The organism is Boseongicola aestuarii, from assembly GCF_900184815.1.
In the GTDB taxonomy this organism is placed as follows: domain Bacteria; phylum Pseudomonadota; class Alphaproteobacteria; order Rhodobacterales; family Rhodobacteraceae; genus Boseongicola; species Boseongicola aestuarii.
Window position 1 is genome coordinate 1 of sequence record NZ_FXXQ01000008.1, and the last position, 52,655, is coordinate 52,655.

Sequence of the window (52,655 nt, forward strand, 5' to 3'; positions counted from 1 at the left end):
CATGCCGGGAAGACCCCGCCGCCGCCGGGTTCACCAGGGCTGTTTGCACTGTCAGACCCTGCGAGACTAGAGAACTTATTCCAAGCGGCCGGGTATATCGACACCAGGGTCGAGCAGGTCGTCGCCCAGATGTCCATCGCATCGGTCGGGGACGCGCTAACCATGATGCAGGAGGCATTTGGTGCCTATCGCGCAGTGTTGGCGGATCTGGACGACGAAAAACGCGATGTGGCTTGGAACGAAATCAAGGACTGCATTGGACAGTTTTCGGGCCAAGGCGGTGTTAGTGCGGATATGACCTTCCTTCTGGCTTCCGGGACCAACCCGCCAAACTAAAAAACAGATCAAGGATGCCGTTCGAGATACCTATCTGGATGGCGAAGTCGACGGTCCGCGCTCATATGTAGCGACAGCGTGGGTTGCGACCGGGCGACGATAATAGTGGATCTTTGTGGTCCGCCTTGGGCTCGAAGCAGTCATTCGCTGCGGATCGCACGAACGGCGTGTTCGGAGCTTTGACGGACCTTGACCTTGTCCTGTCGTGCGCTGCCAGTCGGTGCGACTGGCGCTTGTTCGCAGTGTTTTTGCCAGAAACTGGCCGAACCCGCTCTAACTTTGGACAAATGACTGGACTACACGGGCATTGTGAGCGTGTGTGGGTGGGACGACGCACCCACGTCGCATGTCTCCGCCCGGGTTTCCGGGCTTGCGGTGGTACGGGCACCGGAATGAACCGGTACCGAATACCACAGGAGACACACATGACCGTACCAGCAACAAAGACTGCAGGGAGCAAATCGAAGAAAGCCCGCCTCGAGGGGCTTCTCGGGCGCCCGAGAGGTGCCACCATCCGGCAGCTCCAGAAAGCGCTGGACTGGCAGCCGCATACCATCAGGGCCGCCATTTCCCGCCTCAGGAAGGACGGAACTGAGATCACCCTCGACCGCAGCGGAAAGACACCGGCCTATCGGATGACCGTTGTCACATGAGCGGCAAGGGAGCCATGAACTTCCGGACCGCCTTCGCGAGATCGCCCACATGGACCACGGCGCCTGCGCCGAGGCGCTGTCGGTCCTGCCGGGGATCACACCACCGCCTCGTCTTCGGGTCCAAACACTGAAGCGGCTTCTGGCCTATGAGATCCAGGCGCGGGCTCTTGGTGGTTTGAGCCCAAAGGAGCAACGCGCGCTCAAGGCCATCGCCGGAGGCAAGTGCAACTCGGAGGCGACATCGCAGGTTGTTTCATCGGGCACCCACCTTGTACGCGAATGGAATGGCCGGACTTACCGGGTCGAGGTCACAGACGAGGGCTATGTGCTTGACGGCACGATTTACCGATCCCTCTCGGCGGTGGCGAAAAGGATCACCGGGACCGCCTGGTCCGGTCCGCGCTTCTTCGGGCTGGCAAAGAAGCGATCGGCATGAGCAAGACCCGCTGTGCCATCTATACCCGCAAGTCGAGCGAGGAGGGGCTGGACCAGGATTTCAACTCACTCGATGCACAACACGAGGCTTGCGCGGCTTACATTGCCAGCCAAAGGCACGAGGGCTGGGTGCTGGTTAATGAGCGCTACGATGATGGTGGTATCTCGGGCGGGCATCTGGATCGCCCGGCACTCCAGCGCCTAATGGATGATGTCGAGGCAGGCCGCGTCGACCGGATCGTCGTCTACAAGATCGACCGACTGACGCGGTCGCTCACTGACTTTGCAAAACTCGTTGAGCGACTTGATGGGGCAGGAGCTTCGTTCGTTTCGGTGACCCAGTCGTTCAATACAGCCACCAGCATGGGACGGCTGACGCTGAATGTTCTGCTCAGCTTTGCTCAATTCGAACGCGAGGTGACGGCTGAACGCATTCGCGACAAGATCGCGGCCTCAAAGGCCAAGGGCCTCTGGATGGGAGGCAACGTGCCACTGGGCTATGAGGCCGAGGACCGCGCACTGCGCGTTGTTCCAGCGGAGGCGGAGACCGTGAGAATGCTCTTCGACTTCTATGAGACACTTGGTTCGGTGACGGCGGTCACAAGGGAAGCCGTGAAGCTCGGGTTGAGATCAAAGAGACGGATCGGTCGGGACGGAACGCCGCGCGGTGGATCGGTGATGGGCCGGGGGCAAATCCACCATGTGCTGTCCAATCCAGTCTACGCCGGGCGCATCCGGCACAAGGACAAAGTGCATGAAGGCCAGCACGCAGCGATCATTGATCCCGACCGTTTTGATGCGATCCAGACCCGGCTGAAGGATCGCTCGGCCAAACTACGCAACAAGCCTGCCGCAGCCCATCTGTCACCGCTGGCAGGCAAGATCTTTGATGAGACCGGAGATCGTCTGACCCCGTCGCACGCCTGCAAGGAGGATAAACGGTATCGCTATTATGTCTCCCGCCGACTTGTGACCGGAGCGTCCGATGACGGCACCGGATGGCGGCTTCCGGCGGACCGACTGGAGAGAGATCTCGCCAGCTCTGTACAGAAGCATCTCGTGGAATGCATCGATCGCGGTGACATCGTGGAGAGCTGCGTGCACGTGATCGGGCGGCTTAGGTCAGACGCAGATGCACTCGGGCTTCAGGTTCTGGGCATCATAGGAGAGGCGAGGCTTAGGGATGGCGCCGTTGCGATCGATCTCGATCCCCGTGAGCTCGCGAGGAGGTTGCAGATCGCACGGACCAGCATCTCATCGGAAGCGCTGTCGTTGCGACTGCCGTTCCGGCAGCGTCGCCGTGGTGTCGAGAGCCGGCTGGTCATCGGTGTTGGACAACCCGCCAGAGGTGACATCCTGATCTCCAATATTGCGCGGGCATCAGCCTGGCGCGAAGCTCTGTGCAAGGGCGAGGACCTTGCCACCATTGCCGCCCGGGACGGCATCACGATCAAATACCTCGGCCAGATGCTGGTCTTCGCCTTTCTCTCACCAAAGCTTGTCCGCGCGATCCTTCAAGGCCGTCAGCAACCGGCGCTGACCACGAACTGGATCCGCCGACACGGCCTTCCGGCATCCTGGGCCGAACAGGACCGCATCCTCGCGCAGCTTTGAGCATCCCACGCATCGCTAAGTCTACTCTGGAAAAGGGACGCTGAGACTCTTGGCCGAAAGGGCCTGCAATCGGGTCTCACTGTCAGTCTCTGGATGCACCACCGCCTGCTAGTCCCCGGAAATGCGGGACTATTCTGGCGCCGGTGGAAATCAACTGTCGAGACAGGACTGTGTGGCGGAGAGACAGGGATTCGAACCCTGGGTGGGCTTGCACCCACAACGGTTTTCGAGACCGCCCCGTTCGACCACTCCGGCACCTCTCCGCGAAGGGTCAGAGCCGCGATTTAGGGGAAGGGCCGTGCGACTGCAACCCATTTCGTGCAAAAGCCGTGCATCCCCTTGGATCATGGCGCCGGGCGGCCTATTTCTTATTCACACCAGCAGCGAGTTATCATGACCCGATTTATTTCAATCATAGCTTGCGTCTCGGCCCTTGCCTTTGCCGTGACGCCCGCGTTTTCAGCGACCGAGGCCGAACTTGATGCGCTTTTCGACGCGATCGGCACACCCGAACTGATCGAGATCATGCAAGTCGAGGGCATCGATCAATCCGATGAGATCCGCGAGTCGATGTTTCCTCAGCGGGCGCGCGGATGGCAGCCGATTGTCGCGTCCATTTATGACACGCAGCGTATGCGTGACGGGTTTCGGGCCGCCTTTGACGCGGAATTGGCCGACAGCGATGTGACCCCTCTATTGGAGTTCTTCGCTTCCGAGCTTGGACGCGGGATCATCGCGCTGGAACTCTCGGCGCGTGAGGCGTTGCTGGACGAAGACGTGGAAGAGGCCGCAAAGGAGGCTTTCGCTGATCTTGAAACCAAAGATCCCGAAAGGCGTGCCGCGATCGAAGCTTTCGTGGATGACAATGACCTTATCGAACTGAATGTTGCAGGCGCTTTGAATGCGTCGCTGGCGTTTTACCGGGGGCTGGCGGACGGCGGCAGTTTCGATCTGACGGAAGACGTCATTCTGAGCGATGTCTGGGAGCAGGAACCCGCCATTCGCGCTGAAACGACTGGTTGGATGCTGCCCTATCTTGCGATGGCCTATGAACCGTTGTCCGACGACGAACTTGAAGCCTACCGGGCGCTGTCGCTGTCCGAGGCCGGGCGCGACCTGAACCGGGCGCTGTTTGCCGGGTTCGATACTGTGTTCAACCGGATTTCCTATTCGCTGGGCAGTGCAGCCTCGCGGTTCATGCAGGGTGATGATATCTGAGCAAATCGCGCGATTTCGCCGCGCTGATCCTCTTGACTTGGAGGGGCAGGCGACGCATAAGCCGGGCTCTGGCGGGCAAAAGCTCGCCTTTCGTTATTCAATGACGCCGATTGGCGCGCAGTTCGAGGCGGTATGACACCGAAACATCCGGGCAATGTCCGGGGGCCAAAGAACGCGGAAAATGAAGGAAGATCAGATGTTTGCGGTCATGAAGACCGGCGGAAAACAGTATCGGGTTCAGGCGGGCGATGTGCTCCGCGTGGAAAAGCTCGCAGCTGACGCCGGCGAAAAAATTCAGTTCAACGAGATTCTCATGGTGGGTTCGACCGTGGGAACGCCTCTTGTAGACGGTGCCGGCGTTCAGGCCGAGGTCATCGATCAGATCAAGGGCGAAAAGGTCATTCACTTTGTGAAGCGTCGCCGTAAGCACAGCTCGAAGCGCACAAAGGGCCACCGCCAGCAGCTTACTCTGCTGCGCGTGACCGACATTCTGGAAAAGGGTGCCGACAAGTCTGGCGTCAAAGCGGCTATGGGTGCGGGTTCCGTGTCCGGTGTTGCCGTTGCTGCGGCGAAGCCTGCCAAGAAGGCGGCAGCGAAAAAAGAAGCTGCCCCCGAGACTAAAGCCGCGGCACCTGCGAAAGCAGCGCCGAAGGCGAAAGCTGCCGATGCAGGTGCTGACGATCTCAAGAAGCTGTCCGGCGTTGGTCCGGCGCTTGAGAAGAAGCTGCACGCTGCTGGCGTCACCACATTTGCGCAGATCGCTGCGTGGGGCGCTGATGACATTGCCGAGTTCGACGAAAAGCTGTCGTTCAAAGGCCGTATTGAACGCGAAGGCTGGGTCGATCAGGCCAAAGCTCTCGCCGAATAAGGAGAACAACCAATGGCACATAAAAAAGCAGGTGGTTCCAGCCGTAACGGCCGCGACTCAGCCGGTCGTCGTCTTGGCGTGAAGCGTTTTGGTGGCGAAGCCGTCATTCCGGGCAACATCATCGTGCGTCAGCGCGGCACTAAGTGGTGGCCGGGCGAGGGCGTTGGCCTTGGGCGTGACCACACGATCTTTGCGACTGCCGAAGGTCAAGTGACTTTCCACAAGGGTCTGAAAGGCCGCACATTTATTTCGGTACTTCCGCAGGCGGAGGCCGCTGAATAAGCTGATCCTGATGGCATAGTTAAAATGGGGGGGATCGGCAGTCGTCGGTCCCCCCATTCATTTCACGGATCGGGTTGCGGCATGGACTTTGCGATCCCATCTGATGAAACAGCGCCGATGTAGAGGAGCGTTCGGCGCGACCAACGAGGCAAAGGAGGAGCCCCGTGAAAATCGAAAAGATAGCCAATCAGCCGGTTGTCGAAACGGACCGCATGGTCCTGCGGGCCATTCGTCGGTCTGACGCGGGCAATCTGGCTTTGTTTGGTGCCGACGAGCGCGTGGCGCGTATGACGCGTACCATTCCCCATCCCTTGCCACCGGGTGCGGTCGACACACTGGTGACGCGCGCTTTGGATCAAAGCCGCAACGAAGACATCTGGGTCATGGACGGGTCTGCCAGCGGCCTTGGCGAGTTCCTCGGGATTGTGGCGCTTGAACGTATGGACCGCAACCAGTCGGAGATCGGCTTTTGGGTTGTGCCTGCGTTCTGGAATTCAGGGCTGGCTTCCGAGGCCGTTCGCGGGTTGATCGATGCCAATCCCCACAACGACAAGACCATGTTTGCCAGCGTTTTTCAGGACAATCCGGCGTCTGCGCGTGTGCTGACCAATGCGGGCTTTCAATATCTTGGCGACGCCGAGACTTTCTCGGTCGCGCGGGGATCGACTGTCCCGACATGGACCTATCTGAAGCGTCTGGACGGCTAGGATCATGACCCGTCAGGCGCCTCCCGTTCTGAGGACGCCGCGCCTGACGCTCCGCCCTCTGGAAATGACCGATGCCGATGCCCTTGTGCAGGGTGTCGGGAATTACGATGTCAGCCGCTGGTTGTCGGTCGTGCCTTATCCATACACGCAGGAAGACGCACTTTGGTTTTTGGAAAAAACCATTGATGACAATGCGTTGGTTTGGGGAATTTGTGACGATGGCGGGTTTAGGGGCGTTATCGGTATCGACGATGGGTTGGGGTATTGGCTGGCGCGCCCGGCGTGGCGGAAAGGCTATGGCTTTGAGGCGGCCTTTGCGGTGGTTGAGCATTGGTTCGAGGACGAAGGTCGCAGTTCTCTGGCGTCTACCTATTTTGAAGGCAACGACAGGTCGGGCGCCGTCCTGGATGCCCTTGGATTTCAGCCGATTGGTCATACGATGCGGAATGCGCGGTCGCTCAACCAGGATGTTGGTGCAACTGAAATGGAACTTACGCGCGCCAATTGGAGCGCGCGGACGGAATTCACGGTCTACACGCCAAGACTGACAATGCGTCCCTGGAAAGACGGGGATGCAGAGGCTTTGCTCGCTCTCATTACGCCGGGACTGACGCGGGGTGTGTCTTCGATTGGCAATGACTGGACCCTGGAAGACGCCAAGGCTTCGATTGCTGAACGCCAATGGCGGGGTCTCACGGGGTTCATTCTGGCGATTGAGCACGATGGTGCATTGATCGGAGGGATTGGCTGCGGCGGCTATCCTGTCGCACTTATGTATTATCTGGGCGAGACGTACTGGAACCGGGGCTTTGCAAGCGAAGCCGTTTCCGCTTTCGTTCCGGAATTATTCCAACGTTTTCCAATGACTAAGCTGGTTGCGGATCATTTTGACGATAACCCTGCTTCGGGGCGGGTGCTGCAAAAGCATGGCTTTTGTGTTACCGGAGAGGCTATGGGAGCTTCAAAGGGAAGGCTTGAGCCTTGCCGCGTCATCACATACGCCGTGACCCGAGACTCATTTAAGGTAGCATCATGAAATTCCTCGATCTTGCACGCGTGACAATTCGCTCTGGCGGCGGCGGTTCGGGCTGCGTGAGCTTCCGGCGCGAGAAGTATATCGAATACGGCGGTCCCGATGGCGGGGACGGCGGGCGCGGTGGTGATGTCTGGGCCGAGGCCGTGGAAGGTCTGAACACGCTGATTGATTTTCGCTATCAGCAGCACTTTTTTGCCAAGAACGGACAGCCCGGCATGGGTAAGCAGCGCAGCGGCAAGGATGGCGACGACATCGTGCTTCGTGTGCCGGTCGGCACGGAAATCCTTGATGAGGACGAAGAAACGGTGATCGCGGACCTCACAACGGTCGGGGATCGGGTGTTGTTGGCCAAGGGTGGAAACGGCGGGTTCGGAAACCTCCATTTCAAGACGTCGACCAATCAGGCGCCGCGACGGTCCAATCCGGGACAACCTCAGATCGAGCGCGAGTTGTGGTTGCGGCTGAAACTGATCGCCGACGCTGGTCTTTTGGGTCTGCCGAATGCGGGCAAGTCGACGTTTCTGGCTGCCACGTCGAATGCGCGTCCGAAGATCGCGGATTATCCGTTTACCACGTTGCATCCGAACCTTGGGGTCGTCGGGGTGGATGATGTGGAATTCGTCATGGCCGATATTCCGGGGTTGATCGAAGGTGCCCACGAGGGGCGGGGCATCGGGGATCGCTTTCTTGGGCATGTCGAACGGTGTTCGGTTCTGCTGCATCTGATCGATGGCACATCCGAGACCGTGGCTGACGACTACACGACCATTATCAATGAGTTGGAAGCTTATGGCGGCGAGCTTGCTCAAAAGCCCCGTATCACCGCCCTGAACAAGATCGACGCGCTGGATGACGACGAACGCGAGGAGCGTCGCGCCGAACTGGAGGCTGTCGCGGGTCCGGTGTTGATGATGAGTGGTGTCAGTCGTGAGGGATTGATCGACGTCCTGCGCGCGGTGCGCGGGCAGATCGATGCCAATCGGTTGCGCCAGAAAGAGGCCGTCGAGGAGCCCGGACCATGGCGTCCCTGAGCCAGGCACGACGGATCGTTGTCAAGATTGGCTCGGCGCTTTTGGTGCAGGGTGGCAATTTGCGTGCCGGTTGGCTGAAAACGCTGGCCGAGGACGTGGCGGGCTTGCGTGCGCGGGGCGTGGATGTGGTCTTGGTGTCGTCTGGGTCGATTGCTCTTGGGCGGTCGGCACTGGGTCTTGGGTCAGGTGTCTTGCCTTTGGAGCAAGCGCAGGCAGCGGCGGCGGTCGGTCAGATCCGGCTTGCCCGGGCCTATGAAGAGGCGTTGGAACCGCACGCGATCACAACGGCGCAAGTGTTGGTAACGCTGGAAGACAGCACTGATCGGCGGCGGTATCTGAACAGTCGCGCGACGCTGGAGCAGCTCTTGTCGCTTGGAGTCGTGCCGATCGTGAACGAGAACGACACGGTCGCGACGGATGAAATCCGATATGGTGATAACGACCGGCTTGCCGCCCAGATCGCCGTTACCATCGGTGCGGATATTCTGGTGTTGTTGTCGGATGTGGATGGATTTTATTCGGCCAACCCCAAGGAGGACGCGACGGCGGCGCGTTATGACGTGATTGAGGCGATCACGCCCGCAATCGAGGCCATGGCGGGGGATGCCGGCACCGGACTTTCCAAGGGTGGCATGAAGACAAAGATCATGGCCGCCAAAACGGCGACGGCTGGGGGGGCTGCGATGGCCATTGCCTTGGGCGCGCCGGATAACCCTTTGAAACGTATCGAGGATGGCGAGCCCTGCACCTGGTTCACGCCGGAAACCGATCCGCAGGTGGCGCGCAAGCGCTGGATTGCCGCGATGAAGCCCAGAGGGACTTTGGTACTGGATGCCGGTGCGGTCGGCGCATTGGCGCGGGGCAAGTCCCTGCTGCCGGCAGGTGTCACGGCAGTGACGGGGCGTTTCGGGCGCGGCGATCCGGTGGACATAGTCGGACCGGACGGCGTGCAGCTTGGGCATGGGCTGACGCGCTATACGGCGGATGAAGCGCGCGCGATAAAGGGAGAGCGGTCTGATCGGATCGAGGCGATCCTCGGGTATCCGGGGCGTGCGGCGCTGGTGCATCGTGATGATATGGCGATTTAGGATTGAGTTTCGGGTTCGCCACGCCTTTGGCGTGTCGACCCGCTGGGGGCTTTGCCCCCAGACCCCCAGGATATTTCAGCCAAAAAGAAGTGTTTTGGGCTGATCGGGGGCGGCTTAGAATGGGGTGGTTGGTCCGTAGGAGGGCACAATGATGGATGCGATGGACGTAAGCGCTGTGATGGCGGACCTTGGACGCAATGCGCGTGCGGCGGCGGCAGAACTGGCTTTTGCCTCTGGTGCGGACAAGGCGCTGGCTTTGACTGCGGCGGCGGATGCGGTCTGGGCGCGGCGCGATGAGATCATTGCGGCGAACGCAAAAGACATGGCTTTCGGGCGCGAAAAAGGGCTTTCGGCTGCGATGCTGGACCGGCTGATGTTGGACGAGGCACGTGTACAGAGCATTTGCGACGGGCTGCGCGCAGTTGCGGCGCAGGACGATCCGGTGGGCCGGACGATGGATGAATGGGACCGACCGAACGGGTTGCATATCAAGCGCGTGCGCACGCCCTTGGGGGTGGTCGGGGTGATTTACGAGAGCCGTCCAAACGTGACGGCGGACGCAGGCGCTTTGTGCCTGAAGGCGGGAAACGCGGTGATTTTGCGCGGCGGGTCGGAGAGTTTTCATTCGTCGGGTGTGATCCATGGCTGTCTTGTCGATGGGCTGAAGGCTGCTGGTCTGCCGGTCCATGCGATCCAGCGTGTGCCGACACGCGACCGGGCGGCGGTGCGCGAGATGCTGACCATGACGGATACGATCGACGTGATCGTACCGCGCGGTGGAAAGGGCCTTGTCGGATTGGTGCAGCGTGAAGCGCGGGTCCCGGTTTTTGCGCATCTCGAGGGGATTGTGCATATCTATATTGATGCGGAAGCGGATCCTGAAAAGGCGCTGAAAATCGTGTTGAACGCGAAGACGCGGCGGACCGGGATTTGTGGCGCCGCAGAGTGCCTGTTGGTGCATCGTGATGTGGTCGACACCATTGGGCAGGGTGTGGTGCGCGCGCTTTTGGACGTGGGCGTCGAAGTGCGCGGCGATGGCAGTTTTTCGGCCATTGAAGGGGTGACGGCGGCGGGGGTCGATGATTGGGGGCGCGAGTTCCTTGATATGATCATCGCGGTGAAGGCAGTGGAGAACATCGACGAGGCGATAGAGCATATCCGCAGGTTCGGCTCGAACCACACGGATTGTATCGTGACGGAAAACGACGCGGCGGCGGATCGCTTTTTTCAGCGTCTGGACAGTGCGATCCTGATGCGAAACGCGTCGACCCAGTTTGCCGATGGTGGCGAGTTCGGGATGGGGGCCGAGATCGGCATCGCCACTGGCAAGATGCATGCGCGCGGACCGGTGGGGGCCGAGCAACTCACCAGTTTCAAATATCTGGTGACGGGTGACGGCGCGGTCAGAACGTAACGGTCACGCGGGTCTCGCTGAAAAAGGTTGCGAGGGTGCGGTTTGCGGTTCCGGCCGCGCCCGCTACGAGGGCGAAATGCACATCCGACGCGACTACGTCCTTTGGGGTTTCGAGGCCGGTGATCAGGTGCCAAAGGGCGGCGTTCGCCTTGGTCTTTTCGCCTTTGGCATCCAGTTTCCAGTTCGCGCCGGAGCGCGACACGGTGATAGCGCCGCCCCACGGCAGCGCGTTTTCGAGGCAAAGAAGAACCAGAAATGCGAGTTTGACGTCGGCACGGGTCAAGGGGCCATCGACTCTCCATTCGATGGACGTCCGGTTCGAGCGAAAGCAATCGCGCAGGATGCCCTGTACTTCGCTCTGGCTGATTTCGACATCCGGACAGGCTGCGCCGAATGCTATGCGGTCGAACCTTATGCGGGCGTTCGCGTTTTCGACGGATTCTGCGATGAGGGCGATCTCGGGGCTGTTGCCTTGCCCGGACATCGTCAGAAGTTCGACCCCGTTGCCAATTGCGCCCAAGGGGCTGATAAGATCGTGACAGATGCGCGAGCTGATCAGCGCGTTCAAATCAGAGCCGGTCATTGATATCCTCGGCGATCAAGTGGAAGGAACGTTGAATGTCAGAACTGACAGCCCTGCTGGAGCCGGGCATGCTTGTTAGGCACCCGGACCAACCCGATTGGGGTGTCGGACAGGTGCAATCGAACATCGGCGGGCGCGTTACAGTGAACTGGCCGGATCTGGGAAAAGTCGTGGTGGATGGCAATAGAATCGGACTGTTACCTGTTTATGACGCAAATTAACCTTGCTAACGCAACCTTAGATTGTAAACCACTCTTGTGACAATCGCAAGGGTGGCGAAGATTGCATTGCGCGGCTTCGCCCTTTAGAACGCCCGAACCTGTCCGACGAAGGCCCGACATGGACCGAGGAGACGCTCATTTTACCACCCGGCTGGCCCTGACCGAGCGCGATTTGCGCGCGGCGGAGCGGCTTCGCTATGCCGTGTTCGTGGAAGAACTGGGTGGGAACGGGACTTTGGTGGATCACGCCGGTCGGTTCGAGAGAGATCGGTTCGATCCGCATTTCAGGCATCTTGTCCTAATCGACAAGCGGCGCGACGCCGAGGCTCTGGATCATGTGGTTGGCGTCTATCGTGTGCTGGACGCGGCAGGCGCGGCGGAGATTGGTCAATATTACTCGGAAGATGAATATGACCTTTCAGCCCTGAAAGCGTCGGGGCGAAAATTGTTGGAACTGGGCCGGTCCTGCCTGCATCCGGATTATCGCGGCGGTATGGCGATGTATCATATCTGGAACGCATTGGCCGGGATCGTGGCCAGGGAAGAGATCGAGATTCTGTTCGGTGTCGCAAGTTTTCATGGGACCGACGTGCGCGCTCATGCGCAGGCTTTATCTTTGCTGCATCACCAGCATCTTGCGCCGGCGGACGTGCGGGTGCGGGCGCGGGCCGAGCACTTTCAGTCGATGGATTTGATCCCCGATGCCGAGATTGACCGGGTTCAGGCGATGCGTGCCGTGCCGGCCCTGATCAAGGCTTATCTGCGGCTCGGGGGCGTCATCGGCGAGGGGGCGTTTGTGGACCATCCGTTCAATACGATCGATGTGTGTCTGCTGCTTGATACCGCGCAGATGAACATGCGTGCGGCAGCGCGCTATCAGGCATCACGCGGGTGAGCCGCGATCCGACATGGGTCGGCGCGGATGATACGCTGCCGCCATTGCGACCCGGCGTACTTGGCTGGGTTCGGCTGGTCTTGCGCGGGGCGGTGTTTGTCGTTGTGACGCTTGGCGGGCTGTTGGTCTTGCTGGCTGTGCGATTGGTCGAGCGTCCCCTTTACGGGCTCGCGCGGCCCTGGACTCCCTATATCACGCAATGGGTCTGCCGGACGGCGTTTCGCGTCTTTGGGATGGGGTACAGCAGTCATGGCGAGCGGATGACGCATCCAGGGGCTGTGGTGTCGAACCATTGTTCGTGGATGGATATCTTTGCGCTGAATGCGGGCAAGCGGGTGTATTTCGTGGCCAAGTCCGAGGTGGCGGCATGGCCCCTTATTGGGTGGCTGGCGCGGGCGACGGGGACGGTCTTCATTCGGCGAAACGTGCGCGACGCAGCCGAGCAGAAGCGGGTCTTCGAGGCTCGGTTGACGGCGGGGCACAAGTTGTTGTTCTTCCCCGAGGGCACGTCGACGGACGGGCTGCGGGTGCTGCCGTTCAAGCCGACGCTGTTCGCGGCGTTCTTTTCGCCGGCATTGCGCGATATCCTTTGGGTGCAGCCCGTGAGCGTGGTCTATACGGCACCTGACGGCGGGCCCGAGCGGTTTTACGGCTGGTGGGGCGACATGGATTTCGGCGCGCATCTGGCGAAGATTCTGGCGGCTTCGAAGCAGGGGTCGGTCGAAGTGATCTGGCATGAACCGCTTGAAGTTGCAGCTTTTTCAGATCGAAAAGCCTTGGCAAAGGCGGCAGAGGATGCGGTGCGGAGCGCGTTCGAGCCTCAGGACATCGCCGCGATCAATTGACCCAAGGCGAAGACCGCGTCGTCTTCGCGCCAGATCTCTTCGCCAATGCCAAAGAAGTCGGTGACTGGAGCAAGATCTTGGATAACTTTGGCCGTCAACGCGCCTTCGGCGACGACCGGAATTTCGATCATTTCAGACCACCATTCGAAGAGGTCCCGCCCGGCTTTGGTGCCGTCTCCCAAGGCCGTATCGCCTGCGGGTCCGAATGAGATGTAGTCTGCGCCGATCTCGCCCGCGGTCATGCCGTCGTGGCGTGATGCCCCGCAGAACGCGCCGACGATGGCGTCAGGGCCAAGTGTCTTGCGCACGGTGCGGATCGTGCGCGCGCCGTCGAGAAGGTGGACACCGTCAAGCCCGAGGCGTTCGACGAGGCCGACGTGCGTATCGATTACGAGGGCGACGTCGGCTTCATGGGAGACGCTGCGCAGGGCGTCAGCGGCGCGCGACAGGGTGTCCTCGTCCGTGGTCGCCATCGAGAGGCGTACGCAGGCAATATCGAAGGCGTCGAGCACCTCGGCCATGCGGTCGGGGAAGGTTGATAACTCGAAGGCCGGGGGGGTCGAGAGATAGATTTGCGGGCGCGAGTCGTCGGCCATTTTCGGCTCCGATTACAAGGTGTTGGACGGGCTATATCGCGTTGATCACTTGAGGGGAAGGCTTCGGACGTTTTCGACCGCCAATCCCATCAACTGACCGCGGCGCGCGTCATCCGCCATGGCCTCGTCGGTCACATCGACCATCCCTCCCATGGGACGCCCTGTGAAGGCCATGGGGCCGGCACCGTCGATCCGGAGAGCCTCGTCTTGGCGGGTCTTGCCGACGCGGAACATGCCGCCGCCCTTATGAACACCACAGAGCATGTGCCCGTTCAGCATGAAACACAGCCCCCCGAACATGCGCTTTTCGACGACACCCCTGCGGTCAGCGAGGTCGCCGCGCAAAAGCTCGGCCAGTCCTTCGTCATAGGCCATAATGGTTGCTCCCTTGTGCTTTGGGCGCACGGGTTCTAAGACCCCGCTCGATCCCTTGGAGCCGTTTATACATGACCCAGCCCGCTTTTGTCCTTGTTCGTCCGCAGATGGGCGAAAACATCGGTGCGGCGGCGCGGGCGATGTGGAACTTTGGGTTGGATCGGATGCGCGTCGTGGACCCGCGCGATGGCTGGCCGAACCAGAAGGCCGTGGCGATGGCGAGCGGGGCCGGGCGGCTTTTGGATGAGGCGCAACTGCACGGGGATTTGGCGGACGCGATTGCGGATCGGACGTTTGTTTTTGCAACGACCGCGCGGTCACGGGATTTGACGAAGCCGGTCTATTCGCCCGAAGAAGCGATGGTCGAGACGGTGCGTCGGATGGCCTCTGGTGAGCGTGTTGCGGTGCTGTTCGGGCCGGAACGGGCGGGCCTGGAAAATGAGGATATCGCAAAGGCGAATGCGATCATATCAGTGCCAGTAAACCCCGAATTTCCTTCGCTGAATCTGGCCCAGTGCGTGCTGCTGACGGGTTATGAATGGCGACGGGCGACCAGTGATGTGACGCCGGTTGACGTCGAGTTGGCGGGGACGGAGATGGCCTCGCAACTGGAGGTCGAAAAGCTGGCTGAGCACTATGAAGAACGACTGGATACGGCGGGGTTTTATTTCCCCGAGACGAAGGCCGAGGGCATGAAACGCACGATGCGGAATATGTGGTCACGGATGCCGATGACGCGGGCGGATGTGCAGCTTTTCCACGGTGTGCTGCGTCAAATGGTGCGCTGGAAAGAGCGCGGCGATTGACTGGACGGCGCGGGGGCCGGGGCCTACATTCCGGGTCAATGAACGGAGCAGGACATGGCTGAAAAACGCAGCATTTTCGAAGAGGTCGCAAGCGATTCCAAACCGGTAGCGACGCCGAAAGGCGGACTGATCGACGGGGCGAAGAAGGGTGCCCGCGGGGCGATCCGGCGCTGGCTGATGGTGCTGTTCGCGCTGGTCGTCGTGATGATCGCAGTCGGTGGACTGACGCGTCTGACAGACAGCGGGTTGTCGATCACCGAGTGGCGTCCTGTGACCGGGGCCTTGCCTCCGATGTCGGAAGCGGCGTGGGAAATCGAGTTGGAGAAATACCGCCAGATCCCGGAATATCAGTTACAAAACAAGGGCATGAGCATGTCCGAGTTCAAGGTGATCTACTGGTGGGAATGGGGACATCGCCAGCTTGGTCGAGTGATCGGCCTCGTCTGGGCGCTTGGATTTGTTTACTTTTTGTTAACCAAGAAAATCCCGAACGGGTGGACTGGGCGGTTGTTGCTTTTGGGCGCTTTGGGCGGCTTGCAGGGCGCGATTGGCTGGTGGATGGTTGCCTCGGGGCTAACCGGAACGATGCTGGACGTGGCGTCTTACAGGCTGGCGACGCATCTGGGTCTGGCCTTTGTGATTTTAGGCGTGATCGCATGGTTCGTGATGCTTTTGGGGCGCTCGGACGCGGACCTGCTGGCCGCGCGGCGGGCGCGGGAGGGGCGCTTGTTCGGGATGGCGACGGGCCTCACGCATTTTGTGTTTCTGCAAATCCTTCTAGGCGCTTTGGTGGCCGGGATCGACGCGGGGCGCAGCTATAACGAATGGCCGTTGATGGGTGGTTCGTTTGTGCCGCCGACGGCGTTCGATTTGGAGCCTGTGTGGCGAAATTTCTTTGAAAACGCCGGGCTTGTACAGTTTATGCATCGCGTCACGGGGTATCTCTTGCTTGCGTTTGGCGTCGTCGTCTGGTGGCGGTCGCGCGGGTCGGGCAATGCGCAAACTCGGTTTGCGTTCAATCTGGTTTTGGCGCTGATGGTCGTGCAGATGGTGATCGGCATCATGACGGTGCTGTATTCCGCACCTTGGACTTTGGCCATTCTACACCAGTTCACGGCGGTGTTGCTTTATGTGGCAATTCTGCGCGCGCGTTTTCTGGCGCAATATCCGCGTGCTCAATCGTTGAGAGGCAGAAAATGACCGCATTTCAGGAGCTTATGGCGTTTCAGCGCGAGACCGAGGCCTTGGGGCAAGTCATGGGGCGGCTTGGCTGGGACCAGGAAACGGTGATGCCTTCGGGGGCTGGTGCGCAGCGCGCCGAGGAAATGGGCGCTTTGGATGGCGTGTTGCACGCACGGCGCACAGACCCGCGCATTGGCGAGTGGCTGGAGGCTGCCGAGGCGCCGGATGAGGCGGGCGCACGGCAGTTGGATGAGATCCGTTTTGTGTTCGAGCGTACGCAGCGGGTGCCGGCACGACTGTCAGCCGCCCTGGCGCGCACAACGTCTCTGGCGCACCGGGCCTGGGCCGAGGCAAGGGCTGCGAATGACTTTGAGATGTTCGCGCCGAAGCTGTCGGAAGTGCTTGATCTAACCCGGGAAAAGGCGGCGGCCCTGGCGGATGGCGGTGATCTTTATGACGCGCTCTTGCAGGACTACGAGCCGGGCGCGAGCGGGGCGGAATTAGAGGCGATGTTCGGGGCATTACGGCCGCGATTGGTCGCCTTGCGCGAGCGTGTGCTGGGGTCTGAGCGCGTTGTGCCGCCGATGGACCGGGCCTTTGATGAAGCCGGACAACTGGCGATTTCGACGACGCTGGCGGCGGCGTTCGGATATGATCTGAACCATGGCCGCATAGACAAGGCGGTGCATCCGTTTTCCAGTGGGTCGGGGTTGGATGTGCGGATCACAACGCGAACCGAATTGCATAACCCAAGCAATTGTTTTTATTCGACGATCCATGAGGTGGGCCACGCGGCCTATGAGCAGAACGTGGACGGTGCGTATTTGCTGACGCCTCTCGGATGCGGGGCATCGATGGGGGTGCATGAGAGCCAGTCGCGGATATATGAGAACCAGTTGGGGCGTTCGCGCGCGTTTACGGGCTGGCTTTATCGACAGATGCGCGGTGTGTTCGGGGACTTTGGTGTGGCGAACGAGGATGACTTCTATGCCGCGATAAACCGTTGTAATACCGGGTATATTCGCACCGAGGCGAATGAGGTGCATTATAACCTGCATGTGCTGTTGCGGTTCGATCTGGAGCGGGATCTGGTGGCGGGGCGGCTTGAGGTGGCGGATTTGCCAGAGGCCTGGAATGCACGCTTTTTCAAAGACTTCGGCGTCGAAGTTGATGTTCCGGCAAACGGGGTCTTGCAGGACGTACACTGGTCGGAAGCCTTGTTTGGATATTTTCCGACATATACGCTTGGTAACGTCTACGCGGGATGCCTCAATGCGGCGATGCGGGCAGAGGTTTCGGGGCTCGATGAGGCGTTGTCGCTGGGCGATACAAGGCCCGCAACCGACTGGCTTAAAACGAAAATCCAGCGTCATGGGAAACGGTATCAGCCGAAGGACCTGATCGGGAAGGCCACTGGTGCGGCTCCGAGTGAAGCGCCTCTGCTGGAGTATCTCGAAACGAAATTCGGCGGCATTTACGGCCTGTAAAGGCGATGTCGGTATCACGTCGGTACAACGTCGGTTTCGCGTCGGTGCGACCGTTTTGCGGGTTTACGTTGGCTTAACGTCCCAATGGTTGCGCAGATCTGCAAGACCGGCACGGATCAGATCGTGCACGGCGTTGGGGTCCACGCGGTCCAGTCCGGGGATGTACCAGCAGCTTTTGCCGCGTTTGTGCGGTCCAAGGCGTTGGGCGATGTCCCCGAAGTCCGCGTAGCCAGGAAGAATGTGGAGTGCGACGTCCCGGCTGCGGATATTGAAGCCGGTTGCGAAGAAATCGCCGTGGCGACCGCTTTCGTATGTGTAGTGGTATGTGCCATAGCCGATCATTTTACCCCAGAGACGGGGGGTCCAGCCGGTGGCTTTGCGAAAGAGCGCATCGAGGCGCTCGGCTTCGGCGCGCTTTTTCGGGTCGGTGAAGACGTCTAGTGGGTTTCCCACGGGCCGGTCCTTTGACACTGTGACACCAGATTATCACGAGGCGGAGCGCGCGGCTATGAACACGAAACTGACCTTGGAAGAATTGCGCGCGTTTATTGCAAGAGAGTTTCCGCAGATGGCGGATGTTTACCGCGTAGATGCTATTGCGCCGATGTGGGCGCGCGTGTCGATGATGCCCGATGAACGCCATTTGCGACCCGGAGCGACGGTCTCGGGTCCGGTGATTTTCGGGCTGGCGGACTGCGGGATGTATTTTGCGCTTTTGGCGACGATCGGGCCGGAGGCTTTGGCGGTGACGACCAATGGCTCGATTGATTTCATGCGAAAACCTTTGCCAGGCCGTGCGTTGATCGCCGAAGTGACGCTGTTGAAAGTCGGCCGGGTTCTGGCGGTTGGCGATGTGGCGGTGCGTTCCGAGGGGGCCGACGGGATGATTGCGCGGGCGACCTTGACCTATTCGATTCCTCCGAAAAAGTGAGGGCTCTGCCCTCGGCCCGCTGGGCCTCACCCGTGGTATTTTTCGAAAGGGTGAATGACGTAAACGCTTTGTTTCCGTTTGCAGGGTAGGTCGGAGGCGTCCCGGTGTTTAGACAGGAGGTGTGGATAGCTGGGGGGCTGTTGAAAATGCCAAGACGATTTGTAGCGTTTGTGCGTGGCGATCCGGATGCGGTGCCGGGCGATTACCTTTTGGCGATCGTGGCCGTGGTCGGGATCATCTTCGCGGTGCTGGCGCGCGCGCTGTACTGAGCACACGCGCCTTGGTTGGCGGTCAGGAATACATGCCGTCGTAGATCGGTTCGAGCGATTCCGGGTCGAACAGACTGGAGACGGATGTGCCGTGCCAGATGTTCAGGATGGCCTGGGCAAAGATCGGCGCGGTCGGCACGATGCGGATATTTTTGGCGGCCTTGGTGGCTTCGGTCGGCTCAATCGAATCGGTGATCACGAGGCTTTTCATTACGGAATTCGTGACCCGCTCGATGGCAGGGCCGGAGAGGACGCCATGGGTGATGTAGGCGTGGACTTCCTTGGCGCCTGCGTTCAACAGGGTTTCGGCGGCTTTGCAAAGCGTGCCGGCGGTGTCGACCATGTCGTCGACGATGATGCAAATCTGGTCGGTTACGTCGCCGATAACGGTCATTTCCGCGACTTCGCCAGCTTTTTCGCGGCGTTTGTCGACGATGGCGAGGGCGCAGCCCACGCGGGTTGCAAGTTCGCGGGCGCGGGCCACGCCGCCGACGTCTGGTGACACCACCGTGACGTTGTCGAGTTTGCCTTTGAATTTGTGCTTCACGTCCAGTGAAAAGACCGGCGAGGCGTAGAGGTTGTCGACCGGAATATCGAAAAAGCCCTGAATTTGTGCCGCGTGCAGGTCCATCGTAAGGACGCGTTCGATGCCAGCCGAGACCATCATGTTCGCAACAAGTTTGGCGGTAATCGGTGTGCGGGCCTTGGTGCGTCGATCCTGACGGGCGTAGCCGAAATAGGGTACGACGGCGGTGATGCGGGCCGCCGAGGAACGGCGCAGCGCATCGGTCATGATCAGCAGTTCCATCAGGTTGTCGTTGGCCGGGTTCGAAGTGGATTGCAGGATGAACATGTCCTCGCCACGGACGTTTTCAAAGACCTCGACGAAGATTTCACCGTCATTGAAACGCTCGACGCGGGCGTCGACCAGACCAACGTTCATCCCCCTGTGCATCGACAATCGCCGCGAAACGGCTTTTCCAAGGGTCGGGTTCGCATTCCCGGTGATGATCTTCGGTTCCTGGTGATTTGGCATGAGCAGCTTGGTCCTGATGCGGGTCGCGCCACAGTTTGTGACGGATTCGTGACGTTGACACCGCTTAGCATGAGCCTAGGGTCACGCGAAACATCCCTTTAGGCGGAAGGCCGGACGAAATGCCCCATATCGACTATTATCTCGCAACAATCTCTCCGAATTGCTATTTTGCAGGCACGCGTCCGGCAGAAGTTGCGGCGAAACATGGGTGCACGATCACCTATAGACCGCTGGATATCATGGGATTGTTCGCGCGCACGGGCGGCACGCCTCCGGGGCAGCGCCATCCGTCGCGTCAGGAGTATAGGTTGATCGAGATAGAGCGCACAGCGGAATTGTTGGGGGTTTCGGTAAATGCCAAGCCGGCGTTCTGGCCGACAAATCCGGCGCCGTCGTCTTATGCGGTGATCGCCGCGCAAGCCGCGGGCGGCGGCGATGTAGGCGCATTGGTAGCCGGACTGACTGCGGCCTGCTGGCGCGACGAAAAGAACATCGCCGAGGACGAGGTGATCAAGGCCTGTCTGGAAAGCGCTGGATTTGATCCTTCGCTGGCGGATTCGGGGCTTTTGTCGGGGGCTGAAGCCTATGAGGCGAACCTTGAAGATGCGGTGAATGCAGGAGTGTTCGGGGCGCCGTTTTTTGTCACCGATGATGGTGCGCGGTTCTGGGGGCAGGACCGGATCGATGCACTGGACCGGCATTTGGCCGGTTAAACTCCGAGGGCGATATGGCGAGACAGATCGGATTTATCCACAGCGGGTTGGCGGATGCCAGTGCGTGGGATGGTCTGGTCGAAGCCTTGGCCTTGGATTTTGAGCCGGTCTTGATCGAGTTGCCCGGCCACGGGACAGCCGAGGACTGGGACACATCGCGCGACTTTTCGGATCAGGCGGTCGAGATTGCGCTGGACGCTTTGCCATCCGAGCCGGTGCCTTTGATCGGGCATTCGCTGGGGGCGGTGATTGCTCTGCGTCTGGCGGTTGAGAAGTTCTATCGGGTGTCGTCGCTGGTGATGATCGAGCCGGTTTTCTTCGCGGCGGTCAAAGGGACGGACATCTTCGACAAAGCGGCGCGGGATACGGCGCCGTTCGTGCGGAAGTTGAAGGACGGCAGCGATGCGATGGCGGCGCGCGCCTTTGTTGCCCTTTGGGGAAATGGCAAGCCCTGGGACGATCTTCCCGAAGCGCGCCGGCGTTACATAGTGGACCGAGTCGGGCTGATCGAGGCGGCCGATCCGCTTTTGTGGCAGGATCGTCCGGGACTGTTGCGCGAGGAGAGGCTAGAGGAAATCGAGGTGCCTGTGACGCTGATCGAGGGTGGCAAGACGCATCCGGTGGTGCCGGTGATTATTGACGCATTGGGGCGTCGGATTGCGAACGCAGAAGGCATCACTATTCCGGGTGCGGGTCATATGGTGCCGATGACGCATCCAAAAATCGTCGCGGAAGCGATACGCGGACGGCTTGTCTGGGAAGAGGATCCGGCGGGTTAGTCCGACATCAGCTCTCCAGAACCGCGGCGGTGAAGATCGTCGGTTCCGAGCGGCGTTGCCCTTCGTTGACGCAAATCGCATCGGCCGTCGAAACGCTCATCGAGTCGGGGCGGTCGATGGCACTGTCCCATATGACAAGGTCCCGTGTGTAGAGTTGGCAGGTCACAACGCCGGCGGGCGTGTCGATTTCAACAGGTTCTGACTCGTAGCTTTCCGGAGAAACGCAGGCTGCCAAACCCGCGACAAGCAGGGCAAAAAGGGATGCTTTGCGCAAAGCTGGTGCCCCAGGCATTCTTTGGATCCTCACGTTAATACTTCTTAACCGCCGGTGTGAGACATGTGCCGCGAGACCTGCCCATCTGCTTGCTGGCGCGAGTAATCAAAATCGTGCCCTTTTGGTTTCCGGGCGATCGCCGCGCGAATGGCGTCCTGAAGCGGCGCGTTCGTGTCAGGGTGGGCGCGCAGCGGACCGCGAAGATCGGCGTTGTCTTCTTGTCCGAGGCACATGAACAATTCGCCCGTGCAGGTCAGACGGACACGATTGCAGCTTTCGCAGAAGTTGTGAGTAAGCGGCGTAATGAACCCGATTTGTTGCCCGGTTTCTTCGATCCGGCTGTAGCGTGCGGGACCGCCCGTGCGGTGCGCCAGTTCGCTTAGGGTGTAGCGTTGGGCCAGTTCGGATTTCAGTTCCTTGAGGCTCCAATATTGCCCGATGCGGTCCTCGCCGCCGAGGTCGCCCATCGGCATGACTTCGATGAAAGTGAGGTCCATTTCGCGGCTGGCACACCACTCGGTCAGCGTGAAAAGTTCATCTTCGTTAAAATCCTTTAACGCGACGGTATTAATCTTAACGCGTAGCCCGGCGGCCTGCGCGGCGTCGATGCCCCTAAGCACCTGAGGCAGTCGGCCCCACCGCGTGACACGGGCAAATTTCGCCTCGTCCAGTGTGTCGAGTGACACGTTAATCCGGCGCACTCCTGCGGCATAAAGATCGTTCGCGAAGCGCGCCAACTGACTGCCGTTGGTGGTGACGGTGAGTTCCGAAAGCGCTCCGCTTTCAAGATGTCGCGACATCGCCCTGAAGAACGTCATGATATCACGTCGCACAAGCGGTTCGCCGCCCGTGATGCGCAGTTTTTTCACGCCCAGATCAATGAAGGTCGAGCACATGCGGTCCAGTTCTTCGAGGGTCAAAAGCTCTTTCTTGGGCAGAAAGGTCATGTTCTCGGCCATGCAATACACACAGCGAAAATCGCAGCGATCCGTCACCGAGACCCGAAGGTAACTGATCGCGCGTGCAAATGGGTCGATGAGAGGTGCCGTTTCCATGCGAAAGAGGGTAAGGTGACGTCGGGCTCGCCGCAAGGGCCGAGGGGGCGGGAAGCGCGTTATTTCGGGAGGTAAATGTGATGCGAAAGTCGTTCGGAATAGGAGTTGCGTTCGCGCTTGCGGGCTGTGTTTCGCAGTCCGAACCGGTAGTTGCGCCACCTGAAGTTGTAGTCGCTGACGCATTGGATGTCGTGGCTCCTCCGGCCGACGCGCGGAGTGTTGACGAGTTCGATACGACGACCGAGGCGCAGCGCGTGGCCGCGCTTGAGCCCGCGCAGGAAGGGGTTCTTCTGGGGGAAGCGGTTCTCAGTCTGGGCGATCCCGGACGGACCGGTTTCTGGGTGGAAACCGATCTTGTTTCGGCAAACGGACAGGGGCGTATCGCGCTGAAAGACAGCGACAGGGAAGTGGACGTAGAGTTGCTGGTTGGCACTGGCAGCGGACGTATATCGCTGGCTGCATTGCGCCTTCTCGATGTGGATTTGACGTCATTGGTGGAAGTAAATATTTATGAATATCAGTGATCTAAGTCTACTTCCGGCAGGCAATTGGGCCGAGGTCAATCGTGCATTCACATGGCGGGTCCAACCGGACTTTTCCATGGCGCGCGCCTGTTGCGACGACTGGGCGCGCATGTCTCCTGACCGCACGGCGATCATTGATCTGGCAGAGGATGGAACGCGCGTCGTCTGGACCTTTGGCAGGCTGAAAGACGCTTCGGACCGTCTGGCAGCAGCGATGCGTCATGCGGGCGTCAGAAAGGGAGATCGCGTGGCGATCTTGTTGTCGCAGTGTCCCGAAGTGATGGTTGCGCATTTCGCCGCGATGAAGCTTGGGGCGGTGGTTTTACCTTTGTTTACTTTGTTTGGTGAAGACGCACTGTCGTATAGGTTGATCGACAGCGGCGCAGTCGTGGCTGTCACGGATGCGGCGCATCTTGATAAGCTGGTCGGCGCGGCGGCAGGGTCGGCCCTTCACACCATCGTGACGAAAGGCGGGGTATCAGCGGCGGGCGCGCCACGCATCGTGTCGTGGGAAGACGCCTTGGCCGGGGCGCAGGTTGATTTTCGTGCCGCGCAGGTCGGCGCCGAAGACCCGGCCGTTCTGATCTACACCAGCGGTACGACTGGCGCACCCAAAGGCGCGCTCCACGCGCATCGATTTCTGCTCGGGCACCTGCCATCGGTCGAGATGGTTCTGGAGCGGCCACGCGCAGGCGATATCGCCTGGACTCCGGCGGATTGGGCATGGATCGGGGGGTTGATGGATCTGGCTATGCCGACCTTGTATTTTGGTCTGCCGTTGGTGTCGCAGCGTATGCGCAAGTTCGACCCCGAGGCCGCGTTTCGTCTGATCCGGGACGAGCGGATTTCGATCATGTTCTTGCCGCCCACGGCCTTGAAGATGATGCGTCAGGTGGAGGTGCCGCGAGGGCTTTCAACGCGGGCGATCGGTTCGGGTGGAGAAAGCCTCGGCGCGGATTTTCTGGCCTGGGGTGTTAACGAATTACGTGCTCCGATTAACGAACTATATGGTCAGACCGAATGTAATCTGGTCGTCTCTTCGAGTGCAGGTCTGGGAGTGACGAAGCCCGGCACGATGGGGCGCGCTGTTCCGGGGCATGAGGTCGCGATTATCGACGAAAGTGGAACGCCATTGCCGGCGGGGGAGGTTGGTGAGATCGCGGTCAGGCGCGGTGATCCTGTGATGTTTCTCGGGTATTGGAATTTGCCGGATAAAACGAAGGAGAAGTTCGTCGGCGACTGGCTGCGCACCGGCGATCTGGGGCGCGCGGACGAGGAAGGCTATCTTACATACGTCGGGCGCGACGACGATGTCATCACCTCGGCGGGGTATCGAATTGGGCCGACCGAGATCGAAAACTGTCTGATCGGTGACCCGGACGTGGTTAACGCAGCGGTTGTTGGTGTCCCGGATCCGGCGCGGACGGAAATCGTTAAGGCCTTCGTCGTCGTCCGTGAAGGCGCCCCTGTTGAGGGTCTGAGCGAGCGGTTGATCCAGCGCGTGCGCGACCGGGTCAGTCCGCATGTTGCGCCGCGCGCGGTCGAGTTTCTGGAGGCCCTGCCCGTGACAGCGACAGGCAAAATCATGCGGCGGGTTTTGCGCGAAAGGGGCTGAAATGGGACCGGTACATGCTGTCTTAAACATCAGCCTAGAAGGCGCGTGGCTTCTTTTCGTGCGAAGGGTTTCATCTGGTCACCATGGGCGTCGATAAATGCGCGCGTGCGGTTCGGATCTCGCTTTGACAGGTCGCGAAGCCACCAGGCGACGGCCTTTTGGATGAACCAATCGGGATCGCTCACATATGCGGCGGCCCATCCGAGGATGCGTTCCCGCTGCCCAATTTCGTCCGGTTTCGGGTCTCGGTTTTTGGTCCATGGAAGCGTCATGACGAGTGCCGCCCGACGCGTCCACATGTGATCTGATCCGGTCCACAACTCCACCGCATCGAGGCGGGTAGGATCCCACACCAGCCGCTTTTGACCGGCGATCGAAGCGTGGTCGGCGATGGCCCATGCGTCGAAGTCCGGAACCCAATTCTGGATCAGCTCCCAAGCGGCCGAATCGTTTGGGCGAATGCGGGCCTGGGTCAGAAGCTTGGCCGCCGCGATGCGCGCTTCGTGAATATTCGTGTCCCAAAGATCGGCCGCAAGCCGCAGGCGGCTGTCGAGATCAAGTGTCTTGCGCCAGTTTCTTGTGCACTCGTCGATCACGGGGTTGGCGACGCCAAGATAGGGGCGTTCGGCTTTATGATAGCGCGCCATTTCGGCGGATTTTGTAGCGTCCGCGGTCCGCTTCAGGTCGGCAAGCGCGTCATCCAAGGTCATTCGACAGTGACCGATTTCGCCAGATTGCGTGGCTGATCCACGTCGGTGCCTTTTGCGACGGCGGTGTGATAGGCCAGCAACTGCGCAGGGATCGCGTAGAGAATTGGCGCGAGCAAATCGGAGATTTCGGGCATGGTGATGACCGCAGTCGTACCGTCGCCTGCCTCTTTTGCGCCGGCACTGTCGGTCACAAGGACGACCCGGCCACCGCGCGCCATGACCTCGTGCATGTTCGAAACGGTCTTGTCGAAAAGCGTGTCGCGCGGTGCCATGACAATCACCGGAACCGCAGGATCAATCAGCGCGATGGGGCCATGCTTCAACTCACCGCTGGCGTAACCCTCTGCGTGTATATAGCTGATTTCTTTCAGTTTTAACGCGCCTTCCAAGGCAATTGGATACATCTGGCCACGCCCGAGAAAGAGTATGTCGCGAGCCTTTGACAAGTCCTTTGCGATTGCCGCAATGGCTTCGTTTGCCCCAAGAGCCGACGAGATTCGGCCGGGCAGAGTGTGAAAGTCAGCGACATGGGATCGCAGATCCTCGGCCGAAAGCATGCCGCGATCCTGTCCGGCCTTGAGAGCTAGCGCGAGAAGAACCGTCAACTGGCAGGTGAAGGCCTTGGTCGAGGCGACGCCGATTTCAGTGCCCGCAAGGATCGGTAATGCGATGTCGCTTTCGCGCGCGATCGAGCTTTCGGCGACGTTGACCACGGAGAGGATCCGCGCTTTTTCCGCGACGTGACGCAGCGCCGCGAGGGTGTCGGCGGTTTCACCCGACTGCGAGACGAAGATCGCAAGTGTTCTGGGGCCGATGGGCGGGCTGCGGTAGCGGAATTCGGAGGCGATATCGACTTCGACCGGAATTTGGGCGAACCGCTCGATCCAGTATTTTGCCGTTGCGCAGGCGAGATACGCAGTGCCGCAGGCAACCATGACAATGCGATCAATTTGAGTGAAATCCGGAGTATTGTCCGGGAGGTTCAGTCCGTTTTCGGTGATGTAGTGTTTGATCGTGTCCGCCAGAACAGTCGGTTGTTCGGCGATTTCCTTGGCCATGAAGTGTTTGTGGCCGCCCTTTTCGATCTGACTGGCATCGATCAGAACGCGGCGGATATCACGGTTTGCGCGCTGGCCCTTGGCGTCGAAAATCGTAACGCCTGCCCGTGTTATTTCGGCGCGGTCGCCTTCTTCAAGATAGGTGATCCGGTCGGTCATGGGCGCAAGGGCGATGGCGTCCGAACCAAGGAACATTTCGCCGTCGCCGTGCCCCACTGCAAGCGGCGAGCCTTTGCGTGCGGCGACGATCAGGTCGTCTTCGCCATCGAACAGAAACGCCAATGCAAAAGCTCCCTCCAACCGCGCGATCGTCTGTTCGGCGGCGTCGCGAGGAGCCAGACCCTGATCGAGATAAGACTGGGCAAGCAGGGAAATGGTTTCGGTGTCGGTTTCGGACTGGGCGGTGTAACCCTTGTCTGCCAGGTCCGTGCGCAGTTGCTTGAAATTTTCGATTATGCCGTTGTGCACAACGGCGACCGGTCCGGATTGATGCGGGTGGGCGTTGGTCACCGTGGGTGCGCCGTGGGTCGCCCAGCGGGTGTGTCCGATTCCGCTTTTTCCGGCTAATGGATTGTGAACGAGGAGGTCGGAAAGGTTAACGAGCTTGCCCACCGCGCGTCGGCGTTCGAGTTTGCCGCTATCGACCGTCGCGATGCCTGCGCTGTCGTAGCCGCGGTATTCCAGCCGTTTCAGCGCTTCGACAAGTGTCGGTGCCGCTTCGTGATTTCCGAGAATTCCGACGATGCCACACATGGGTTAACCTTTCTTAACGGCAGCTTTGGCCGCCCGCAGTTTTTGAAACAGGCGGCGGGCGAGGCCCGTCTTGTTTTCCTGTCGTGGCCGGCCAATGGCCATATCGCCGTCGGGCACATCGCGCGTGACGATTGTGCCGGTCGCCGTCATCGCTTCGTTGCCGACGGTGACAGGGGCCACCAGCATGGTGTTCGAACCGATGAAGACGCGCTCGCCGATCTTGGTCTTGTGCTTGAAAACACCGTCATAATTGCAGGTAATCGTGCCGGCGCCGACGTTGGTTTCGGCACCGATTTCAGCGTCGCCGATATAGGAAAGATGGTTCACCTTGGCGCCGTCGGCGATGGTTGCGTTCTTGATTTCAACGAAATTGCCGATCTTGACGTCGTTGGAAAGCTCGGCGCCAGGACGCAGACGCGCGTAGGGGCCGACGACCGAACCTGCGCCGACGTGCGCGCCTTCGAGGTGCGAAAAGGCACGAATCGTGGCGCCACTTTCAACCGTGACGCCGCGCGCGAAAACCACGTGTTGTTCGACAATGGCATCTCGTCCGAAATGGGTATCGTAAGAAAAGTAAACGCTGTCGGGGGCGAGGAGAGTGACGCCGTTGTTCATGGCATCCCGTCGCGCGTTCGCCTGAAAGACGGCTTCGGCTGCAGCAAGGTCTGCGCGGGTGTTGATGCCAAGCGTCTCGGCTTCGGGGCAGGTAACGACTTTGGATGTCAGGCCTTCTGTGCGACCAAGTTCAACAATATCGGTGAGGTAATACTCGCCCGCCGCATTACCGTTGCCAACGGCGCCTGCCAGACGAAGGAGCGTGGATGCTTCGGCCATGATAACGCCGGAATTACATAGAGTTACAGCGCGCTCGACTTCGGTTGCGTCCTTCCATTCGACAATCCGCGTCAGCGTATCGCCGTCGGTCAACAGACGACCGTAACGACCTGGATCGGCGGCGTTGAACCCGAGAACGACGATATCGGCCCCGTCCTTTCGGGCGGCGGACATGGCTGACAGGGTATCGGGGCGAATGAAGGGCGTGTCGCCATAAAGGACGACGGCGTCGCCGGTGGCATCCTTGAGAACAGGCACGGCCATGGTGACGGCGTGGGCAGTTCCGAGCTGCTGGTCCTGCTCGACGACGCGGATATCTTCATCAAGGTTAATGACCGTATCGCGCACAGCGTCGCCGCCGTGGCCGACCACGACGACGCGCACGTCCGTTTCGATGGCGTGGGCGACACTCAAAACGTGGGTAATCATCGGGGCGCCGGCGATCTGGTGGAGGACCTTGGGGAGGTCGGATTCCATGCGCGAGCCGCTCCCTGCTGCGAGAACGATGAGGTGGATCGACATGCCTGCTCTTTCCTTTTGTTGCTTGCCGTTTTAGCCGCATTGGGCCAGTCCGCAAGTCGGGAGGGCTTCACTTGATGTTGCGCGAGGTTACATCAGTTTGCAGTCTTTTGCCGATGGAGAAGCTATGAAGACGGTTGTTTTTGATCTGGATGGAACCCTTGCGGACACAAGTGCCGATCTGATCGCGGCGGCAAACGCCTGTTTCGAGGGGTTGGGTCATGGGGCATTGCTGGACCCGTTGACGGATCAGTTAACCGCGTTTCACGGGGGGCGGGCCATGCTGCGCCTGGGGTTTTCACGGCTGGATCGTGCGACATTCGAGGCGGATGTGGATCTGCAATATCCCAAACTTCTCAAGCACTACGGCGATCATATTGACGTTCACACAACGCTTTATCCAGGTGCCGAGGCGGCTGTTGAGCGGCTTTTGGCGGCGGGGTACCGCACGGCGATCTGCACCAACAAGCCAGAAGGGCTGGCCGAAACTTTGATGCAGAAACTGGGGGTTCGCGGGCTTTTTGGCGCGCTTGTCGGAGCCGATACGCTGGCCACGCGCAAACCGGATGCGGCGCCGTATATTGCCTGTGTCGAGCAGGCGGGTGGCGCGGTCGAGACCTCGATCTTGGTCGGTGACACCGAAACGGACGTGAAAACGGCGCGTGCGGTGGGCGTGCCTTGCGTGTTGGTTGCGTTTGGTCCGGAGGGGCCGGGCATTGCGCGTTTAACGCCGGATGCCATGCTTAACAGTTATGACGATTTGGACATGATTTCGGAAGTTTTGCTGAAGTAAATCTGAGTTACTACAGAAATTCTTGAGCGATATCCCAGAGAACAAGCGCCCCAAGGCCACAGAAAAGTACTCCGAAGACGATCGAGACCGCGTAGCTTGCGTTTTCGAACGCGCGCATAACGGAGCCGGTGGAAAAGAAAAGGGCAGCGATCGAGTTCAGAATTGCCGCAAGAAGTCCAATCTGGAAGGCGATCACGACCATCAACCAGACCGCACCATCTGGCGGAATGAAAGCCGTGAGGATTGAGCCGAAAAACAGCGCCGCCTTGGGGTTGGTCATCATCACCAGATAGGCGGTACGGAACGGCGCAGTTGTGGCGGGCGAGGCCATATCAGGTGACAGTTTGAAAACACCGCCACGCCGTGCTGCGCGAAAAGCGTTTATTCCCAGATAGATAAGATAGCCGCCGCCGATCACGCGCAAAGCCAGATAAAGCGGCGGGAATAGCTCAAAAATCACAGCGATCCCCGAGACGGCGATCATCGACCACGTAAGAGCCCCGGCGGCGATGCCCATGGCTGCGCGCAGACCCGCTGCACGGCCCGCCGTTACGGATGCCGTGATAACGGTCAGATGGTTCGGTCCCGGCGTGGCCCAACCGACGGTCTGGATCACCGCGATCGGGACGAGAATGGCAAAGACGGCGGAATAGTCCATGTAATCTGCCTACGTTGCATTGGCGTTGTTGCAAAGGGTCAACGTGTGTGAGCGCGATTGACCGGTTTGGCGTTAACCTGTATTAATTGAACAAGCGTTCATTAACGGGAAGTCGATGCGATGTTTGCCAGTTCTATGCGGTTTGATTTGGGCGAGGACGTGGGCGCGCTTCGCGATCTGGTGCATCGCTGGGCGCAGGAACGCGTCGCGCCGCTTGCTGGCGAGATCGATGCCTCAAACAGCTTTCCGAATGAGCTTTGGGCCGAAATGGGCGCGCTTGGTCTTTTGGGGATCACGGTTGGCGAGGACCATGGCGGGACGGGGCTTGGGTATCTGGCGCATGCGGTCGCGGTCGAGGAAATCGCGCGGGCCAGCGCGTCAGTGGCGCTGTCGTACGGTGCGCATTCGAACCTCTGTGTGAACCAAATCCACCTGAACGGGACCGAGGCGCAGAAAGCGCGGTATCTGCCGAAGCTGGTCACGGGCGCGCATGTGGGCGCTTTGGCAATGAGCGATTCCGGGGCGGGATCGGATGTAGTGTCGATGTCGCTGAAAGCCGAGCGGCGCGGTAATGTCTATGTGCTGAACGGCTCGAAATACTGGATCACCAACGGGCCGGACGCGGATGTTCTGGTGGTTTATGCCAAAACGGATCCAGCTGCGGGCTCGAAGGGGATCACGGCATTCATCATCGAAAAGGAAATGTCGGGCTTTTCGACTTCTCCGCATTTCGACAAGCTGGGGATGCGCGGGTCGAACACGGCGGAGTTGATCTTTGTTGACGTGGAAGTGCCGGTTGAGAATGTGCTGGGGGAGGAAGGGCGCGGAGTGCGGGTATTGATGTCGGGTCTGGATTACGAACGGGTCGTGTTGGCGGGGATCGGGCCGGGGATTATCGCTGCCTGTCTGGACGAGGTCATGCCCTATGTTGCAAGCCGCAAGCAGTTTGGGCAGCCGATCGGGTCGTTTCAGCTGATGCAGGGCAAGATTGCGGACATGTATACGGCGATGAATTCGGCGCGGGCCTATGTCTACGAGGTGGCCAGGGCCTGTGATCGGGGCGATGTGACGCGGGCGGATGCGGCGGCGTGTTGTCTGTATTCAGCTGAGGTCGCGATGACGCAGGCGCATCAGGCGGTGCAGGCGATGGGCGGGGCCGGGTTCATGGCGGATGCGCCGGTGGCGCGGCTGTTTCGGGATGCGAAACTGATGGAGATCGGTGCGGGCACGTCAGAAATTCGGCGGATGTTGATCGGGCGCGAGATGATGGGGGCGATGGCGTGAGGGTCGCGATGGTCTTTGGAGGTGCTTTGCCTGTGGTGGCGGGTGCGGGGCGGCGATGAGTATGTCGCCCTATATCAAGATGCCGAGACAGGTCGTGCGGGCGACGATTGTCTTGTGTCTAGGGGCGGCGGCCTTCGGGCTGTGGTTGGGCAACAAGAGCGTGCCGAGCGAGACGGATGTGATCGAGGCTGGCGCCGCGTTGTTCGTGGCGGAAACCGGCGGCGACGAGATGGACTGCGTCGGGGTGCCGGGGACGGGGTTGGTTTGGATTGCCGTACGGTGCGGCGGCGATGCAGACGCGCGGGTTTACCTGTTCAGTCGGCAAGGCACTTTGATGGCGCCGGATGGCGGGCCTGAGGCATGAGGGCGTTCGGTGCATTGATGTCCCGGATGTCGGGGTTTCGCTGCACCGAGTGTGGCGCTGTCTTGCGGTATTTCCCGCTGCTTGGCACGGCGGAAGGCGGTTTGGGCGGACAGAGCGCCGAGGCAGTCGCCTGTGATGTTTGCGGGGCGGGGATGTGTCTGGTTGAACATCGGGGTTGGTGGAGTCCGTTTCGGCTGGTGATCGGGATATTGCCCGAGCTGGTGCTGGCCTTTGCCGTCCTGTTGATCGTGCGGTGGCTGATGGACGCGACGCTGGTTTCCGGCGTGGGTGTCGTTCTTGTGGTGCTGGGCAAGGCGGCCTTGTTTTTGCCGGTCGGCATGGCGGTGGCGGTGCTGGAGAACCGGGCAAATCATCGGGTTTCGGCAGTTGCGTCCCTATATAGTGCGCGTGGGCGTGAAGATCTGGAGGATGCGACGTGAGGGAAATCGAGACCAAGCCGGGGCTGAACCGGGTGCTGGCCGAGCAGGACGCGTACCGCGCCGCGCCGCCCTCGGCCTTGCCGCGCATGATGCGGTCGTTGTCCAAGCCGGTTGGTTTGCTGACCCACCGCCTGATCCCGCCGGAAGCGGTTGAATTGGCGATCCGGGGGGCGGATTGGGCGGCGTCGAGTTCGATCCGCAAGGCGGCCGTTCAGCATGATTTCGCTGACCTTGAGGCCTGCGAGGACGCGGTAGCGGATGTGCGACGCTGGGCGCTGGGTTATGCGGCGACAGGCGGCGGTGCGGCGGGCGCCTTTGGCGCTTTGGGTTTGGCGGTGGATGTTCCGGCGACGATTGCTTTGGCGCTGCGCACCGTGCGGCTGACGGGGCTTTGCTATGGCTTTGGCGGCGATAGCGAGGTCGAGCGGGTTTATATTCTGGAAGTCCTGAATTTGGCTGGGGCGAACTCGGCCGAGGAAAAGGGCGATGCGATGAAGCGGCTGGAGCGTGAGCGAAGTGAGATCGATCCCGAAAGCTGGCAGAAGATCGTGCGGCTGACGGGGCAGACCAGCGGAACTCTGGCGGCGACACGGCGGGTGGCGACGACTTTGGGGGTGAACCTGTCGACGCGCAAACTGGCTCAGGTGACGCCGATCATCGGGGCGGCCGTCGGCGCGGGTGTGAATGTGGCGTTTCAGAACGATGTCGCGGCCGCGGCGCGGTTTGGCTATCGCGCGCGCTGGCTGGAGGTGAATGAGCGCATCATCGAGGGTGCGGTGGATGTGACGGAGGCGGGGACGTGAGGTTTGTCTTTGCCTTGATGGCTTTGATGGGCATCGGTGTAGGATCGGCGGGGGCGCAGGATATTTCCTTCACCATGGCGCCGACGCAGGTCTGTCTGGCCGAGGCCGAAGGGGCCGTGCGGTTCGATTGCATTGGGACTGCGGCGCAGTATTGCATGTCAAAGCCCTCGGGGGGATCGACAGTTGGCATGGGGTTTTGTCTGGGCCGCGAGCTTGGGGAATGGGACGATCGTCTGAATGCCGCCTATGCCGAGCTGCGGCGTGTTGAGCAGCTTGTGATGGATGAGGCTGAACGGATGGAATTGCGGGTGCCGGACACGGTGCTTGCTTTGCGCGAGATGCAGCGGGCCTGGATCCGCTTTCGCGACGCAAGCTGCGCTTATGAATTCAGCACATGGGGTGGCGGAACGGGCGGCGGTCCGGCAAATGCCGCGTGCTTGCTGGACCTTACGGGGCGGCAGGCTTTGCGTCTTGAAGACCGTTTGCAGGAGCGTCGTCGATGAAACTGATCTCGGCGGTGTCGCCGTCTTCGGATGCCTTTCGGGCCAATGAGACAGCCAATCTGGAGGCTTTGGAGGTTGCAGGTGAGGCGGTGGCTCTGGCGGCGTCGGGTGGTGGTGAAAAAGCGCGGGAGAGGCATGTGGGGCGGGGTAAGATGTTGCCGCGCGACCGAGTGGCGGGATTGCTGGATCCGGGGTCTGTGTTTCTGGAAGTGGGCGCGACGGCAGCGCATGGAATGTATGACGGGGCCGCGCCCGGTGCTGGCATGATTGCCGGCGTGGGGCGCGTGCAAGGCATTGACGTCATGGTCATTTGCAATGATGCGACCGTGAAGGGCGGGACGTATTATCCGATGAGCGTGAAGAAGCATTTGCGCGCTCAGGAGATTGCCGAGACCTGTCATTTGCCGTGTGTTTACCTGGTGGATTCAGGCGGGGCGAACCTGCCCAATCAGGATGAGGTCTTTCCCGACCGCGATCATTTCGGGCGGATTTTCTATAATCAGGCACGGATGTCGGCGGCGGGAATTGCGCAGATCGCGGTGGTGATGGGGTCTTGCACGGCGGGCGGAGCTTATGTGCCTGCAATGTCGGATGTGACGATTATCGTGAAAGATCAGGGGACTATATTTCTGGCGGGGCCGCCTTTGGTGCAGGCGGCGACGGGTGAGGTGGTCTCGGCGGAGGATCTGGGCGGCGGCGATGTGCACACGCGCTTGTCCGGTGTTGCAGATTATCTGGCCGAAGATGATGCGCATGCTTTGGCTTTGGCGCGGCAGACTGTTGGGAATTTGAACCGGCGGGTGCCGGACAACGTGGTTTGGGCCACGCCTGAGGATCCGGCCTATGATCCGGGCGAATTGCTCGGGGTTGTGCCGGGGGATTTGCGGGAGGCTTATGACTGTCGTGAGGTGATTGCGCGGCTGGTCGATGGCTCGCGGTTTGATGAGTTCAAGGCGCGGTTTGGCGAGACCTTGGTCTGCGGGTTTGCGCATGTGATGGGCTGTCCAGTCGGGATCATTGCCAACAACGGAGTGTTGTTGGCGCAGAGTGCCGAGAAGGGTGCGCATTTTGTGGAACTGTGTTCACAGCGGCGTATTCCATTGGTTTTCTTGCAGAATATCACCGGGTTCATGGTCGGACGGGCTTATGAGAACGCGGGGATCGCGCGGGCCGGGGCGAAAATGGTGACGGCGGTCGCGACGACGAACGTGCCGAAGATCACGATGATTATTGGTGGCTCGTTTGGGGCTGGGAACTATGGAATGGCTGGGCGGGCGTATTCGCCCAGGTTCCTGTGGACATGGCCGAACTCGCGGATTTCGGTGATGGGCGGTGCACAGGCTGCGGGGGTTCTGGCGAGTGTGAAGCGGGCTGGGATTGAACGGTCTGGCGGGAGTTGGTCGGACGAAGACGAGGCGACGTTCAAGGAGCCGACTTTGGAGATGTTCGAGCGGCAGTCGCATCCTTTGTATGCTTCGGCGCGGCTTTGGGATGACGGGATTATTGATCCGCGGAAGTCTCGGGATGTGTTGTTTCTGAGTCTGAAAGCTTCGCTGAACGCGCCGATCGAGGAGACACGTTTTGGCGTGTTTCGGATGTAGGATGGGACGTCGGTACAACGTCGGTTTCACGTCGGTTTCACGTCGGTGCGAGCGTTCGGTCGTGTCATGGGATTTTAAGAGGATATCGGGCCTCCGGCGGTGGTATTTGAGAAAGGGTAAAGGTGGTGGGTCGTGAGGGGCGCGCGCGCATTCGCTTGGGTCGCGGTGGTGGTCGTCGGGTTTGGCTGTGCGTCAGTCGTGGGTGAGCACGAGGCGGCTGAATTGCCGGGGTGCGAGATCACGCGGATCGTGGATGGCGACACGGTGGATGTGGATTGTGGCGGCGGCGTGGACCGGGTGCGGCTGATGGGGTTTGACACGCCGGAGTCGTTTCGCGCGCAATGTGCGTCGGAAGCCGCGCGAGCGCGGGCGGCGGAGCGGTATCTGGCGGGTGAGATTGCGCGGGCGAGGGTGGTGGATTTTGCCTTTCGGGGGCGGGATCGGTTTGACCGGCGTCTGGCGGTGATGCGCGTGGACGGGCGCGATATTGCGGGTGTGATGGTCTCGGCGGGACATGCGCGTTTTTACGACGGCGGGCGGCGGCAGGGGTGGTGCGGATGATTTCAACATTGCTGATTGCGAACCGGGGCGAGATTGCTTGTCGGGTGATTGAGACGGCGCGCAAGATGGGGATCGAGACGGTTGCGGTCTATTCGGACGTGGATGCGCGGGCGCGGCATGTGGACCTTGCGGATCGTGCGGTGCGGATTGGCGGGGCGGCTCCGGGCGAGAGTTATCTGCGCGGCGATCAGATCATCATGGCGGCGTTGGAGGCGGGCGCGGATGCGGTGCATCCGGGGTATGGGTTTTTGAGCGAGAACGCGGCGTTCGTTGGGGCGGTTGAGGCGGCGGGGTTGATCTTTGTGGGGCCGTCGGCAGAGGCGATCCGCGCGATGGGGTTGAAGGACCGCGCCAAGGCCTTGATGGCCGATGCGGGGGTGCCTGTGGTGCCTGGGTATCATGGGGAGGATCAGGAGCCGGGGCATTTGGAGGTCGAGGCGGCGGAGATTGGTTTTCCGGTCTTGATCAAGGCGGTCGCCGGCGGTGGCGGCAAGGGGATGCGGCGCGTGGATGGGCCTGCGGGCTTCATGGATGCGTTGGAGAGTGCAAAGGCCGAGGCGCTGGGCGCGTTCGGCAACGATGCGGTTTTGATTGAGAAGTATGTAACCAAGCCTCGGCATATCGAGGTTCAGGTGTTTGGGGACGGCACGCGGGCGGTACATTTGTTTGAGCGCGATTGCTCGTTACAGCGGCGGCATCAGAAGGTGATCGAGGAGGCGCCGGCGCCGGGGATGACGGAAGACGTGCGCGCGGCGATGTGTTCGGCGGCGGTGCGGGCGGCTGAGGCTGTTGGTTATAAGGGTGCGGGGACGGTGGAGTTTATTGTCGATGCCTCTGAGGGGCTGCGCGCGGATCGGTTCTGGTTCATGGAGATGAACACGCGCTTGCAGGTCGAGCATCCGGTGACGGAAGCGATCACGGGCGTTGATCTGGTGGAGTGGCAGTTGCGGGTCGCGGGGGGAGAAGGCTTGCCGGTTTCGCAGGGTGACCTGGCGATTTCGGGACATGCGATGGAGGCGCGGCTCTATGCGGAGGATGCAGAAGCCGGGTTTTTGCCGTCGGTGGGGACGTTGGAGCACTTGCGGTTCCCCGAGGGGGTGCGGGTCGATACCGGCGTGAGCGAAGGTGATGTGATCCCGCGTTTTTACGATCCGATGATTGCGAAATTGACGGTTTGGGGTGCGGATCGGAGGGCGGCTTTGCGCGGAATGGCGCGGGCGCTGGAGGGCACGGAAGTGGCCGGGACTGTGACGAATGTCGGGTTTTTGAGTCGGCTCTTGGCGCACGAGGGCTTTCAGTCCGGGGATGTGGATACCGGGATCATTGATCGCGATGGGGCGGGTTTGGTTGCGAATGCGCCGATGTCCGAGGAGGCGCGCGCGATTGCGGCGGTGACGGCATTGGGGCTTGGGGGTGGTGCTTTGCAGGGGTTTTCGCTTTGGGCGCCGTTGTCGCATTTTGTCGGGATTGGAGAAGATGTGCTGCGCGTGACGCCTCGGGCTGGGGGGGCGGACGTAGAGGTTTCGGGGCAGCTTTTGCGACTGGTGTCTGAGGTTGATGGTTGGCGGGTGGATGGCGAAAAGGTCGGGCTGAGGGCGATGCGGACCTCGGGTGGGGTGCAGGTGTTTGGGCGCGGTGGAGGTTTCGTGGCTTTAGCGGACCCGTTGGCGCGGGGCGGTGTGGAGCGCAAAGGCGCGGTCTTGGCGCCGATGCCGGGGCGTGTCGTACGGGTTGCGGTGTCGACGGGGGATACAGTGCGCGAAGGAGATGTGCTGGCGGTGCTGGAGGCGATGAAGATGGAGCATCGGTTGTTGGCGGCACGCGACGGTGTTGTGGGCGAGGTCTTGGTGCGGGCTGGCGATCAGGTTGAGGCGGGTTTGGAGTTGGTACGTCTGGAGGATGAGGCGTGAGGGAGGTTTTTGTTTGCGCCGCGTTGCTGCGCATCGCGGTGCGTCCCGCGGGGATATTTTTGCCAAAAAGATGGAATTTGCGCTTTGAGTGAGCGGGTCGAGATTGTCGAGGTGGGGCCGCGGGACGGGTTGCAGAACGAGGCGCGCGCGATTTCGGTGACGGAGAAGGTGAGGCTGGTTGACGCTTTGTCCCTCGTTGGGTTTCGGCGGATCGAAGTGGCGAGTTTTGTGTCTGAGAAATGGGTGCCGCAGATGGCGGGATCGGGTGAGGTATTGGGCGCAATAACGCGGGTATCGGGGGTGCGGTATGGAGCCTTGGTGCCGAATATGCGCGGGCTTGAGGCGGCTTTGAAGGCCGGGGCAGATGAGGTGGCGGTGTTTGCATCGGCCTCGGAAGGCTTCAGTCAGGCCAATATCAATGCCTCGATTGCGGAGAGTCTGGAGCGGTTTCGTCCTGTTTTAGCGCGGGCGCGTGAGGTTGGCGTGCCGGTGCGAGGCTATGTGAGTTGTGTGACGGATTGTCCGTATGATGGGCTGGTCGCGCCTGAGGCGGTGGCGCGGGTGGCTGGTGAATTGCGCACCATGGGGTGTTTTGAAGTGTCGCTTGGGGACACGCTGGGGCGGGCTGCGCCTGAGCGGGTGGATGCGATGCTTGGGGCGGTGTTGGAGCGTGTTGAGGCGCGGGCCTTGGCGGGGCATTTTCATGACTCGTTCGGGCGGGCTTTGGAGAACGTCTCGGTGGCGCTGGGCCGGGGGGTAAGGGTGTTCGATGCCTCGGTTGCGGGGTTGGGCGGTTGTCCTTATGCGCCGGGGGCCGCGGGGAATGTCTCTAGTGAGAGTTTGGCGGCGTTTCTGGAGGCGGCTGGATTTGAGCACGGGTTGGAAATAGAGCGCCTTCGCGCGGCGGCGGATGTGGCGGTTGGGTTGTGGGAGGCGGATGGATGACGGTGGTCGGGTTTGAAGAAGATGCGCGCGGGGTGGCGCGGGTGACCTTGCAGCGAGCCGAAAAGCGCAATGCAATGTCGGGGGAGATGATTGCGGAACTGGCTGAAGTGGCCGCGCGGATTGGGGCGTCGTCGAGCATCCGGGTGGTGGTGTTGGCGGCCGAAGGCGACGTGTTTTGTGCGGGCGGCGATCTGAACTGGATGCGGGCACAGATGGTAGCGGATGCAGCGACGCGGCGGCGCGAGGCGATGACGCTGGCGATGATGTTGAAATCGCTCAATGAATTGGATGTGCCGGTGATTGGGCGGGTGCAGGGGAATGCCTTTGGGGGCGGCGTTGGCTTGATGTCAGTCTGTGATCTTGTGGTGGCCGTGGAAGGCGCGAAATTCGGGCTTACGGAGACGCGGCTGGGGCTGATCCCCGCGACGATAGGGCCCTATGTCGTGGCGCGGATCGGCGCCGCCCGGGCGCGGCGGGTGTTCTTTTCGTCGCGGGTGTTTGACGTGGGCGAGGCGGTGGATCTGGGGTTGGTGGCGCGAGTGGTTCCGGCGCACGATCTGGACGCGGCGGTGGAGCGCGAGGTAGCGCCGTATTTCGCCTGTGCGCCGGGGGCGGTGGCGGAGGCCAAGCAACTGGTGCGCAATTTGGGGCCGGTGATCGATGAGGGCGTGATATCGGCAAGTGTGGATGCGTTGGTCAAGAGGTGGGAGAGCGACGAGGTGGACGAGGGGACCGCAGCGTTCTTTGAGCGGCGTCCGGCGGTCTGGATGCGCTAACTTTTTGTTCACCCGGACGGACTATTGATACCCGGAGCGATAAGGAAATCGATAGATGATTGGTGCAATTGGAGATCAGGCTGCCGCCTATGCAAGACCGTCGGGCGCGGAAGCGGGCAGGCGGGGCGAGGCGGTTGGTCAACAGGCCAAGGCGGCGGTTGCTGCCGCTCGCGATGCCGGGGCTGAACTGCCGAAAAATGCGCAGGGATTGGCGGCTTCGGGGATTGCACGCGGGGCCGATCCGGCGAGTATTTTTGCCGCTCTGGTGACGGAGGTTGCACCGTCTGATGCGGGCGGGGATGTGGGCGGTGTGCCGACCACCGCGGTTGACGAGCCGGGCGTGACCTCCGAGGCGGGGTCGGTCGACGTGCCGGTGGATGCAGCCCCTTCGGCGCCGATTGCGCCGCTGCCGCCGAGCGTTGTGGAAGGCGAGGCTAGCGAGACGCCATCAGTCGATGACGTGGGCGAAGTGGTGCAGGTGGCCATGTCCGAAAGCGCATTGTCGGTTGATGACGGTGCGGTTGCGCTTGAATTGCTGACCGCAGCACAGGCCGGCTGAAACAGCCGGGCGCGACCTGAGTTTGCAGGAGCCGGACGTGCAGGATCGTGGCTGTGATCTGGCGCCGGATCGATGTCGGGTTGCGCACGGTTTGACGGTGCCCCTGCCAGCGTGGCGGCACAAACTGGCGCATAGCTTTTGGCGGGCGCCGTGAATTGCGGCGCGAGCGCGCGAGCTGTCGCAGAAGCGGGCCTCCAGACCTTTGCGGTTCATGACGAATTGATGCTGTTTCAGCCGCCTCGCGGCGTTGACCCCGCCGCAAGGCACAAGTAGGTATTAGGGCGACAAGGCCGCGCGCGATAAACGACGCGGTCCACAGACGGAGCCCGACGCGTGGAAGATATCCTTCGAGACTACCTGCCGATCCTTGTCTTTCTGGGACTTGCGATTGCTTTGGGAGCGGTTTTGCTGCTGGCGGCGGTGTTTGCCGCGCCAAGCGATCCCGATCCGGAAAAACTCTCGGCCTACGAATGTGGTTTCAACGCATTTGACGACGCAAGGATGAAATTCGATGTGCGGTTTTACCTCGTCTCGATCCTTTTCATCATTTTCGACCTGGAAATCGCATTCCTGTTCCCTTGGGCGGTAGCCTTTGGGGGGCTGAGCGATGCCGCGTTCTGGTCGATGATGGTGTTCCTCGTCGTGTTGACCATCGGTTTTGCCTATGAGTGGAAAAAAGGAGCTCTCGAATGGGAGTGAGCGCAGGCTTGAACACGGCGGGTGCAGATCGTGAGGTTGCGACGCAGACGCTGAATAAAGAGTTGCAGGACAAAGGTTTCCTTGTGACTTCGACCGACGATATCGTGAATTGGGCGCGCACCGGGTCCTTGCACTGGATGACGTTCGGTCTGGCCTGCTGCGCGGTCGAGATGATGCACACCTCGATGCCGCGCTATGACCTTGAGCGGTTCGGTACAGCGCCGCGCGCTTCGCCGCGTCAGTCCGATCTGATGATCGTGGCCGGCACGTTGACCAACAAGATGGCACCCGCGCTGCGCAAAGTTTACGACCAGATGCCCGAGCCACGCTATGTGATTTCGATGGGATCCTGCGCGAATGGCGGCGGGTATTATCATTACAGCTATTCCGTGGTGCGCGGCTGCGACCGGATTGTGCCTGTCGATGTCTATGTGCCGGGCTGTCCTCCGACGGCCGAGGCGTTGCTTTACGGCATCCTTCAGTTGCAGCGCAAAATTCGTCGGACCGGTTCAATTACAAGATGAGCAATGCGACCGGAATTTCGGTGGGAGACGTTGTCCGCCTGAAAAGCGGTGGTCCGGCCATGACGGTCGAAAGCGTGATTTCCGGCGATGTCGTGACCTGCATCTGGTTCAGCGAAGAGCGGAAATTCAACACGTTTTTCGTCACTTCGACGCTGACGACCGCAACGGCAGAGGCGGTCGATGACAAAGACAAAAGGACAATGCCATGAGTGAGGCCCTCACCGAGCTTGCAACACATATCGAGTTGAAGCGCCCCGACTGCGTGATCTCATGGGACATCGCTTTTGGCGAATTGACGATCAACGCGACGCAATCGTCGCTGCCCGGTTTTGTCGAGTTTCTGAAGACCGACACGACGTGCCGGTTTTCGACGCTGGTTGATATCACGGCCGTCGATCACCCGGACCGCGATCAGCGGTTCGATATGGTGTATCACTTCCTCAGCATGTATCAGAACCACCGCATTCGCCTGAAGGTCGGTGTGCGCGAAGATGATATCGTGCCGTCGCTGACAGGGGTTCATTCCGGCGCGAACTGGTTCGAGCGCGAAGTTTTCGACATGTTCGGCATTCTGTTTTCGGGGCATCCCGACCTGCGCAGGATCCTGACTGATTACGGGTTCCGCGGCTATCCTTTGCGTAAGGACTTCCCGACGACGGGATATACTGAGCTGCGTTACGACGAGGAGCAGAAACGCGTGGTGTATGAGCCTGTATCGTTGGTGCAGGAGTATCGTCAGTTCGATTTCATGTCGCCGTGGGAAGGGGCCGAATACATCCTTCCGGGTGACGATAAGGCCGAGGCCAAGGGGTAGCGATCATGGGCGGCGGTTTGCCAATTCTGTTTGCGATGATCTGGGTGGCCTTGCTGGTTATCCCGTTCTGGAAGCTGTTGCCGCGCTATGGGATCTCGAAGTATTTCGCACCGCTGGCGGCAATGCCGGCGATTGCTTTGGTTCTGCTTTGGATTATGGCGTTCAAGGAAGATGTGGAAGGCCCGCGCTCATGACGGTGCTGTTCTTTTGCGTGGGTGCCGCGAAGGCCGGGACAAGCTGGCTGCATCGTCAGTTGGCGGACCATCCGGAATGCCATTTTCGCGCGATCAAGGAGCTGCATTATTTTGATGCGTTGGAACACGGGCGGATTGATCGCCAAATCGACCATCATCAGGCGCAGCAGTTGGCTTTGAAGGACCGTCTTGCCGTGCGGGGCGCGGCCCCGAGTGCGGCGCAGTTGCAGCGGTTGGCAGATCGGGCCGAGTGGCTTGAGGTGTTGCGGCGCGGCGAGGATGAGGCGGTGTATCTGGATTATGTTCAGCGCGGCGCGGCGGCGGGGCAGGTTGTCGGGGAGATGACCCCGGCTTATGCGCTTTTGCCGTCGGAACGTTTGGAGCGTATGGCGCGGATGACGGGCGACGTGCGGATGCTTTATGTTCTGCGCGATCCGGTTGAGCGGCTTTGGAGCCACGTGCGGATGATCGCGGCACGGCGGGATGACGCGGGCGAGGTGACGGCGCGGCGCTGTGCGAACATCTTGAAGCGCGTGTTTCGGGGTGAAGAGGATCAGATCGTGATGCGATCGGATTACGCGGGGGCCTTGGCGCGGTTGGCGGTGGTGCCTCGGCTTTTGGTTGAGGTATTCGAGGACATGGTCGCGGGGCCGGGTTTTGCGCGGATTTGCGATTTTCTGGGGATCTCGCGGGTTCAGGGCGCTTTGGCCCCTGTGCATGTGGGTCAGAGCCTTGCAATGAGCCCCGATCAAAGACAGGCGGCGGCGGCGTATCTCGCTCCGCAGTATGATGCAGCGGCGCGCGCATTGGGTGGATTGCCCGACGCGTGGAGCCGGAAAGGACGTATGTGATGGACGGTAATTTCGACGACGCTTTGACAGGCGAACAGAAGATCCGGAATTTCAACATCAACTTCGGCCCGCAGCACCCTGCGGCGCACGGGGTCTTGCGGCTGGTGCTTGAGCTGGACGGCGAGATCGTCGAGCGGTGCGATCCGCATATCGGGCTTTTGCATCGTGGCACCGAAAAGCTGATGGAAAGCCGGACGTATCTGCAGAACTTGCCGTATTTCGACCGGCTGGATTATGTGGCGCCGATGAACCAGGAACACGCTTGGTGTCTGGCGATCGAGAAACTGACGGGTACCGAAGTGCCGCGGCGCGCCAGTCTGATCCGAGTTTTGTATTCCGAGATTGGCCGGGTGCTGAACCACCTGTTGAACGTCACGACGCAGGCTTTGGACGTTGGCGCTTTGACGCCGCCGCTTTGGGGCTTTGAAGAGCGCGAAAAACTGATGGTGTTTTATGAGCGGGCTTGCGGAGCGCGGCTTCATGCGGCGTATTTCCGGCCCGGTGGTGTGCATCAGGATCTGCCACCCGAACTGATCGAGGATATCGACACATGGGCACAGGAATTCCCCGCCGCTCTGGCCGATATTGACGGGCTGTTGACCGAGAACCGGATCTTCAAGCAGCGCAACGTGGATATCTGCGTGATTAGCCAGGAAGAGGCTTTGGAATGGGGCTTTTCGGGTGTGATGGTGCGCGGGTCCGGCATGGCATGGGATTTGCGGCGCTCGCAGCCTTATGAGTGCTATGACGAGTTCGATTTCCAGATCCCGGTCGGCACGAACGGCGATTGTTATGACCGGTATCTGTGTCGGATGGCCGAGATGCGCGAGTCGGTGAAGATCATCCGTCAGGCCTGCGAGAAGTTGCGCAATGAGCCAGGTGACGTGATGGCGCGGGGCAAGATCACGCCGCCGTCGCGAGGGGATATGAAGACCTCGATGGAAGCGCTTATTCACCACTTCAAGCTGTATACCGAAGGCTTCCACGTTCCCGAGGGCGAGGTCTATGCCGCTGTGGAAGCACCGAAGGGCGAGTTTGGTGTGTATCTGGTGGCAGACGGGACGAACCGGCCGTACCGCGCGAAGATCCGTGCGCCGGGCTTCCTGCATTTGCAGGCCATGGATCATATTTCCAAGGGACATCAGCTTGCGGACGTGGCGGCGATTATCGGCACGCTGGATGTCGTGTTCGGCGAGATTGATCGGTAGGCATGGCTTCTGGGATTTTCATATTGGTGTCTGCGATGGCGCTTTTGGTGACGGATGGTCTGACCGTTTTGGTCATGCGTGATCCGGTGGCCGGATTGGCGCGCATCGATCACCATCTGGAAGACTTGCCTCAGGTCATGGCCGGGCGGTATCTCACGTTATTCGTACTGGCACTTGGGGCCGCCATTCATGGTGATCCCATTGTCTTTTTTGGCCTGTTTGTCGCCTTCGCGGTCGCAAGTGCGGCTGATACGTTCATCTATGCCCGAAAGGGCAAGAAATACGGACCTCATCTGGCTGCGGGCGTTGCCTCGGTTGCAGGTGCAGGCCTTAGCCTTATAGCCGCAGGAGCCAATTGATGCTGCGCCGACTTCACAAAGACCAACCCGACCATTTCGCGTTCACCGACGCCAACCTTGCCTGGGCCGAGGCTCAGATCAAGAAGTACCCGGAAGGGCGTCAGGCCAGCGCGATTATCCCGCTGTTGTGGCGCGCGCAGGAGCAGGAAGGCTGGCTGACACGGCCTGCGATGGAAGCGGTCGCGGCGATGCTGGATATGGCCTATATCCGGGTGCTTGAGGTTGCGACGTTTTACTTCATGTTCCAGCTTCAACCCGTTGGATCGGTTGCACATATTCAGGTCTGCGGCACGACGTCCTGCATGATTTGCGGGGCTGAGGATCTGATTGGCGTCTGTAAGGAAAAGATCGCCAAACGTGCGCATGATCTGTCCGCGGATGGTAAGTTTTCATGGGAAGAGGTCGAATGCCTCGGGGCTTGTGCGAATGCGCCGATGGCGCAGATCGGCAAGGACTATTACGAGGATCTGACGGCGGCGCGTCTGGGCGAGATCATTGACGAGATGGCGGCGGGTAAGGTCCCTGTGCCGGGGCCTCAGCAGGGGCGCTATGCGGCCGAGCCTGCGGGGGGTCTTACGTCTTTGAAGGATCATGAAAGTGGTCGGGCCAAGTACAATGCCAGTGCGCAGGCGGCGGTCGATATCGGCGATACGATCAAGCGGATCGACGGCACCGAGGTGCCGCTTTTGACGCCTTGGATTGCGGCCGGGGACACGATTACCAAATCGCGTGAGGCCGAGGTCAAGACTCTTGCCCGGTCGAAGGAGCCGGCCTCTTCCGAGGCCAAAGCCAAAAAGATCGCCCGCCCCGAACAGGGCAGCGTTGCCCCCGAAGGCGCAAAGCCCGCAGGGTTTGGCGAAGCGCGCGGCGGTCAGGCGGATGATCTGAAAAAGATCAAGGGCGTCGGGCCGAAGCTGGAAAAGCTTCTGAACAGCCTTGGGTTTTTCCACTTTGACCAGATCGCCAACTGGACGGCGGATGAGATCGCCTGGGTCGACGACAATCTGGAGGGTTTCAAGGGCCGCGTGACGCGCGATGAATGGGTCGCGCAGGCCAAGGTGCTTGCAGATTAATCGGATCAACAGAAATTTTGCCTAAACGCGAATCCTGATATATCCATGGTCCGTCAGAAGAATTTGGAGGCGCGTTAATGTCACGACACACTCAAGGCTCGCTTGCGATTGTGGGAGCAATTGCTGGAGCTGTCTTCCTGGTTGCGTTCGTTGCGATGTATGTTCTCAGTGACTACTCGATTTCGGCGGCAGTGTTTTTGGCGTTGCTTCCGGCGGCGGCAGCGGCGGTTGTTCTGTACCGGGGATTTGCGGATGGAGCGCAAGCGGCTCGCCCTGCAGCACCGGTTGCCGCGCCAGCTCCGAAGCCTGCACCTGTGGCTGCTGAGGCTGAGGCGGCGCCCGCGCCTGTTGCGGCTGCGGCAGAGGGCAAGCCTGCCGGATTGGACGGCCCGCGCGAGGGAGGTGCTGATGATCTCAAGAAAATCAAGGGCGTCGGCCCAAAGCTTGAGAAGCTATTGAATTCAATGGGATACTGGCATTTTGACCAGATCGCCGCATGGGGCGAAAGCGACGTGGCCTGGGTTGACGAGAACCTTGAAGGCTTCAAGGGACGCGTGTCGCGCGACAATTGGGTATCTCAGGCCAGCACGCTTGCAAGCGGCGGCGAGACCGAGTTTTCCAAGCGCGCCTGACCGGCTTTTTGCGCTTTTCGTGGCCCCTGGGGCCGCGCACAAGATCAGGTGAGGGCGACAAACCGCCCCGCCATTCTCGAAGGGAACAAAGAGAGCGCCGGCCAATGGCGCCTCGCGAAAAAGTGGACCATATGAGCGATATGAGCGACGATCGGAACCATCAGAAGTCACAGTCGCGACAGGCTCGGCTTGTTTCGGTGGTGATTGCGTCAACGATGATCCTTTGGATGTTGGCGCAGTTCGTTGGCCGAGAACTGGGGCTTCCCTCTCGCTACGTTTTCCTGTTTGACCTGTTTGCGCTGGCCGGGTTCTTTTGGGCCCTTGTGGTGACCTGGCAAATCTGGCGTAAACGACGCGACACGGAATGATTTACGGGCAGAGGACATCTCTGCACGAATAACGAGGTAGACATGCTCGAAGACAAGGACCGCATCTTCACGAATATCTATGGGATGCACGATCGCACGTTGAAGGGCGCGCAGGCGCGCGGCCATTGGGATGGCACGGCGGGTATCATCCAGAAGGGGCGCGACTGGATCGTCGATCAGATGAAGGCCTCGGGGCTTCGTGGTCGTGGCGGTGCGGGGTTCCCGACGGGTCTGAAATGGTCCTTCATGCCGAAGGAAAGCGACGGTCGTCCGAGCTATCTGGTGGTGAATGCCGACGAGAGTGAGCCGGGGACTTGCAAGGACCGCGAGATCATGCGCCACGATCCGCATACGCTGGTCGAAGGCTGTCTGATTGCGTCTTTCGCGATGCAGGCGCACGCCTGTTATATCTATATTCGTGGCGAATACATCCGCGAGAAAGAGGCGCTTCAGGCCGCGATCGATGAGGCCTATGACGCTGGTCTGGTGGGCAAGAATGCCGCCGGGTCGGGGTGGGATTTCGACATTTATCTGCATCACGGCGCGGGCGCGTATATTTGCGGCGAGGAAACCGCGCTGCTGGAAAGCCTTGAGGGCAAGAAGGGTATGCCGCGGATGAAGCCGCCATTCCCGGCGGGTGCGGGGCTTTACGGCTGTCCGACGACGGTTAACAACGTTGAATCGATAGCCGTTGTGCCGACCATTCTGCGCCGCGGGCCTGAGTGGTTCGCAGGCTTTGGGCGTCCCAACAACTCGGGCACCAAGCTGTTTGCGATCTCTGGTCATGTGAACCAGCCCTGTGTGGTCGAAGAGGCAATGTCGATTTCGTTCGAAGAACTGATCGAACGTCATTGCGGTGGTATTCGCGGCGGCTGGAAAAACCTGAAAGCGGTGATTCCGGGTGGATCGTCGGTGCCGTGTATTCCCGGCAAGGTGATGAAAGAAGACGCGATCATGGATTTCGACTGGCTGCGCGAACAGCGGTCGGGGCTGGGAACGGCCGCCGTGATCGTGATGGACAACGACACCGATATCATCAAGGCGATTTGGCGCTTGTCGAAGTTCTACAAGCACGAAAGCTGTGGTCAGTGTACGCCTTGCCGCGAGGGTACGGGCTGGATGATGCGCGTGATGGATCGACTGGTGCGCGGCGACGCCGAACCGCACGAGATCGACATGCTGCTGGATGTGACAAAGCAGGTCGAAGGGCACACGATCTGCGCCCTTGGAGATGCGGCGGCTTGGCCGATTCAGGGGTTGATCCGCCATTTCCGCGATGAGATCGAGGACCGGATCAAACATAAGCGGTCGGGGCGGTCATCGGTCGTGGCGGCGGAGTAATCCTTCAAAAACGATGAAAACCTGATATTTACGGCAGATCCCTAGGGTGTGCCGTCCAGGTGACGTAGCGTGATTTTGCTCTCTTAAGGGCACATTTACCTGTGACATTTAGGAAAAATGGATTACTTCCACCTTGGGGAAGCTGGTCAAAGCTGCGCGGGACCCCGGGTTTGGCATAAAAAAGCTTCGGGGCAGGCGACGGGACGACTTTATGTACATAGCTTTTGCGTTTTTGCAGATTGGCATGGCGACGGCCTGTCTTTTTTTCGTGACCAGTTCAACGGTGAAGCCGATGTGGTCTTCGATTGCGTTCATTCTGACCGGACTGGTGTTCTTCGGAAACGGCCTGCGCGTTGCGCTTGATATGTTCGGCAGTGATTTCGCCTTTTACCTGCACAGTATGGTTTTCCCTTACGCGTCCGGTGCGATGGTTGCGTTGTTGTTCGTGACCGGATCAATTCTTGCCTATCGCGCGTTGAGCGGCGGCAAGCTTTGAGGACAGGCGGATGATCCGTTTCTGGGACGGATTTCTGAGTGCCCTGGGGGCCTTTCTGACATTGATCTTGATCGGCGTGCCCTTGTGGGGCGCGGTTTCGGCGCTGCGGGCTGACCTTTTGCCGGTTTGGGCATGGGGACCCGTGGTGGGTCTGGGATTTGTCGGACTGGTGATGGCGGGCGCGTTTCTGCGCAAGGCCGGACGGGGTGTTCATCCGCTGCGTGACAGGCGCCGGTAAAGACGAATCCGTCATGAGGCGTAACGTACTTCACGGGCTTTCCGGACAGCCTTGAATGGCGTGAAATTCAACCATATCAGATGATTAGGCGATTGGTATCTGCTGGCGCACGGCAGGAAAACGCTCACATTCTGGGGATTGTGTGTCACTTCGTGATGGCGGCCTCAACATTTGCAGGCAAGCGTTCTATATCAAGGTGGACAAGCGGGGAGCGGGACCCGGATTGTCGAAAAACGAGCAGGTAAAACGTGAACGAATTTGTTAAAAAGCTGGGAATTCTGGCTGTCGCGGTGTCGATATCGACGCCTGTGGCAGCGCTTGAGCCATTGCATCAAAACCGCACCGTGGTCTCGGGCTTTTATGCGATGGGCCTTGCAGACATCGTGCGTCGCAACTGCGACGAGATCGCGCCGCGCTATTTGCGGGCATACAATTACCTCAAAGCCTTGGAAAAATACGCGCTGGATGCGGGCTATACCCCTGCTCAGATTGAGGAATTGACGGACAATCGCGAGGAAAAACAAAAGCTTAAGGGGCGTATTGAAGCCGATCTGGCGAAACGGGGCGCCACGGCCGAAACGCCGCAAGGGTATTGCACTGTTGGCCGCGAAGAAATAGCCAAGAACAGTGCGGCAGGTCGCCTGCTTCGCGCAAAATGACACGTCGCCCGGACGCGAGGCGGCGGAACCTAAGGGAACCGAAGTCTAATGTCCGATCTGAGAAAGATCATCATCGACGACAAGGAAGTCGAAGTTGATCCGGCACTGACGCTGATTCAGGCCTGCGAGCAGGCCGGGATCGAAATTCCGAGATTCTGCTATCACGAGCGTTTGTCCATCGCGGGCAACTGCCGGATGTGTCTGGTCGAAGTTGTGGGCGGGCCGCCAAAGCCCGCCGCGTCCTGTGCGATGCAGGTCAAGGATTTGCGCCCCGGCCCGGAAGGGCAGCCGCCTGTCGTGAAGACCAAGTCTCCGATGGTGAAGAAGGCGCGCGAAGGCGTGATGGAGTTTCTGCTGATCAACCACCCGCTGGAATGCCCGATTTGCGATCAGGGCGGCGAGTGCGATTTGCAGGATCAGGCGATGGCTTACGGCGTGGATTTCTCGCGCTATCGGGAACCCAAGCGGGCTTCGGACAACATGGATTTGGGGCCTTTGGTCGGCACCGCCATGACGCGCTGTATTTCGTGTACGCGGTGTGTGCGGTTTATCACCGAAGTCGCGGGCATGCCCGAGTTGGGGCAGACGGGCCGTGGTGAGGATTCCGAGATTACTTCATATCTGGGGCAGACGCTGGATAGCGAGTTGCAGGGCAATATCGTTGATCTTTGCCCCGTGGGGGCTTTGACGTCGAAGCCTTATGCGTTCACGGCGCGTCCGTGGGAGCTGACGAAGACCGAGACAATCGATGTGATGGACGCGCTTGGGTCGAATATTCGGGTCGACACCAAGGGACGCGAAGTCATGCGGATCTTGCCGCGCAATCATGATGGCGTGAACGAAGAATGGTTGTCGGACAAGTCGCGTTATGCCTGGGACGGTTTGAGGCGTCAGCGGTTGGACACGCCTTACATTCGCGAGAATGGCAAGTTGCGCGCAGCGAGCTGGCCGGAAGCGCTAGGCGCTGCTGCGGCGGCGATGTCGGGCAAGAAAGTTGCCGGGCTGATCGGTGATCTGGCTCCGGTTGAAGCGGCGTTTGCTTTGAAGGAATTGATCGAGGGTCAGGGCGGCTCGGTCGAGTGCCGTGTTGACGGCGCTGATCTGCCTGTCGGGAACCGGTCGGGTTATGCCGGGACGGCGGCAATCGAGGATATCGATACGGCTGAAGCGATCATGCTGGTCGGCGCGAACCCACGGGCCGAAGCGCCTGTGCTGAACGCCCGGATCCGCAAGGCCTGGGCCAAAGGGGCCAAGGTTGGTGTCGTCGGTGAAGCGGTTGATCTGACTTATGATTATTTCCATCTGGGCACTGGCCGCGATGGTTTGCGGGCCCTGCGTGATGGTGATCCGACGGACGCTTTGGGACGCAATTCGCTTGTGATCGTCGGCATGGGCGCGCTTTTGAGCGATGGTGCCTTGGCCGATGCGATGGCGTTTGCCGAAAAGACCGAGTCGAAACTCCTTGTGCTTCACACGGCGGCGTCGCGCGTTGGCGCGATGGATGTGGGGGCGGTGACCGAGGGTGGCGTGTCGGCGGCATTGGACGGAGCCGATGTTGTTTACAATCTGGGCGCGGACGAAATCGAGATCGCGGCGGGTGCCACGGTGATCTATCAGGGCAGCCACGGCGACCGCGGTGCGCATCGTGCGGATATCGTGCTGCCAAGTGCCGCATGGACCGAAGAAAACGGGCTGTTCGTCAACACCGAAGGGCGGCCACAGCTTGCGCTGCGCGCGTCGTTCCCTCCGGGACAGGCCAAGGAAAGCTGGGCGATCCTTCGGGCGTTGTCGGCTGAACTGGGCGCGACGTTGCCGTATGATTCACTGGCGCAACTGCGTGCCAGGATGGTCGAGGCGGCACCGCATCTGAAGGAAATCGATCAGGTGCCACAGAACGAATGGGTGCCGGTTCAGAACACAAATACGGCTGACGGTGACTTCCACGCGGTGGTGAAGGATCACTATCTGACGAACCCGATCCTGCGGGCTGCGCCTTTGATGGGCGAGTTGCAGGCCGGGGCGCGCGAGCGGAAAGCCGGGAAACTGGCGGCAGAATAAGGCGGCGCCGGGTCTGGTTCTTTGGGCCCGGATGCTGTTTATAAGACATGTTCAAAGAACGGGACGTAACATCGTCCAAAGGAACGAAAAAGTTGGGGACGCATGGCTGACTTTCTGAGCACACCTCTGGGCATTCTGGTGACCGTCATGGCACAGGTGCTTTTGGTCATCGGTTTTGTGATGGTCTCACTGTTGTTCCTGGTCTACGGCGACCGGAAGATCTGGGCAGCTGTCCAGATGCGGCGCGGACCGAACGTGGTGGGCCCTTGGGGCATTCTGCAGACGGTTGCCGACGCGTTGAAATACGTCGTCAAAGAGATCGTGATCCCGGCGGGCGCGGATCGACCCGTATTTATTCTGGCACCGATGACGTCTTTCGTTCTTGCGATGATCGCCTGGGCGGTGATCCCATTCAGTGACACATGGGTGCTGGCCGATCTGAACGTTGCGATCCTTTATGTTTTCGCGATTTCATCGCTTGAGGTTTACGGCGTTATCATGGGTGGATGGGCGTCGAACTCGAAGTATCCATTCCTTGGCTCTCTTCGCTCGGCCGCGCAGATGATTTCCTATGAGGTCTCGCTGGGTCTGATCATCATCGGTGTGATCCTGACTACTGGGTCGATGAATTTCGGTGATATCGTACAGGCGCAGGATGGTAACTGGGGCATCTTCAGCTGGTACTGGCTGCCGCATTTTCCGATGGTTTTCCTGTTCTTTATCAGCGCCTTGGCGGAAACGAACCGGCCACCCTTCGACTTGCCGGAGGCGGAGTCGGAACTGGTCGCAGGCTATCAGGTGGAATATTCCTCGACGCCGTTCCTGTTATTCATGGCCGGTGAGTACATCGCGATTTTCCTGATGTGCGCGCTGATGTCCCTGTTGTTCTTCGGCGGCTGGTTGTCCCCGATCCCATTCATCCCGGACAGCCCGTTGTGGATGGTCGCCAAGATGGCGTTCTTCTTCTTCATCTTCGCGATGGTGAAGGCGATCGTGCCACGCTATCGCTATGACCAGCTGATGCGTCTGGGCTGGAAATGGTTCTTGCCGTTCTCGCTGATCTGGGTGGTCCTGGTGGCGTTCTTTGCAAAATTTGAGCTGTTCGGCGGCGCCTATGCCCGCTGGGCCGTGGGAGGGTAAGTCATGACCCAAATCGACTGGAACAGGGCGGGACGGTATTTCCTGCTGCTGGACATGCTGAA

At 60.3% G+C, this 52,655-nt stretch carries 65 protein-coding genes and 1 tRNA gene (1 of these 66 running past the window's edge); 54 read left to right on the plus strand and 12 right to left on the minus strand.

The window, feature by feature from the left end:
• The 4 genes from BOA8489_RS20615 to BOA8489_RS11850 form a co-directional block, all read left to right on the plus strand.
• Positions 1 to 336 (plus strand): hypothetical protein (locus tag BOA8489_RS20615; protein WP_217897951.1); only part of this gene is annotated, 336 nt, incomplete at its 5' end.
• 425 nt (positions 337 to 761) lie between these two features.
• On the plus strand, positions 762 to 989 hold the full coding sequence (locus tag BOA8489_RS11840) for a DUF3489 domain-containing protein (RefSeq protein ID WP_093974246.1): 228 nt from the start codon (positions 762 to 764) through the stop codon (positions 987 to 989).
• A gap of 49 nt (positions 990 to 1,038) precedes the next feature.
• Positions 1,039 to 1,425, plus strand: coding sequence for a DUF2924 domain-containing protein (locus tag BOA8489_RS11845; protein ID WP_093974247.1), 387 nt, complete (start codon positions 1,039 to 1,041; stop codon positions 1,423 to 1,425).
• On the plus strand, positions 1,422 to 3,038 hold the full coding sequence (locus BOA8489_RS11850; RefSeq protein WP_093974248.1) for a recombinase family protein: 1,617 nt from the start codon (positions 1,422 to 1,424) through the stop codon (positions 3,036 to 3,038). Before BOA8489_RS11845 ends, BOA8489_RS11850 begins: the two co-directional genes overlap by 4 nt.
• A gap of 173 nt (positions 3,039 to 3,211) precedes the next feature.
• Here the strand turns inward: BOA8489_RS11850 and BOA8489_RS11855 are convergent.
• A tRNA-Ser gene (locus BOA8489_RS11855) sits at positions 3,212 to 3,301 on the minus strand.
• A 130-nt stretch (positions 3,302 to 3,431) separates the two neighbouring features.
• Between BOA8489_RS11855 and BOA8489_RS11860 the strand changes: the two genes are divergently transcribed.
• From BOA8489_RS11860 to BOA8489_RS11895, 8 genes are all read left to right on the plus strand, one after another.
• Positions 3,432 to 4,256 (plus strand): DUF2059 domain-containing protein, encoded by an 825-nt coding sequence (locus tag BOA8489_RS11860; protein ID WP_093974249.1) that lies wholly within the window; start codon positions 3,432 to 3,434, stop codon positions 4,254 to 4,256.
• Between the two features lie 196 nt (positions 4,257 to 4,452).
• Positions 4,453 to 5,124 (plus strand): 50S ribosomal protein L21, encoded by a 672-nt coding sequence (locus BOA8489_RS11865; protein ID WP_093974442.1) that lies wholly within the window; start codon positions 4,453 to 4,455, stop codon positions 5,122 to 5,124.
• 12 nt (positions 5,125 to 5,136) lie between these two features.
• The gene (rpmA, locus tag BOA8489_RS11870) at positions 5,137 to 5,406 is read left to right on the plus strand and encodes a 50S ribosomal protein L27 (protein WP_093974250.1); all 270 of its coding nucleotides are present in this window, start codon (positions 5,137 to 5,139) and stop codon (positions 5,404 to 5,406) included.
• A 164-nt stretch (positions 5,407 to 5,570) separates the two neighbouring features.
• Positions 5,571 to 6,113: a GNAT family N-acetyltransferase gene (locus BOA8489_RS11875; protein ID WP_245813810.1), complete on the plus strand. Its 543-nt coding sequence runs from the start codon at positions 5,571 to 5,573 to the stop codon at positions 6,111 to 6,113.
• 4 nt (positions 6,114 to 6,117) lie between these two features.
• Positions 6,118 to 7,149 carry a GNAT family N-acetyltransferase gene (locus tag BOA8489_RS11880; RefSeq protein WP_093974251.1) on the plus strand — a complete coding sequence of 344 codons (1,032 nt, stop codon included), beginning with the start codon at positions 6,118 to 6,120 and terminating at the stop codon, positions 7,147 to 7,149.
• The gene (gene obgE / locus BOA8489_RS11885; protein ID WP_093974252.1) at positions 7,146 to 8,180 is read left to right on the plus strand and encodes a GTPase ObgE; all 1,035 of its coding nucleotides are present in this window, start codon (positions 7,146 to 7,148) and stop codon (positions 8,178 to 8,180) included. Before BOA8489_RS11880 ends, obgE begins: the two co-directional genes overlap by 4 nt.
• A complete protein-coding gene (proB, locus tag BOA8489_RS11890; protein WP_093974253.1) occupies positions 8,168 to 9,268 on the plus strand; it encodes a glutamate 5-kinase in 1,101 nt (366 codons plus the stop codon). The genes obgE and proB overlap by 13 nt, the downstream gene beginning before the upstream one ends.
• Before the next feature lie 148 nt (positions 9,269 to 9,416).
• Entirely contained in the window at positions 9,417 to 10,682 is a 1,266-nt protein-coding gene (locus BOA8489_RS11895) for a glutamate-5-semialdehyde dehydrogenase (protein ID WP_093974254.1), read from the plus strand.
• Here the strand turns inward: BOA8489_RS11895 and BOA8489_RS11900 are convergent.
• Positions 10,672 to 11,265, minus strand: a complete 594-nt coding sequence (locus BOA8489_RS11900) for a histidine phosphotransferase family protein (RefSeq protein ID WP_093974255.1) — start codon at positions 11,263 to 11,265, stop codon at positions 10,672 to 10,674. The two genes, BOA8489_RS11895 and BOA8489_RS11900, sit on opposite strands and share 11 nt — an antisense overlap.
• Positions 11,266 to 11,300: 35 nt before the next feature.
• Here BOA8489_RS11900 and BOA8489_RS11905 point away from each other — a divergent pair, with 35 nt between their 5' ends.
• From BOA8489_RS11905 to olsA, 3 genes are all read left to right on the plus strand, one after another.
• A complete protein-coding gene (locus tag BOA8489_RS11905) occupies positions 11,301 to 11,486 on the plus strand; it encodes a DUF3553 domain-containing protein (protein WP_093974256.1) in 186 nt (61 codons plus the stop codon).
• Positions 11,487 to 11,604: 118 nt separating this feature from the next.
• The gene (gene olsB / locus BOA8489_RS11910) at positions 11,605 to 12,381 is read left to right on the plus strand and encodes an L-ornithine N(alpha)-acyltransferase (RefSeq protein ID WP_093974257.1); all 777 of its coding nucleotides are present in this window, start codon (positions 11,605 to 11,607) and stop codon (positions 12,379 to 12,381) included.
• Positions 12,378 to 13,226, plus strand: coding sequence for a lyso-ornithine lipid O-acyltransferase (gene olsA / locus BOA8489_RS11915; RefSeq protein ID WP_176440286.1), 849 nt, complete (start codon positions 12,378 to 12,380; stop codon positions 13,224 to 13,226). The genes olsB and olsA overlap by 4 nt, the downstream gene beginning before the upstream one ends.
• Here the strand turns inward: olsA and BOA8489_RS11920 are convergent.
• Complete coding sequence (locus BOA8489_RS11920; RefSeq protein WP_093974258.1) at positions 13,202 to 13,822, minus strand: thiamine phosphate synthase; 621 nt, start codon at positions 13,820 to 13,822, stop codon at positions 13,202 to 13,204. The genes olsA and BOA8489_RS11920 overlap by 25 nt on opposite strands.
• A gap of 45 nt (positions 13,823 to 13,867) precedes the next feature.
• Positions 13,868 to 14,197 carry a TfoX/Sxy family protein gene (locus BOA8489_RS11925; protein ID WP_093974259.1) on the minus strand — a complete coding sequence of 110 codons (330 nt, stop codon included), beginning with the start codon at positions 14,195 to 14,197 and terminating at the stop codon, positions 13,868 to 13,870.
• A 71-nt stretch (positions 14,198 to 14,268) separates the two neighbouring features.
• Between BOA8489_RS11925 and BOA8489_RS11930 the strand changes: the two genes are divergently transcribed.
• The 3 genes from BOA8489_RS11930 to BOA8489_RS11940 are packed head-to-tail and all read left to right on the plus strand — an operon-like array spanning position 14,269 to position 17,672.
• Positions 14,269 to 15,003 carry an RNA methyltransferase gene (locus tag BOA8489_RS11930; RefSeq protein ID WP_093974260.1) on the plus strand — a complete coding sequence of 245 codons (735 nt, stop codon included), beginning with the start codon at positions 14,269 to 14,271 and terminating at the stop codon, positions 15,001 to 15,003.
• A 54-nt stretch (positions 15,004 to 15,057) separates the two neighbouring features.
• Positions 15,058 to 16,203 carry a heme A synthase gene (gene ctaA / locus BOA8489_RS11935; RefSeq protein WP_093974261.1) on the plus strand — a complete coding sequence of 382 codons (1,146 nt, stop codon included), beginning with the start codon at positions 15,058 to 15,060 and terminating at the stop codon, positions 16,201 to 16,203.
• Entirely contained in the window at positions 16,200 to 17,672 is a 1,473-nt protein-coding gene (locus BOA8489_RS11940; RefSeq protein ID WP_093974262.1) for a carboxypeptidase M32, read from the plus strand. Before ctaA ends, BOA8489_RS11940 begins: the two co-directional genes overlap by 4 nt.
• Before the next feature lie 63 nt (positions 17,673 to 17,735).
• On the opposite strand, the gene BOA8489_RS11945 is transcribed toward BOA8489_RS11940, so the two are convergent.
• Positions 17,736 to 18,125, minus strand: coding sequence for a DUF1801 domain-containing protein (locus BOA8489_RS11945; RefSeq protein ID WP_093974263.1), 390 nt, complete (start codon positions 18,123 to 18,125; stop codon positions 17,736 to 17,738).
• 55 nt (positions 18,126 to 18,180) lie between these two features.
• On the opposite strand from BOA8489_RS11945, the gene BOA8489_RS11950 reads away from it, so the two are divergent.
• Together BOA8489_RS11950 and BOA8489_RS20950 are read left to right on the plus strand one after the other, a co-directional pair.
• Positions 18,181 to 18,603 (plus strand): PaaI family thioesterase, encoded by a 423-nt coding sequence (locus BOA8489_RS11950; protein ID WP_093974264.1) that lies wholly within the window; start codon positions 18,181 to 18,183, stop codon positions 18,601 to 18,603.
• Positions 18,604 to 18,749: 146 nt separating this feature from the next.
• Positions 18,750 to 18,872 carry a hypothetical protein gene (locus BOA8489_RS20950; RefSeq protein ID WP_281256193.1) on the plus strand — a complete coding sequence of 41 codons (123 nt, stop codon included), beginning with the start codon at positions 18,750 to 18,752 and terminating at the stop codon, positions 18,870 to 18,872.
• Between the two features lie 22 nt (positions 18,873 to 18,894).
• On the opposite strand, the gene BOA8489_RS11955 is transcribed toward BOA8489_RS20950, so the two are convergent.
• Positions 18,895 to 19,908 (minus strand): ribose-phosphate pyrophosphokinase, encoded by a 1,014-nt coding sequence (locus BOA8489_RS11955; protein ID WP_093974265.1) that lies wholly within the window; start codon positions 19,906 to 19,908, stop codon positions 18,895 to 18,897.
• 119 nt (positions 19,909 to 20,027) lie between these two features.
• On the opposite strand from BOA8489_RS11955, the gene BOA8489_RS11960 reads away from it, so the two are divergent.
• Positions 20,028 to 20,621, plus strand: a complete 594-nt coding sequence (locus BOA8489_RS11960) for a 2-hydroxychromene-2-carboxylate isomerase (RefSeq protein ID WP_093974266.1) — start codon at positions 20,028 to 20,030, stop codon at positions 20,619 to 20,621.
• A gap of 14 nt (positions 20,622 to 20,635) precedes the next feature.
• Complete coding sequence (locus BOA8489_RS11965; RefSeq protein ID WP_093974267.1) at positions 20,636 to 21,400, plus strand: alpha/beta fold hydrolase; 765 nt, start codon at positions 20,636 to 20,638, stop codon at positions 21,398 to 21,400.
• Between the two features lie 7 nt (positions 21,401 to 21,407).
• Here the strand turns inward: BOA8489_RS11965 and BOA8489_RS11970 are convergent, their stop codons facing one another.
• Positions 21,408 to 21,692: a hypothetical protein gene (locus BOA8489_RS11970; protein ID WP_093974268.1), complete on the minus strand. Its 285-nt coding sequence runs from the start codon at positions 21,690 to 21,692 to the stop codon at positions 21,408 to 21,410.
• Between the two features lie 26 nt (positions 21,693 to 21,718).
• On the minus strand, positions 21,719 to 22,729 hold the full coding sequence (moaA, locus tag BOA8489_RS11975; protein WP_093974269.1) for a GTP 3',8-cyclase MoaA: 1,011 nt from the start codon (positions 22,727 to 22,729) through the stop codon (positions 21,719 to 21,721).
• 80 nt (positions 22,730 to 22,809) lie between these two features.
• On the opposite strand from moaA, the gene BOA8489_RS11980 reads away from it, so the two are divergent.
• Both BOA8489_RS11980 and BOA8489_RS11985 read left to right on the plus strand, forming a co-directional pair.
• The gene (locus BOA8489_RS11980) at positions 22,810 to 23,253 is read left to right on the plus strand and encodes a hypothetical protein (RefSeq protein ID WP_093974270.1); all 444 of its coding nucleotides are present in this window, start codon (positions 22,810 to 22,812) and stop codon (positions 23,251 to 23,253) included.
• On the plus strand, positions 23,240 to 24,868 hold the full coding sequence (locus BOA8489_RS11985; protein ID WP_093974271.1) for an AMP-binding protein: 1,629 nt from the start codon (positions 23,240 to 23,242) through the stop codon (positions 24,866 to 24,868). The genes BOA8489_RS11980 and BOA8489_RS11985 overlap by 14 nt, the downstream gene beginning before the upstream one ends.
• A 29-nt stretch (positions 24,869 to 24,897) precedes the next feature.
• Here BOA8489_RS11985 and BOA8489_RS11990 read toward each other — a convergent pair whose 3' ends face one another.
• The 3 genes from BOA8489_RS11990 to glmU are packed head-to-tail and all read right to left on the minus strand — an operon-like array spanning position 24,898 to position 28,745.
• Positions 24,898 to 25,578: a DNA alkylation repair protein gene (locus BOA8489_RS11990; RefSeq protein ID WP_093974272.1), complete on the minus strand. Its 681-nt coding sequence runs from the start codon at positions 25,576 to 25,578 to the stop codon at positions 24,898 to 24,900.
• Positions 25,575 to 27,389 (minus strand): glutamine--fructose-6-phosphate transaminase (isomerizing), encoded by a 1,815-nt coding sequence (glmS, locus tag BOA8489_RS11995; protein WP_093974273.1) that lies wholly within the window; start codon positions 27,387 to 27,389, stop codon positions 25,575 to 25,577. Before glmS ends, BOA8489_RS11990 begins: the two co-directional genes overlap by 4 nt.
• Positions 27,390 to 27,392: 3 nt before the next feature.
• Entirely contained in the window at positions 27,393 to 28,745 is a 1,353-nt protein-coding gene (gene glmU, locus BOA8489_RS12000; RefSeq protein ID WP_093974274.1) for a bifunctional UDP-N-acetylglucosamine diphosphorylase/glucosamine-1-phosphate N-acetyltransferase GlmU, read from the minus strand.
• Between the two features lie 124 nt (positions 28,746 to 28,869).
• Between glmU and BOA8489_RS12005 the strand changes: the two genes are divergently transcribed.
• Positions 28,870 to 29,535 carry an HAD-IA family hydrolase gene (locus BOA8489_RS12005; protein WP_093974275.1) on the plus strand — a complete coding sequence of 222 codons (666 nt, stop codon included), beginning with the start codon at positions 28,870 to 28,872 and terminating at the stop codon, positions 29,533 to 29,535.
• 10 nt (positions 29,536 to 29,545) lie between these two features.
• On the opposite strand, the gene BOA8489_RS12010 is transcribed toward BOA8489_RS12005, so the two are convergent.
• Positions 29,546 to 30,193 carry a LysE family translocator gene (locus BOA8489_RS12010; RefSeq protein ID WP_093974276.1) on the minus strand — a complete coding sequence of 216 codons (648 nt, stop codon included), beginning with the start codon at positions 30,191 to 30,193 and terminating at the stop codon, positions 29,546 to 29,548.
• 120 nt (positions 30,194 to 30,313) lie between these two features.
• Here BOA8489_RS12010 and BOA8489_RS12015 point away from each other — a divergent pair, with 120 nt between their 5' ends.
• The 29 genes from BOA8489_RS12015 to nuoI all read left to right on the plus strand — a co-directional run.
• Positions 30,314 to 31,477: an acyl-CoA dehydrogenase family protein gene (locus BOA8489_RS12015; protein WP_093974277.1), complete on the plus strand. Its 1,164-nt coding sequence runs from the start codon at positions 30,314 to 30,316 to the stop codon at positions 31,475 to 31,477.
• A gap of 61 nt (positions 31,478 to 31,538) precedes the next feature.
• Positions 31,539 to 31,841 (plus strand): hypothetical protein, encoded by a 303-nt coding sequence (locus BOA8489_RS12020; RefSeq protein WP_176440287.1) that lies wholly within the window; start codon positions 31,539 to 31,541, stop codon positions 31,839 to 31,841.
• Complete coding sequence (locus BOA8489_RS12025) at positions 31,838 to 32,281, plus strand: hypothetical protein (RefSeq protein WP_093974279.1); 444 nt, start codon at positions 31,838 to 31,840, stop codon at positions 32,279 to 32,281. Before BOA8489_RS12020 ends, BOA8489_RS12025 begins: the two co-directional genes overlap by 4 nt.
• A complete protein-coding gene (locus BOA8489_RS12030) occupies positions 32,278 to 33,084 on the plus strand; it encodes an EcsC family protein (protein ID WP_093974280.1) in 807 nt (268 codons plus the stop codon). The genes BOA8489_RS12025 and BOA8489_RS12030 overlap by 4 nt, the downstream gene beginning before the upstream one ends.
• Positions 33,081 to 33,587: a lysozyme inhibitor LprI family protein gene (locus BOA8489_RS12035; RefSeq protein ID WP_245813812.1), complete on the plus strand. Its 507-nt coding sequence runs from the start codon at positions 33,081 to 33,083 to the stop codon at positions 33,585 to 33,587. Before BOA8489_RS12030 ends, BOA8489_RS12035 begins: the two co-directional genes overlap by 4 nt.
• Positions 33,584 to 35,188 carry a carboxyl transferase domain-containing protein gene (locus tag BOA8489_RS12040; RefSeq protein ID WP_093974281.1) on the plus strand — a complete coding sequence of 535 codons (1,605 nt, stop codon included), beginning with the start codon at positions 33,584 to 33,586 and terminating at the stop codon, positions 35,186 to 35,188. The genes BOA8489_RS12035 and BOA8489_RS12040 overlap by 4 nt, the downstream gene beginning before the upstream one ends.
• A gap of 132 nt (positions 35,189 to 35,320) precedes the next feature.
• Positions 35,321 to 35,749, plus strand: a complete 429-nt coding sequence (locus BOA8489_RS12045; RefSeq protein WP_093974282.1) for a thermonuclease family protein — start codon at positions 35,321 to 35,323, stop codon at positions 35,747 to 35,749.
• The gene (locus tag BOA8489_RS12050) at positions 35,746 to 37,659 is read left to right on the plus strand and encodes an acetyl/propionyl/methylcrotonyl-CoA carboxylase subunit alpha (protein ID WP_093974283.1); all 1,914 of its coding nucleotides are present in this window, start codon (positions 35,746 to 35,748) and stop codon (positions 37,657 to 37,659) included. Before BOA8489_RS12045 ends, BOA8489_RS12050 begins: the two co-directional genes overlap by 4 nt.
• Positions 37,660 to 37,743: 84 nt before the next feature.
• On the plus strand, positions 37,744 to 38,604 hold the full coding sequence (locus BOA8489_RS12055) for a hydroxymethylglutaryl-CoA lyase (protein WP_093974284.1): 861 nt from the start codon (positions 37,744 to 37,746) through the stop codon (positions 38,602 to 38,604).
• Complete coding sequence (locus tag BOA8489_RS12060) at positions 38,601 to 39,380, plus strand: crotonase/enoyl-CoA hydratase family protein (protein WP_093974285.1); 780 nt, start codon at positions 38,601 to 38,603, stop codon at positions 39,378 to 39,380. Before BOA8489_RS12055 ends, BOA8489_RS12060 begins: the two co-directional genes overlap by 4 nt.
• Before the next feature lie 55 nt (positions 39,381 to 39,435).
• Positions 39,436 to 39,939 (plus strand): hypothetical protein, encoded by a 504-nt coding sequence (locus tag BOA8489_RS12065; protein WP_093974286.1) that lies wholly within the window; start codon positions 39,436 to 39,438, stop codon positions 39,937 to 39,939.
• A 333-nt stretch (positions 39,940 to 40,272) separates the two neighbouring features.
• Positions 40,273 to 40,638 carry an NADH-quinone oxidoreductase subunit A gene (locus BOA8489_RS12070; protein ID WP_093974287.1) on the plus strand — a complete coding sequence of 122 codons (366 nt, stop codon included), beginning with the start codon at positions 40,273 to 40,275 and terminating at the stop codon, positions 40,636 to 40,638.
• Entirely contained in the window at positions 40,629 to 41,162 is a 534-nt protein-coding gene (locus BOA8489_RS12075) for a NuoB/complex I 20 kDa subunit family protein (RefSeq protein WP_093974288.1), read from the plus strand. Before BOA8489_RS12070 ends, BOA8489_RS12075 begins: the two co-directional genes overlap by 10 nt.
• On the plus strand, positions 41,159 to 41,371 hold the full coding sequence (locus tag BOA8489_RS12080; RefSeq protein WP_093974289.1) for a YodC family protein: 213 nt from the start codon (positions 41,159 to 41,161) through the stop codon (positions 41,369 to 41,371). The genes BOA8489_RS12075 and BOA8489_RS12080 overlap by 4 nt, the downstream gene beginning before the upstream one ends.
• Positions 41,368 to 41,976, plus strand: coding sequence for an NADH-quinone oxidoreductase subunit C (locus BOA8489_RS12085; RefSeq protein ID WP_093974290.1), 609 nt, complete (start codon positions 41,368 to 41,370; stop codon positions 41,974 to 41,976). The genes BOA8489_RS12080 and BOA8489_RS12085 overlap by 4 nt, the downstream gene beginning before the upstream one ends.
• A 5-nt stretch (positions 41,977 to 41,981) precedes the next feature.
• Complete coding sequence (locus tag BOA8489_RS12090) at positions 41,982 to 42,170, plus strand: hypothetical protein (RefSeq protein ID WP_093974291.1); 189 nt, start codon at positions 41,982 to 41,984, stop codon at positions 42,168 to 42,170.
• Positions 42,167 to 43,021, plus strand: a complete 855-nt coding sequence (locus BOA8489_RS12095; RefSeq protein WP_093974292.1) for a sulfotransferase — start codon at positions 42,167 to 42,169, stop codon at positions 43,019 to 43,021. The genes BOA8489_RS12090 and BOA8489_RS12095 overlap by 4 nt, the downstream gene beginning before the upstream one ends.
• Positions 43,021 to 44,229 carry an NADH-quinone oxidoreductase subunit D gene (locus tag BOA8489_RS12100; RefSeq protein ID WP_093974293.1) on the plus strand — a complete coding sequence of 403 codons (1,209 nt, stop codon included), beginning with the start codon at positions 43,021 to 43,023 and terminating at the stop codon, positions 44,227 to 44,229. The genes BOA8489_RS12095 and BOA8489_RS12100 overlap by 1 nt, the downstream gene beginning before the upstream one ends.
• 2 nt (positions 44,230 to 44,231) lie before the next feature.
• Complete coding sequence (locus tag BOA8489_RS12105; protein WP_093974294.1) at positions 44,232 to 44,588, plus strand: hypothetical protein; 357 nt, start codon at positions 44,232 to 44,234, stop codon at positions 44,586 to 44,588.
• On the plus strand, positions 44,588 to 45,661 hold the full coding sequence (gene nuoE, locus BOA8489_RS12110) for an NADH-quinone oxidoreductase subunit NuoE (protein WP_093974295.1): 1,074 nt from the start codon (positions 44,588 to 44,590) through the stop codon (positions 45,659 to 45,661). Before BOA8489_RS12105 ends, nuoE begins: the two co-directional genes overlap by 1 nt.
• Positions 45,662 to 45,738: 77 nt before the next feature.
• The gene (locus BOA8489_RS12115) at positions 45,739 to 46,293 is read left to right on the plus strand and encodes a helix-hairpin-helix domain-containing protein (RefSeq protein WP_093974296.1); all 555 of its coding nucleotides are present in this window, start codon (positions 45,739 to 45,741) and stop codon (positions 46,291 to 46,293) included.
• Positions 46,294 to 46,424: 131 nt separating this feature from the next.
• Complete coding sequence (locus BOA8489_RS12120) at positions 46,425 to 46,661, plus strand: DUF5337 domain-containing protein (RefSeq protein ID WP_245813813.1); 237 nt, start codon at positions 46,425 to 46,427, stop codon at positions 46,659 to 46,661.
• Between the two features lie 42 nt (positions 46,662 to 46,703).
• On the plus strand, positions 46,704 to 48,002 hold the full coding sequence (nuoF, locus tag BOA8489_RS12125) for an NADH-quinone oxidoreductase subunit NuoF (RefSeq protein WP_093974297.1): 1,299 nt from the start codon (positions 46,704 to 46,706) through the stop codon (positions 48,000 to 48,002).
• A 211-nt stretch (positions 48,003 to 48,213) separates the two neighbouring features.
• Complete coding sequence (locus tag BOA8489_RS12130) at positions 48,214 to 48,498, plus strand: hypothetical protein (RefSeq protein WP_141138289.1); 285 nt, start codon at positions 48,214 to 48,216, stop codon at positions 48,496 to 48,498.
• Between the two features lie 10 nt (positions 48,499 to 48,508).
• Positions 48,509 to 48,736, plus strand: a complete 228-nt coding sequence (locus BOA8489_RS12135) for a hypothetical protein (protein WP_093974299.1) — start codon at positions 48,509 to 48,511, stop codon at positions 48,734 to 48,736.
• A gap of 248 nt (positions 48,737 to 48,984) precedes the next feature.
• Positions 48,985 to 49,395 (plus strand): DUF5333 domain-containing protein, encoded by a 411-nt coding sequence (locus BOA8489_RS12140; protein ID WP_093974300.1) that lies wholly within the window; start codon positions 48,985 to 48,987, stop codon positions 49,393 to 49,395.
• A 48-nt stretch (positions 49,396 to 49,443) separates the two neighbouring features.
• A complete protein-coding gene (nuoG, locus tag BOA8489_RS12145; protein ID WP_093974301.1) occupies positions 49,444 to 51,453 on the plus strand; it encodes an NADH-quinone oxidoreductase subunit NuoG in 2,010 nt (669 codons plus the stop codon).
• A 102-nt stretch (positions 51,454 to 51,555) separates the two neighbouring features.
• Entirely contained in the window at positions 51,556 to 52,593 is a 1,038-nt protein-coding gene (gene nuoH, locus BOA8489_RS12150; protein WP_093974302.1) for an NADH-quinone oxidoreductase subunit NuoH, read from the plus strand.
• A 3-nt stretch (positions 52,594 to 52,596) separates the two neighbouring features.
• Positions 52,597 to 52,655, plus strand: partial view of an NADH-quinone oxidoreductase subunit NuoI gene (gene nuoI / locus BOA8489_RS12155; protein ID WP_093974303.1) — the beginning only. Its footprint extends 436 nt past the window's final position; the window shows 59 of its 495 coding nt (coding positions 1-59); it begins with the start codon at positions 52,597 to 52,599; the stop codon falls past the right edge of the window.

What these genes read in the sequence shown, in the direction of transcription:
- BOA8489_RS11880 (WP_093974251.1), top strand. Translation starts at nt 6,118, where the DNA reads ATGACCCGTCAGGCGCCTCCCGTTCTGAGGACGCCGCGCCTGACGCTC.
- BOA8489_RS12010 (WP_093974276.1), bottom strand. Translation starts at nt 30,193, where the DNA reads ATGGACTATTCCGCCGTCTTTGCCATTCTCGTCCCGATCGCGGTGATC.
- obgE (WP_093974252.1), top strand. Translation starts at nt 7,146, where the DNA reads ATGAAATTCCTCGATCTTGCACGCGTGACAATTCGCTCTGGCGGCGGC.
- BOA8489_RS11950 (WP_093974264.1), top strand. Translation starts at nt 18,181, where the DNA reads ATGAACACGAAACTGACCTTGGAAGAATTGCGCGCGTTTATTGCAAGA.
- BOA8489_RS12130 (WP_141138289.1), top strand. Translation starts at nt 48,214, where the DNA reads ATGTACATAGCTTTTGCGTTTTTGCAGATTGGCATGGCGACGGCCTGT.
- BOA8489_RS12050 (WP_093974283.1), top strand. Translation starts at nt 35,746, where the DNA reads ATGATTTCAACATTGCTGATTGCGAACCGGGGCGAGATTGCTTGTCGG.
- BOA8489_RS11865 (WP_093974442.1), top strand. Translation starts at nt 4,453, where the DNA reads ATGTTTGCGGTCATGAAGACCGGCGGAAAACAGTATCGGGTTCAGGCG.
- BOA8489_RS12020 (WP_176440287.1), top strand. Translation starts at nt 31,539, where the DNA reads ATGTCGCCCTATATCAAGATGCCGAGACAGGTCGTGCGGGCGACGATT.
- BOA8489_RS12060 (WP_093974285.1), top strand. Translation starts at nt 38,601, where the DNA reads ATGACGGTGGTCGGGTTTGAAGAAGATGCGCGCGGGGTGGCGCGGGTG.
- glmS (WP_093974273.1), bottom strand. Translation starts at nt 27,389, where the DNA reads ATGTGTGGCATCGTCGGAATTCTCGGAAATCACGAAGCGGCACCGACA.
- BOA8489_RS12015 (WP_093974277.1), top strand. Translation starts at nt 30,314, where the DNA reads ATGTTTGCCAGTTCTATGCGGTTTGATTTGGGCGAGGACGTGGGCGCG.
- BOA8489_RS12090 (WP_093974291.1), top strand. Translation starts at nt 41,982, where the DNA reads ATGGGCGGCGGTTTGCCAATTCTGTTTGCGATGATCTGGGTGGCCTTG.
- BOA8489_RS11845 (WP_093974247.1), top strand. Translation starts at nt 1,039, where the DNA reads ATGGACCACGGCGCCTGCGCCGAGGCGCTGTCGGTCCTGCCGGGGATC.
- BOA8489_RS12080 (WP_093974289.1), top strand. Translation starts at nt 41,159, where the DNA reads ATGAGCAATGCGACCGGAATTTCGGTGGGAGACGTTGTCCGCCTGAAA.
- BOA8489_RS12120 (WP_245813813.1), top strand. Translation starts at nt 46,425, where the DNA reads ATGAGCGATATGAGCGACGATCGGAACCATCAGAAGTCACAGTCGCGA.
- BOA8489_RS11930 (WP_093974260.1), top strand. Translation starts at nt 14,269, where the DNA reads ATGACCCAGCCCGCTTTTGTCCTTGTTCGTCCGCAGATGGGCGAAAAC.
- BOA8489_RS12040 (WP_093974281.1), top strand. Translation starts at nt 33,584, where the DNA reads ATGAAACTGATCTCGGCGGTGTCGCCGTCTTCGGATGCCTTTCGGGCC.
- BOA8489_RS11850 (WP_093974248.1), top strand. Translation starts at nt 1,422, where the DNA reads ATGAGCAAGACCCGCTGTGCCATCTATACCCGCAAGTCGAGCGAGGAG.
- BOA8489_RS11900 (WP_093974255.1), bottom strand. Translation starts at nt 11,265, where the DNA reads ATGACCGGCTCTGATTTGAACGCGCTGATCAGCTCGCGCATCTGTCAC.
- BOA8489_RS11925 (WP_093974259.1), bottom strand. Translation starts at nt 14,197, where the DNA reads ATGGCCTATGACGAAGGACTGGCCGAGCTTTTGCGCGGCGACCTCGCT.
- BOA8489_RS12005 (WP_093974275.1), top strand. Translation starts at nt 28,870, where the DNA reads ATGAAGACGGTTGTTTTTGATCTGGATGGAACCCTTGCGGACACAAGT.
- BOA8489_RS12100 (WP_093974293.1), top strand. Translation starts at nt 43,021, where the DNA reads ATGGACGGTAATTTCGACGACGCTTTGACAGGCGAACAGAAGATCCGG.
- BOA8489_RS11980 (WP_093974270.1), top strand. Translation starts at nt 22,810, where the DNA reads ATGCGAAAGTCGTTCGGAATAGGAGTTGCGTTCGCGCTTGCGGGCTGT.
- BOA8489_RS12065 (WP_093974286.1), top strand. Translation starts at nt 39,436, where the DNA reads ATGATTGGTGCAATTGGAGATCAGGCTGCCGCCTATGCAAGACCGTCG.
- BOA8489_RS11895 (WP_093974254.1), top strand. Translation starts at nt 9,417, where the DNA reads ATGATGGATGCGATGGACGTAAGCGCTGTGATGGCGGACCTTGGACGC.
- BOA8489_RS11985 (WP_093974271.1), top strand. Translation starts at nt 23,240, where the DNA reads ATGAATATCAGTGATCTAAGTCTACTTCCGGCAGGCAATTGGGCCGAG.
- BOA8489_RS11960 (WP_093974266.1), top strand. Translation starts at nt 20,028, where the DNA reads ATGCCCCATATCGACTATTATCTCGCAACAATCTCTCCGAATTGCTAT.
- olsB (WP_093974257.1), top strand. Translation starts at nt 11,605, where the DNA reads ATGGACCGAGGAGACGCTCATTTTACCACCCGGCTGGCCCTGACCGAG.
- BOA8489_RS11860 (WP_093974249.1), top strand. Translation starts at nt 3,432, where the DNA reads ATGACCCGATTTATTTCAATCATAGCTTGCGTCTCGGCCCTTGCCTTT.
- nuoG (WP_093974301.1), top strand. Translation starts at nt 49,444, where the DNA reads ATGTCCGATCTGAGAAAGATCATCATCGACGACAAGGAAGTCGAAGTT.
- BOA8489_RS11920 (WP_093974258.1), bottom strand. Translation starts at nt 13,822, where the DNA reads ATGGCCGACGACTCGCGCCCGCAAATCTATCTCTCGACCCCCCCGGCC.
- ctaA (WP_093974261.1), top strand. Translation starts at nt 15,058, where the DNA reads ATGGCTGAAAAACGCAGCATTTTCGAAGAGGTCGCAAGCGATTCCAAA.
- BOA8489_RS12085 (WP_093974290.1), top strand. Translation starts at nt 41,368, where the DNA reads ATGAGTGAGGCCCTCACCGAGCTTGCAACACATATCGAGTTGAAGCGC.
- rpmA (WP_093974250.1), top strand. Translation starts at nt 5,137, where the DNA reads ATGGCACATAAAAAAGCAGGTGGTTCCAGCCGTAACGGCCGCGACTCA.
- BOA8489_RS12115 (WP_093974296.1), top strand. Translation starts at nt 45,739, where the DNA reads ATGTCACGACACACTCAAGGCTCGCTTGCGATTGTGGGAGCAATTGCT.
- glmU (WP_093974274.1), bottom strand. Translation starts at nt 28,745, where the DNA reads ATGTCGATCCACCTCATCGTTCTCGCAGCAGGGAGCGGCTCGCGCATG.
- BOA8489_RS11965 (WP_093974267.1), top strand. Translation starts at nt 20,636, where the DNA reads ATGGCGAGACAGATCGGATTTATCCACAGCGGGTTGGCGGATGCCAGT.
- BOA8489_RS12135 (WP_093974299.1), top strand. Translation starts at nt 48,509, where the DNA reads ATGATCCGTTTCTGGGACGGATTTCTGAGTGCCCTGGGGGCCTTTCTG.
- BOA8489_RS11940 (WP_093974262.1), top strand. Translation starts at nt 16,200, where the DNA reads ATGACCGCATTTCAGGAGCTTATGGCGTTTCAGCGCGAGACCGAGGCC.
- BOA8489_RS20950 (WP_281256193.1), top strand. Translation starts at nt 18,750, where the DNA reads ATGCCAAGACGATTTGTAGCGTTTGTGCGTGGCGATCCGGATGCGGTG.
- proB (WP_093974253.1), top strand. Translation starts at nt 8,168, where the DNA reads ATGGCGTCCCTGAGCCAGGCACGACGGATCGTTGTCAAGATTGGCTCG.
- nuoE (WP_093974295.1), top strand. Translation starts at nt 44,588, where the DNA reads ATGCTGCGCCGACTTCACAAAGACCAACCCGACCATTTCGCGTTCACC.
- moaA (WP_093974269.1), bottom strand. Translation starts at nt 22,729, where the DNA reads ATGGAAACGGCACCTCTCATCGACCCATTTGCACGCGCGATCAGTTAC.
- BOA8489_RS12025 (WP_093974279.1), top strand. Translation starts at nt 31,838, where the DNA reads ATGAGGGCGTTCGGTGCATTGATGTCCCGGATGTCGGGGTTTCGCTGC.
- BOA8489_RS11905 (WP_093974256.1), top strand. Translation starts at nt 11,301, where the DNA reads ATGTCAGAACTGACAGCCCTGCTGGAGCCGGGCATGCTTGTTAGGCAC.
- BOA8489_RS12075 (WP_093974288.1), top strand. Translation starts at nt 40,629, where the DNA reads ATGGGAGTGAGCGCAGGCTTGAACACGGCGGGTGCAGATCGTGAGGTT.
- nuoH (WP_093974302.1), top strand. Translation starts at nt 51,556, where the DNA reads ATGGCTGACTTTCTGAGCACACCTCTGGGCATTCTGGTGACCGTCATG.
- nuoF (WP_093974297.1), top strand. Translation starts at nt 46,704, where the DNA reads ATGCTCGAAGACAAGGACCGCATCTTCACGAATATCTATGGGATGCAC.
- BOA8489_RS12095 (WP_093974292.1), top strand. Translation starts at nt 42,167, where the DNA reads ATGACGGTGCTGTTCTTTTGCGTGGGTGCCGCGAAGGCCGGGACAAGC.
- BOA8489_RS11970 (WP_093974268.1), bottom strand. Translation starts at nt 21,692, where the DNA reads ATGCCTGGGGCACCAGCTTTGCGCAAAGCATCCCTTTTTGCCCTGCTT.
- BOA8489_RS12105 (WP_093974294.1), top strand. Translation starts at nt 44,232, where the DNA reads ATGGCTTCTGGGATTTTCATATTGGTGTCTGCGATGGCGCTTTTGGTG.
- BOA8489_RS11840 (WP_093974246.1), top strand. Translation starts at nt 762, where the DNA reads ATGACCGTACCAGCAACAAAGACTGCAGGGAGCAAATCGAAGAAAGCC.
- BOA8489_RS11990 (WP_093974272.1), bottom strand. Translation starts at nt 25,578, where the DNA reads ATGACCTTGGATGACGCGCTTGCCGACCTGAAGCGGACCGCGGACGCT.
- BOA8489_RS11955 (WP_093974265.1), bottom strand. Translation starts at nt 19,908, where the DNA reads ATGCCAAATCACCAGGAACCGAAGATCATCACCGGGAATGCGAACCCG.